Raw genomic sequence first — 56,565 nt, 5'->3', positions numbered from 1 at the left:
CCGGCAGGCTGAGGGCCCTGCGCCGGCGCGGCGGCACCCTCACGGTCGTCGACCCGCGCCGCACCCGCACCGCGCGCCTCGCCGACCGGCACGTCGCCATCCGCCCCGGCACGGACGCCCTGTTGCTCGCCGCCGTCGCCCAGGTGCTCTTCGCCGAGGGGCTCACCGACCCGGGACCGCTCGCCGGGCAGGTCGAGGGGATCGAGGAAGTCGAGGCGGCCGTACGGGAGTTCACGCCCGAGGCTGTCGCCGCCGCGTGCGACGTGGACGCCGCCACCATCCGGGAGCTCGCCCGCGAGCTGGCGGCGGCGCCCTCGGCCGCCGTGTACGGGCGGATCGGCGGCAGCACCGTCGCGTACGGCACCCTCACCAACTGGCTCGTCGACGTCCTCAACGTCCTCACCGGCAACCTCGACCGGCCCGGTGGCGCCCTCTTCCCGCTCTCCGCCACCGCGCCCGCGCCCCGCCCCGCCGGGCCCGGCAAGGGCTTCGCGCTGGGCCGCTGGGCGAGCCGGGTCTCCGGGCACCCGGAGGCCAAGGGCGAACTGCCGCTCGCCGCCCTCGCGGAGGAGATCACGACCCCGGGCGACGGCCGTGTCCGCGCGCTGATCTCCATCGCCGCCAATCCGGTGCTCTCCGCGCCCGACGGCGACCGCCTCGACCACGCGCTCGCCGAGCTCGACTTCATGGTCAGCGTGGACCCGTACCTCAACGAGACCTCCCGCCACGCGCACGTGATCCTGCCCCCGCCGCCGCCCGCGCAGAGCGCCCACTTCGACTTCGCCTTCAACGGTTTCGCCGTCCGCGACCAGGTCCGCTACACCCCGGCGGCCGTCCCGCTGGAGCCCGGCCGCATGGACGAGTGCGAGATCCACGCCCGGCTGATCCTCGCCGTCACCGGCATGCACGGCGCCGAGCCCGGCGCCGTCGACGCCATGGTCATCGAGCGCACCCTCGCCAAGGCCGTGACCGAGCCCCATTCACCCGCGTACGGCGAGGACCCCGAGGAGTACGCGGCCCGGCTCGGCGGCCGCACGGGCCCGGAGCGGCGGTTGGACCTGATGCTGCGCCTCGGCCCGTACGACGGCCTCACCCTCGACCGGCTCCGGGAGCACCCGCACGGCATCGACCTGGGCCCGCTCAAGCCCCGCCTCCCGCAGGTCCTGAAGACCCGCAGCGGACGCGTCGAGCTCCTGCCGGAGCCGATCGCCGCCGACCTTCCCCGGCTGCGCGCCGCCTTGGAGCCGCGCGGCGACTCACTCGTCCTGGTCGGCCGCCGCCACCTGCGCTCCAACAACAGCTGGCTGCACAACATCCCCGCCCTCAACGGCGGCACCAACACCTGCACCCTCCAGGTCCACCCCGACGACGCCGCCCGCCTCGGCCTCACCGACGGCGCCCCCGCCCGCGTCAAGGGCGCCGGCGGCGAGCTCCAGGCCCCGGTAGAGATCACCGACGCGGTACGCAGGGGAGTGGTGAGCCTGCCGCACGGCTGGGGCCACGACCGGCCCGGCACCCGCCTGGCGGTCGCCTCGACGCGCCCCGGCGTCAACGTCAACCAGCTCCTCGACGGCACCCTGCTCGATCCGCTGTCCGGCACCGCCGTGCTCAACGGCTTCCCGGTGGAGGTGACACCCAGCCGGTGACCTGGGGTTTTGCTCGTATTGCTCACGCGTCAACACCTTGTTAACGGCTGAACGGGCCACCTAACGTCATCCGGACCGCCGCTCCCCCGGTGGAGTTCAAGGGTGAACGTTAGGTGTCCTCCATGCTGACAATCCTCGGCTTCGCCATGATCGCGACCTTCCTGGTCCTGATCATGCTGAAGAAGATGTCGCCGATCGCGGCGCTCGTCCTCATCCCCGCACTCTTCTGCGTCCTCGTCGGACAAGGCGCGCAGCTCGGCGACTACGTCATCGAAGGGGTCGGCAACCTCGCGCCCACCGCCGCGATGCTGATGTTCGCCATCGTCTACTTCGGCGTGATGATCGACGTCGGCCTCTTCGACCCGATCGTCCGGGGCATCCTGCGCTTCTGCAAGGCCGACCCGATGCGCGTGGTGGTCGGCACGGCGGTGCTCGCCGCGATCGTGTCGCTCGACGGCGACGGCTCCACCACCTTCATGATCACGGTCTCGGCGATGTACCCGCTGTACAAGCGCCTGAAGATGAGCCTCGTCGTCATGACCGGTATCGCCGCCACCGCCAACGGCGTCATGAACACCCTCCCGTGGGGCGGCCCCACCGCCCGCGCCGCCACCGCCCTCAAGCTGGACGCCGGCGACATCTTCGTACCGATGATCCCGGCCCTCGGCGTCGGCCTGCTCTTCGTCTTCGCCCTGGCGTACGTCCTCGGGCGGCGCGAGCGCAAGCGGCTGGGCTACCTGACGCTGGACGAGGCGCTGGAGCCGCAGGCCGAGACGGTGCTGGTCGCCACCGGCGGCGGAGAGGGCCGGCCCACGACGGCCGCCGCCGGCGGCGCCGACCTGCCGGAGACCGGGCCGCAGGCCGAGGACGGCTTCCAGGGCCTGGACCCGAACCGGCCCACCCTCCGCCCGAAGCTGTACTGGTTCAACGCGGCCCTCACGGTGGCCCTCCTCGCCGCCATGATCATGGAGCTGCTGCCGATCCCGGTGCTCTTCCTCATCGGCGCGGCCCTCGCCCTCACGGTCAACTTCCCCCACATGCCCGACCAGAAGGCCCGTATCGCCGCCCACGCCGACAACGTCCTCAATGTCTCGGGCATGGTCTTCGCCGCGGCCGTCTTCACCGGCGTCCTCACCGGCACCGGCATGGTCAAGCACATGGCCGACTGGCTCGTCGGCGCCATCCCCGAGGGCATGGGCCCGCACATGGCCCTCGTCACCGGCCTGCTGAGCCTCCCGCTCACGTACTTCATGTCGAACGACGGCTTCTACTTCGGCGTCCTGCCGGTCCTCGCCGAGGCCGGTGCCGCGCACGGCGTGTCGCCGCTGGAGATCGCCCGCGCCTCGCTCGTCGGCCAGGCCCTCCACATGTCGAGCCCGCTGGTGCCGGCGGTGTACGTCCTGGTCGGCATGGCGAAGGTCGAGTTCGGCGACCACACCCGCTTCACCGTGAAGTGGGCCGCGCTCACCTCGCTGGTGGTGCTCGGCGCCGGGATCCTCTTCGGCATCATCTGATGCGGCCCCGGCATACGCGGCCCCACCGGTACTGGCTGCTGCGCCTCGTCATCGCCTTCGGCTTCGCGCAGGCGGCGGTGTCGATGGCGCGGCCCGCCGTCTCCTACCGCGCCCTCTCCCTGGGCGCGGACGAGCGCGCGGTCGGCGTCATCGCGGGCGTCTACGCGCTGCTGCCGCTCTTCGCGGCCGTACCGCTCGGGCGCAGGACCGACCGGGGTCGGTGCGCGCCGCTGCTGCCCGCCGGGGTGGTGCTGATAGCGGGCGGCTGCGCGCTCAGCGGTACGGCGGGGTCCCTGCCCGCGATGGCGGCGTGGAGCGGCGTCATGGGGCTCGGGCACCTGTGCTTCGTCATCGGCGCCCAGTCGATCGTCGCCCGTCAGTCGCCGCCCGCCGCCGCCGAACAGGACCGGAACTTCGGGTACTTCACCATCGGCGCCTCGCTGGGCCAGCTCATCGGGCCGGTCGCCGCGGGCCTGCTGATCTCCGGCGAGGACGGCGCCCTGGGCCGTACGAGCGCCCTCGCCCTCGTGGTGTCGGCGGCCGTCGGAGCGGTGTCGCTGGCGTCGCTCTGGCGCATCGAGCACCGTACGGAACGGCCGGGGGCGCGCGCGGCGGCGGACAAGGTCCCCGTGCGCCGCATCCTGCGGACGCGCGGCGTGCCGGCCGGGATCTTCATCAGCCTCGCCGTCCTGTCGGCGACGGACATCCTCACCGCCTACCTGCCGGTCATCGGAGAGCACCGCTCCATCGCCCCCGCCACCATCGGGTTGCTGCTGAGCCTGCGCGCCGCCGCCACGATCGCCTGCCGCCTGGTCATGACGCCGATGATCCGGCTGCTGGGCCGCACGGTGCTGCTGACCGTCACCTGTCTGTTCGCCGGGCTGCTGTGCGCGGCGATCGCGCTGCCCGTCCCGGTGTCCGTGCTCGCGGCGATGCTGGCGGTGCTGGGCTTCTGCCTCGGTGTGGGCCAGCCGCTGTCGATGACGACCGTGGTGCGGGCCGCCCCCGACCGGGCCCGGTCCACCGCGCTGGCGCTGCGCCTGACCGGCAACCGCCTGGGCCAGGTCGCCGCGCCCGCCTCGGCGGGCCTGGTGGCGGGCGTCGCGGGCCCGGCCGCGCCGTTCGTGGTGCTGGGCGGGCTGCTGCTGGTGGCGGCGGGCCTGGGAGTACGGGTAGGGCGGCAGCCCGGCACGGCGGACGGCGAACCGGCGGAGACCGAGCCGGCACGGGCCGCCCGCCGCCACGGCGAGCGTCAACCGTCCCGCTGAGGCCGGCGCGGACTCGGGGCACCCCGCGGCTCCTGGGCCTGGTCAGGCTAGCCGAGCTCTCGCGGCTCCCGGACCCCGTCAGGCGCCGGAGCTCCGCCCGGCTCCTAGGCTCCGCCCGGCTCCTAGCCCCCGCCCGCCTCCGCGGCCGCCGCCTTCGTCGCCGCCAGCACCCTCCGGCAGTGCGCCACCAGCCCCTCCAGCGCCGCCTCGAAGGCCGCCTCGGCGCGCCCCGCGCCCACCGCCGCCAGGGCGAGCGCCAGCCGGGGCGTGCTCGTCTCGTCGGGCAGCTCCCACATCGCCTCGGGCGCCGTCAGGTCGAGCGCCGAGCCCAGGACCAGGTTCTCCAGGCCGGTCAGCAGCGGCATGACGTCCTCCGCCGCGAAGCCCGCGCCCAGCAGCAGCCCGACGGCCTGCTCGTACTGCTCCAGCACCTTGGGCGCGCGCACCGGTGACGTCATGAGCAGCGGGATGACGCGCGGGTGCGCGGCGAAGGCGGCGCGGTAGGAGCGGGCCCAGGCGATCAGGGCCTCGTCCCACGGGGCCGCTTCGAGGGTCGCCGTGTCGACGGCCGCGCACACCCGCTCACGCATCAGTTCGACGATGCCGTCCCGGCCGTCCACATGGTGGTACACCGAGGCCGTCTGCACCCCGAGCCGCCGGGCGATCTGCGGAACGCTGAACTCCCCTTGCTCCGCCACCAGTTCGAGCGCCGTCGTGGTGATGCGCGCCCGGTCGAGCAGTGGCGTGCGCGGCCGTCCCATCGTCGCGTCCCCTTCGTGAGGTCTTCCCGGATGCCCCCACGGAGGCTACATTGCCGCAACCGAAAGCCTTTAGGTTTCCCGGTTCCCCCAGGCCGTAGCCCCCGCTCCCGTACGCAGAAGGGCTCAGCACACCCATGTCCGTGACCTCCGACCAGGCGTCCCCGGAGAGAGCCGGCGGGCCCGCGTCGCCCGCCGTCCGGCTCCGTACCGGCACGCTCGGAACCTCCGACATCGCCTTCTTCGTCATCTCCGCCGCCGCTCCGCTCACCGTCATGGCGGGCGTCGCGCCCATCGCCATCGTGCTCGGCGGGATCGGCGCCCCCGTCGGGTACCTGATCGCCGGCGTCACCCTCGCGGTCTTCGCCGTCGGCTTCACCACCATGAGCCGCCACGTCCGCAGCGGCGGCGCCTTCTACGCGTACATCACCCGGGGCCTCGGCAAACCCGCCGGGGTCGGCGCCGCCCTCCTCGCCCTGATCGGCTACAACGGCATGGAGATCGGGGTCTACGGCCTCCTCGGCACCGCCACCGCCGACACCGCCCACGCCCTGTGGGGCGTCGACATCCCCTGGCTGCCGGTCTCCCTCGCCGGGCTGCTGCTCATCTGGTACGGCGGCTACCGCTCCATCGACTTCGGCGCCAAGGTCCTCGGCGTCCTGCTCGTCGCCGAGACCGGCATACTCGTCCTCCTCGCGGGCGGCGTACTTCTCAAGGGGGGCGCGCACGGCCTCTCGCTCGCGTCCTTCGCGCCCGACAGCTTCCTGGTGCCCGGCACGGCCGCCGTCCTCGCCTTCGCGTTCACCGCCTTCACCGGATTCGAGTCCACGGTGATCTACCGCCGCGAGGCCCGCGACCCCGGCCGCACCATCCCCCGGGCGACGTACATCGCCGTGTGCTTCCTCGGGCTCTTCTACGCCTTCATCGTCTGGACCGTGATCCAGGCCTTCGGTGACGCGCAGGTCGTCGAGGCGGCGGGCGACGACGCCGGCGGGCTGTTCTTCGCCGCCATCACCACCTTCGTGGGCGGCTGGGCCGCGGACCTGATGCACGTCTTCATCGTGACCAGCATCCTCGCCTCGCTGCTGGCCTTCCACAACGCCATCAACCGCTACGGCCTCGCCCTCGCCGAGGAGGGCGTCCTGCCCCGCGCCTTCGCCACGGTGCAGCCGCGCCACCGCTCGCCGTACGTCGTCGGCGCCGCCCAGACCGTCCTCGGCCTGGTCCTGGTCCTCGCCTTCGCGCTCGCCGGCGCCGACCCGTACACCCAGCTCCTGCTGTGGCTCAACACCCCCGGCGGCCTCGGCTTGATGGCGCTCCAGCTGCTCGCCGCCCTCGCCATCCCGTGCTACTTCCGCCGCGTCCGCCACACCGAGGGCGTCGTACGGACGGTGGTCGCGCCCGTCGCCGCAGCCGTGCTGCTCACCGCCGCGATCGGACTGGTCGTTTCGAAGATCGACGTGTTCACGGGGGCCTCCACCACCGTCAACACCATCCTGGTCGCGCTCGTACCGGCCGTCTTCGTCGTCGGTGTGCTGCTCGCCTTCCGGCTGCGGCGCACCCGCCCGGAGGTGTACGCGCGCTTCGCCGAGGAGCCGGAAGACCCGGCGGACACCACCGACCCGGCGGACACCACCGACATCGAGCAGGGAGTACGCACGTGACCGCAGCCGACCTCGTCCTCACCGGCGCCCGGGTCCGCACCCTCGACCCCACCCGTCCGCACGCCACCGCCGTGGCCGTACGGGACGGCCTCATCGCCGCCGTCGGCGACGCCGCCGACGTACCGGAGTGGACCGGCCCCGGTACCGAGACCGTCGACCTCGCCGGAGCCACCGTCACCCCCGGCCTCACCGACTCCCACAGCCACCCCGTCTGGGGCCTGGAGATGGCGACCGGACTCGACCTCTCCGCCGTCACCGACCTGGACGGACTGCGGGCGGCGCTGCGCGGCGCCGAGCGCACCGGCGGCTGGGTCGTCGCGTACGGCCTCGACCACAACACCTTCGGCGGCCGCCCCGTCGACCGGGCGCTCATCGAGGAGGCGCTGCCCGGCGTCCCCGTCTTCATCCGCCTGTACGACGGCCACTCCGCGCTCGCCAACGGGGCCGCGCTGCGGGCCGCGGGCATCGACGGGCCCCGCTCGTTCGACCAGCGCTCCGAGATCGTGTGCGACGCGGACGGGCGGCCCACCGGCCATCTGATCGAGCACGCCGCCATGGCGCTGGTCACCGCGGTGGTGCCGAAGCCCTCCCGGGCCGAGCGGCGCGCCCGGCTCGTCGAGCTGCTGTCCGCCATGGCCGCGACCGGCCTGACCGGCGCCCACGTCATGGACCTCGGCGACGGCGACGTACCGGAACTGCTGGCCTCCGTCGAGGAGGCGGCCGACCTGCCGCTGCGGCTGCGGCTGGCCCCGTGGTGCATGCCCGGCGCCGACGAGGAGGCGCTGGACGAGCTCGTGGCCCTGCAGCGGCTGCGCGGAAGGGACTGGCTCGTCGGCGGCGTGAAGTTCTTCATGGACGGCACCGTCGAGGGCGGCACGGCCTGGCTGGAGCACGCCGACTGCCACGGCCAGGGCACCGACGCCTTCTGGCCGGACCCGGCCGCGTACAGCGCCGCCGTACGCCGGCTCCACGCGGCGGGCGTACGGACCGCCACCCACGCGATCGGTGACGCCGCCGTACGGCACGTCCTCGACACCGTCGAGGCTCTGGGGGAGAGCGGGCACCTCAGGCACCGGATCGAGCACATCGAGACGCTCCCCGCCGATCAGCTCGCCCGCTTCGCCGACCTCGGCGTCATCGCCTCCATGCAGCCGCCGCACACCGCGTACACGCGCGCCGACCACACCGACGAGTGGTCCAGGCGCCTCGGCGACGAGCGGGCGTCGCGCGCCTGGCGCTGCCGCGACCTGCGGGACGTGGGGGCCTACCTCGCGCTCGGCTCCGACTGGCCGATCGCCCACTACGACGCCCGGCAGGTGCTCGCCACCGCCCGCGCGCCGCGCGGGGCCGCTTCGGCGGGCCGGGGGCTGACCGGGCTGATGGCCCTGGAGGGGTGCACCACGCACGCGGCGGTCGCGGCGGGCGAGCAGGCCGTGGCGGGCCGCGTCGCGCCGGGCCTGCGCGCCGACCTGACGGCGTTCGCGGTGGACCCGGTGGAGGCACCGGCCGACGAGGTCGCCGAGGCGCCGGTCCGGCTCACGGTCGCGGCGGGGCGGGTGACGCACCGGGAGGTGTAGAGGCCGCCACCGACGCGCGGATCCGGTCGAGTTCGGTGCTTCGGCCGGATCGCGCGTCGGTGGACTGCCAGAGTGATCGGCGCTCCCCCCGTACGAAAGGGCCCGCCATGCCGATCCTCGCCGCCGCCACCCGCACCCGCGCCCGCCTGGCCGTCACCACGGCGACCGTCCTGCTCGCGGTCGGCGCCCCCGCCGCGTACGCGCACCTCGACCCCTTCGGCGGGCGCGACGCCGGTGGCGCGGCCACCGCCCGGGGTGCGGCCTATCTGGAGACGCGCCTGCTCTTCGGGACCGAGCGGCCCGACGGCGGCCCGGACGTCACGGACCAGCAGTTCACGGCGTTCGTCGACCGCGAGGTCACGCCCGCCTTTCCGGAGGGGCTGACCGTGCAGGACGGGCGCGGGCAGTGGCGGGACGCGAGCGGCCGGATCGAGCGGGAGCGGTCGTACGAGCTGATCCTGCTGTACCCGGTGGCGGAGGCCAAGGCCCGGGATCCGAGGATCGAGCGCATCCGCGATGCCTACCGGCTCGCCTTCGGCCAGGAGTCGGTGGCCCGCCTCGACGAACGCACCTCCGTGGACTTCTGATGTGATGTGGTCGGTCCGGCATCCTCTGGCGCCAGAAAACTACCACCGCTAGTTTGGGTGTCGGACGACCCAGTGGCACAGCCCAGTGGCACAGCTCCGAAGGCCCACACAAGGAGAAGCGGATGAAGGCCCACGACGGGATGTACATCGGCGGGGCGTGGCGGCCCGCCGCCGGCACCGACACCATCGCCGTGGTGAACCCGGCGGACGAGCAGGTCATCGCCCATGTCCCGGCCGGCACGGCCGAAGACGTCGACGCCGCGGTACGGGCCGCCCGCGCGGCCTTCCCGGCCTGGGCCGCGACCGCGCCCGCCGAGCGGGCCGCCCGGCTCACCGCCCTGCGCGACGCGCTCACCACGCGCGCGGAGGAGATGGCCGAGACCGTCACGGCGGAGCTGGGCGCGCCCCCGCAGCTCGCCCAGCAGGTGCACGTCGGCCTGCCGGTCCTGGTCACCGGCACGTACGCCGAGATGGCGGCCTCGTACCCGTTCGAGGAGAAGGTGGGCAACTCCACCGTGCTGCTCGAACCGGTCGGTGTGGTGGGCGCGATCACGCCCTGGAACTACCCGCTGCACCAGCTCGTCGCCAAGGTGGCGCCCGCCCTGGCCGCCGGGTGCACCGTCGTCCTCAAGCCCGCCGAGGACACCCCCCTGACCGCCCAGCTGTTCGCCGAGGCCGTCCACGACGCCGGTTTCCCCGCGGGGGTGTTCAACCTGGTGACGGGTCTCGGCCCGGTCGCCGGCCAGGCCCTGGCCGAGCACGAGGGGGTGGACCTGGTCTCCTTCACCGGCTCGACCGCCGTCGGCCGGAAGATCGGCGCCATCGCGGGCGCCGCCGTCAAGAAGGTCGCGCTGGAGCTCGGCGGCAAGTCCGCCAATGTCATCCTGCCCTCCGCCGACCTCGCCAAGGCGGTGACCGTCGGCATCGCCAACGCCCTGTCCAACTCCGGCCAGCGGTGCAGCGCCCTCACGCGCGTCCTGGTGCACAAGGACCAGTACGACGAGGCCGTCGCCATCGCGGCGGAGGCCGTCGCCAAGTACACCCCCGGCGACCGGCTGGGGCCGATGGTCAACGCCAAGCAGCTCCAGCGCGTGCGCGGTTACATCGAGAAGGGCGTCGAGGAGGGCGCACGGCTCGTCACGGGCGGCGCCGACGCGCCCCTCGACCGGGGCTACTACGTCAGCCCGACCGTCTTCGCGGACGTCACCCCGGAGATGACCATCGCCCAGGAGGAGATCTTCGGCCCCGTCGTGTCGATCCTGCGGTACGAGGACGAGGAGGACGCCCTGCGCATCGCCAACGGCACGGTCTACGGCCTCGCGGGTGCGGTGTGGGCCGGCGACGAGGCGGAGGCCGTCGCCTTCGCGCGCCGCATGGAGGCGGGCCAGGTCGACATCAACGGCGGCCGGTTCAACCCGCTGGCCCCCTTCGGCGGCTACAAGCAGTCGGGCGTCGGGCGCGAGCTCGGGACCCACGGCCTCGCCGAGTACCTCCAGACCAAGTCCCTCCAGTTCTGACCGCCCGGGAGAAGAAGATCGTGGTCCGCGCCGCCGTCCTGCCCGCCATAGGTGCTCCGCTGGAGATCACCGGCATCGAGCTCCCCGAGCCCGGCCCCGGCCAGGTGAGGGTCCGCCTCGCCGCCGCCGGTGTCTGCCACTCGGACCTGTCCCTGTCCAACGGCACCATGCGGGTGCCCGTCCCCGCCGTCCTCGGCCACGAGGGCGCCGGGACCGTCCTGGCCGTCGGCGAGGGCGTCACGCACGTCGCCCCCGGCGACGGCGTCGTCCTCAACTGGGCGCCGTCCTGCGGCTCCTGCCACCCCTGCTCGCTCGGCGAGGTGTGGCTGTGCGCCGACGCCCTCACCGGCGCGGGCAGCGTCTACGCCGTCACCGAGGACGGCACGGAGCTCCACCCGGGCCTGAACGTCGCCGCGTTCGCCGAGGAGACCGTCGTCGCGGCCAACTGCGTGCTGCCCGTACCGGACGGCGTCCCGCTCGTCGACGCCGCCCTGCTCGGCTGCGCGGTCCTCACCGGCTGGGGCGCGGTCCACCACTCCGCCCGCGTCCGCGCGGGCGAGTCGGTCGTCGTGTTCGGCATCGGCGGCGTGGGCCTCGCCACCCTCCAGGCGGCCCGGATCGCGGGCGCGGGACCCCTCTTCGCCGTCGACGTGTCGCCGGAGAAGGAGGAGCTCGCCCGCCGGGCCGGCGCCACGGAGTACGTGGTCGCCTCCGAGACCACCGCCAAGGAGATCCGCAAGCTCACCGGCGGGCACGGCGCCGACGTGGCCATCGAGTGCGCCGGTCGCGCCACCGCCATCCGTACCGCCTGGGACTCCACCCGGCGCGGCGGCCGCACCACGGTCGTCGGCATCGGCGGCAAGGACCAGCAGGTCACCTTCAACGCCCTGGAGATCTTCCACTGGGGCCGCACCCTGTCCGGCTGCGTGTACGGCAACTCCAACCCCGCCGAGGACCTGCCCCTCCTCGCCGGGCACATCCGGGCCGGGCGCCTCGACCTGAGCGCCCTGGTGACCGAGCGGATCGGGCTGGACGGCATCCCGGCCGCCTTCGAGAACATGATCGCGGGCAAGGGCGGCCGGGCGCTGGTCGTCTTCTAGCCCCGCCCCTGGGGCTGGTCCCGCTCCGCGACTCCCGGCCGTGCCCCGCGCGGCCGGGAGCGCGACACCGCCACACCCGCGAGGCACAGGGCGCCACCGGCCAGCGTCAGGGCGCCGGGCAGCTCGTCGAGGAACAGCCACGACATGAGCACCACCAGCGCGGGCACCGCGTACGTGGTGGCGCCCAGCCGTCCCGCCGTCGTACGGGCCAGCGCGTACGCCCACGTCGTGAACGCCAGCGCCGTCGGGAAGACGCCCAGGTAGAGCATGTTGAGCGTGGCGGACAGCGGCGCGCGGCCCGCCTCGTCGACGAGCTGTCCGGCGAACGGCAGGCACAGCACCGCGCCGGTCAGGCAGCCGTACGCCGTCGCCTGGAGGGCGCTCGCGTGCGCCAGCGCGGGCTTCTGCGCCACGACGCCCGCCGCGTACACGACCGCCGCCAGCAGGCACAGCAGCACCCCGAGGACGGAGGCGTGCCCCGCGCCGGTCCGGCCGGACATGGACAGGCCCACGGCGACCGCGCCCGCGAACGACACCGCCATCCCGGCCAGCAGGCGCGGCGGTAGCGCCTCGCCCAGCACGCGCGCGCCGAGCAGGGCGATCAGGATCGGCCCGATGTTCACGATCATCGCGGCGGTGCCCGCGTCGACCTCCTGCTCGCCCCAGTTGAGCACCACCATGTAGACGCCGAACCACAGCAGGCCCGACACCAGGATCCCGGGCCAGGCGGCGCGCGGCGGCAGCCCTTCACGCCGGATCAGCAGCACGCACCCGAGGGTGAGCGCGCCGGCGAGCAGCCGCCCCAGGGCGAGGGCGCCGGGGGAGTACGCGGCGCCTGCGCTGCGGATCGACACGAAGGCCGAGGCCCAGAGCACGACGGTGACACCGGCGGCGGCGAGCGGAAGGAGCGGTGACTTCGGGGAGTCGGTCATGGGCCGACCGTACGGCCGGAACCGTTCGGCGCTCACCGCAACGTCCCGGGCTCGATCCCGAGCAGCGTGTGCAGCGCCCGCTCGCCGTCCGGCGTCACCTTCACAGCCCGCTCGGAACCGATCCGTACGCACCACCCGGCGTCGAGCGCGTGCCGGCACAGGGCCGCGCCCGCCACCCCCGCCAGATGGGGCTTGCGTTCCGTCCAGTCCAGGCCGCCGCGCGCCATCGGACGCCGCCCCTTCGGCTCCAGCGGGATCCCCCTCGCGCCGAACCAGTCCACCCCCGCGTCGGTGAGCGCGAACCCGGTGTCCTGCCGCAGCAGCCCCCGTACGGTCATGGCCTCGGTGACGGCGATGCCGAGCCTCCCGGCGAGGTGGTCGTAACACGTGCGCCCCCGCGCCATGGCGCCGTCCACGCTCGCCGCCCGCAGCGAGCGCGGCGCCCGCGGCTCCCGCCCGGCGGTCGCCTGCGCCGCCAGGTCCTCGACCAGGTGCGCGATCCGCTCCCCGGCCAGCCGCACGTACCGGTGCCGCCCCTGCCGCTCCTCCACGAGCACCCCACCCGCGACGAGCCGCCCCAGGTGCTCACTGGCGGTCGACGCCGCCACCCGCGCGTGCCGGGCCAGCTCCCCGGCGGTCCAGGCCCGCCCGTCGAGCAGGGCGAGGCAGAAGGCGGCACGCGTCTCATCGGCGAAGAGCGCCGCGAACGCGGCGAGGTCTCTGGGGGCCATGCCCCCAGGATGGCGCCCCTACTGTTCGGCGGCGGCCGAAGCGTGCCCGCGGCGTACGGTCTCGTACCGCACCGCCAGCCCGTCCAGCAGCGCCCGCAGCCCCGTCTCGAAGGCGCCCTCGTCGACCTGCTTCTGGTGCTCGGCGAGCAGGTGCGCCTGGCCCAGGTGCGGGTAGTCGGCGGGGTCGTACGCCGTCTCGTCGTCGACGAAGCCGCGCGCGAAGGAGCCGAGGGCCGAGCCGGTGATGAAGTACCGCATCAGCGCGCCGATGTGGGTGGCGTGCGCCGGTGGCCAGCCCGCGCGGACCATCGCGCCGAAGACGGCGTCGGCCACGCGCAGGCCGGCCGGGCGGCGGCCGGGGCCGCGGGCGAGGACGGGCACGATGTGCGGGTGGTCGGCGAGCGCGGCGCGGTAGGAGACCGCCCAGTCGTGCAGGGCCGTACGCCAGTCGCGGCCGTCGGCCTCGTCGAACATCGACAGGTCGATCTGGGCGCTGACGGAGTCGGCGACCGCGTCCAGGATCTCGTCCTTGTTGCGGAAGTGGTTGTAGAGCGAGGGCCCGCTGACGCCGAGTTCGGCGGCGAGGCGGCGGGTCGAGACCGCGTCAAGGCCCTCCGCGTCCACGAGCGCGAGCGCCGTGGTGACGATGCGTTCTCTGCTGAGGAGGGGCTTGCGCGGTCGGGCCATGCGGCACATAGTAGGCCCTGCCGAAAAGAAACTAGCAGTGATAGTTAACGGGAGGGTGTCGCGCCGTGGACCTGGAGCTGAGCGAGGAGCAGGCGGCCGTCCGGCGGCTCGCCGAGGAGTTCGTGCGGCGCGAGATCGCCCCGCACGTCGTCGCCTGGGACCGCGCCGAGAGCGTCGACCGGTCGATCGTGAAGAAGCTCGGCGAGGTCGGCTTCCTCGGCCTCACCATCCCCGAGGAGTACGGCGGCAGCGGCGGCGACCACCTCGCGTACTGCCTGGTCACCGAGGAGCTGGGGCGCGGCGACTCCTCCGTCCGCGGCATCGTCTCGGTCTCGCTCGGCCTGGTCACCAAGACCATCGCCGCCTGGGGCAGCGAGGAGCAGAAGCGCCACTGGCTGCCCCGCCTCACCGCCGGGGACGCCCTGGGCTGCTTCGGCCTCACCGAACCCGGCACCGGCTCCGACGCCGGAAGCCTCACCACCCGCGCGGTGCGCGACGGCGAGGACTACGTCGTCAACGGCAGCAAGATGTTCATCACCAACGGCACCTGGGCCGATGTGGTCCTCCTCTTCGCCCGCACCAACGACACCCCCGGCCACCGGGGCGTCTCCGCCTTCCTCGTACCGGCCGACACCCCCGGCCTGACCCGCCGCACCGTCCACGGCAAGCTCGGCCTGCGCGGGCAGGCCACCGCCGAGCTGATCCTGGAGGACGTGCGGGTGCCCGCCTCCGCCCTCCTGGGCCCCGAGGGCAAGGGCTTCTCGATCGCGATGTCGGCGCTCGCCAAGGGCCGCATGTCGGTCGCCGCCGGGTGCGTCGGCATCGCACAGGCGGCGCTGGACGCGGCCGTGCGGTACGCGGGCGAGCGCGAGCAGTTCGGCAAGCCGATCGCCTCGTACCAGCTCGTGCAGGAACTGATCAGCGACATCGCCGTGGACGTCGACGCGGCCCGGCTGCTGACCTGGCGGGTGGCCGATCTCGTCGACCGGGGAGAGGAGTTCGCCACCGCCGCCTCCCAGGCGAAGCTCTTCGCCTCCGAGGCCGCCGTACGCTGCGCCAACAACGCCCTCCAGGTCTTCGGCGGTTACGGCTACATCGACGAGTACCCGGTCGGCAAACTGCTGCGCGACGCGCGCGTGATGACGCTCTACGAGGGCACCAGCCAGATCCAGAAGCTCATCATCGGGCGGGCGCTGACGGGCGTCTCCGCCTTCTGAGTACGGCTTCTTGAGTACCGCCTCTGAGTACGGGAGCGGATGTGGCCCCGGCCACAGCACGCGCATGCTTTCCCGCATGAGTGACACACCGGTCAAGCAGCAGAACACGGCCGCCTACTACGGCCAGGCCGTGGCCTCCTTCGCGCTCGCCCTGGGCGCGGTGGCCATCGGCATCTTCAACCTGGAGGCGGACGCCTGGGTCCGCGCCTTCCTCGCCATCGCGGTCCTGTACCTCACCACCTCCGCCTTCACCCTCGCCAAGGTGGTCCGCGACCGCCAGGAGGCCGGCCAGATCGTCAGCCGCGTCGACCAGGCCCGCCTGGAGAAGCTCCTGGCCGAGCACGACCCCTTCCAGAAGCTCTGAGGTGCCGGGCGCCGCGCAGCTCTAAGCGCTTGCTCACCGTCGCGGTATGGTGTTCGTCCTGCAGGTCACGGAAGGGGCGCACGCGATGAGCACGGCGGAGGAGACGGCCGGCGGCGAGGACACGCCGTGGGACGAGGTCACACCGGAGGCGGCCAGGAGGCTGCTGGTCGCCGCCGTCGACGCCTTCGCCGAGCGCGGGTACCACGCCACCACCACGCGTGACATCGCGAGCCGCGCCGGGATGAGCCCGGCCGCGCTCTACATCCACTACAAGACGAAGGAAGAGCTGCTCCACCGGATCAGCCGGATCGGCCACGTGAAGGCCCTGAAGATCCTCCAGGCCGCGGAGAGCGGCCCCGGCACCGCCGCCGAGCGGCTCGCCGACGCCGTGCGCTCCTTCGTCCGCTGGCACGCCGGCCGGCGCACCACCGCCCGGGTCGTCCAGTACGAGCTCGACTCGCTGAGCGAGGAGCACCGCGCCGAGATCCACGAGCTGCGCCGCAAGAGCGACGCGGTGGTGCGCCGCATCATCAACGACGGCGTGGCGGCGGGTGAGTTCGACGTGCCCGACGTCTCCGGCACCACCCTCGCCGTGCTCTCGCTCTGCATCGACGTGGCCCGCTGGTTCAACACCGCGGGGCGCCGGACGCCCGACGAGGTCGGCGCGCTCTACGCCGACCTCGTCCTGCGCATGGTGGGGGCCCCGGGGACGCCCCGGGCTCAGAAGTAGTAGCGGGACACCGACTCGGCGACGCACACCGGCTTGTCGCCGCCCTCGCGCTCCACCGTCACCAGCGCGGTCACCTGCACGCCGCCGCCCGCCTCCTCGACGCCCTGCAGCGCGGCGGTCGCGCGCAGCCGCGAGCCGACCGGCACGGGGGCGGGGAAGCGGACCTTGTTGGTCCCGTAGTTGACGCCCATCTTCACGCCCTCGACCCGCAGGACCTGCGGCACGAACAGCGGCAGCAGCGACAGGGTGAGGTAGCCGTGCGCGATGGTCGTGCCGAACGGGCCGGTCGCCGCCCGCTCCGGGTCCACGTGGATCCACTGGTGGTCGCCGGTGGCCTCGGCGAAGAGGTCGATCCGCTTCTGGTCGACCTCCAGCCAGTCGCTGTGGCCCAGCTGCTCGCCGACCGCGGCGCGCAGCTCGTCGGCGGACGTGAAGATCCTCGGCTCTGCCATGTCCCAGCTCCCTGACCTGACTGTGATGTCTAAGCGCTTGCTCAGCATGGTCGGGGGAGAGGGCTCCTGTCAACGGACGCTCCGGCACGGCCAGTAGGGTGCGACGGGTGCCGAAGATTCCAGAGAAGATCCACGAGCTCACGGTCGGACAGCTGTCCGCGCGCAGTGGCGCGGCCGTGTCCGCCCTGCACTTCTACGAGTCCAAGGGCCTGATCAGCAGCCGGCGCACCAGCGGCAACCAGCGCCGGTACGGCAGGGACGCGCTGCGCCGCGTGGCCTTCGTCCGCGCCGCGCAACGCGTCGGCATCCCGCTCGCCACGATCCGGGACGCCCTCGCCGAACTCCCCGAAGAGCGCACGCCGACCCGGGAGGACTGGGCCCGCCTCTCCGAGGCCTGGCGCTCGGAGCTGGACGAACGCATCAAGCAGCTCAGCCGGTTGCGCGACCACCTCACCGACTGCATCGGATGCGGCTGCCTGTCGCTGAAGACGTGCGTGCTGTCCAACCCGGACGACGTCTTCGGTGAGCGCCTGGCCGGCTCCCGCCTCATGCCCGAGGCCGCCCGCCCGAAGCCCGCGCCGGCCGCAACGGACGACTGCGACGGACGACTGAAGCGGACGGCCGAAGCGGACGGCCGAGGATCAGGCGGCTGACCGGGCCGCGGGGCGGGCCGCCTACTCGGAGGTCGCGAACCGTTCGGGCCGCTCGGCCCGGTCCTGGTACGGCTGCTCGTCGGGCTCCCGCTCCACCATGCCGGGCCGGCCGAAGAGCAGGTCGTAGCCCGGCGGCAGCTGGAGCAGGACCCGCCGCATCAGGTCCTCGTCCGCCGTGTCGGCCACGACGCTCAGCACGGCGCCGATGTCCCACGTGGCGGTCTCCTCGGTGGCGCCCTCTATCCACGCGGCGGTCGCGCGGACGAACCGCTCCGGGCTGAGGGGCTCCGCCGCGGTGAGCGGGTTGAGCAGGACCAGGGCGCACGTCTCCGGCAGCCCGGCGGCCAGCTCGGCCCGCTCGTTGCCGACCAGGTGTGCGCCCAGCAGGGCGAGGACGACGCGGGTGGCGCGGTCGGCCTCCCGCCGTGACGGGTATTCGCCGCGTTCCTGCACCGACGTCAGGAACGCGTCCCACTGCATGCGCATGGTTCTCCCTGGGCCTTTCGACCGGTGGGCCGGGGGCGGTGGGGCCGGGGAGGGGCCCACCGCCCCCGTACGGTGAGGTGTGGCCGCCGCCCGGCTCAGCCGCTGATCTCCTTGCGGTCGCCGCCGCCGCTGATGGAGATCTTGCGCGGCTTCGCCTGCTCGGCGACCGGGATCCGCAGCGTCAGGACACCCATGTCGTACGACGCGTCGATACGGTCGGTGTCCAGGGTCTCGCCGAGGAAGAGCTGGCGGCTGAAGGTGCCGGCCGTCCGCTCCGCGATCACCATCTCGGCCCCCTCCTCCGGGGCCGTACGGCGCTCGGCCCGGACGGTGAGGACGTTCCGCTCGACGTCCAGGTCGATGGCGTCCGGTGTGACCCCCGGGAGGTCGAGCCGCACGACGAAGGCGTCCCCCTCGCGGTAGGCGTCCATCGGCATGGCCGCGGGGTGCGCGGCGGTGCCCATCAGCCGCTCGGTGAGCCGGTCGAGCTCACGGAAGGGGTCGGTACGCATCAGCATCATCGGTCCCTCCTCTGTCTGCTCCATGTCCTCACAGATGGTGCTGACCGTTACATCTCCTTCTATAGCGCGCCATCCCGAAGTTGACAAGAGGGGACTCAAGAAACCTCACTCGTATTCGGTGCCGCCCTTCCGGGTCAGGTACGCCGGGCTGACCACCTTCGCGATGGCCCGCCCGCCCACGACCGGGCTGTACCGCTCGACGGCCGGCCGGATCACCACGCCCTCCCGCAGGTGCAGTCCCCGCCCCGACACCGTCTCCCGGCCGGTCGCCAGCTCCAGCACGGTCGCGATGTCGTACGGCCCCGCGTACAGCCGCGGTACGAGCGGCAGCTCGTCGGCCGGCAGCTCGTCCGCGCCCAGCCAGCGCACGCGGCCGTCGATCTCGGCCGACACGTCGAAGACCGCGTACCCCACGCCCTCCTCGGCGCGGCCGTTCGCCCCGTACGCCAGGTCCTGGACCCCCGCGCCGTACACCTCGCCGAAGATCCCGACCCGCGTGGCGCCGAGACGGGCGGCGAGGCGCGCGGCGACCGCCGGGACGTCGTACGCACGCACGGCCCGCCAGTACAGGTTGCCGGGGTCCTCCTGCAACGCCAGCCCCTTGGCGCCGAATCCCTTCGAGGAGACGTACACCCGCTCGTCCTCGGCGACGTACGTCACCAGACAGGCGGTGCCGTGGACCTTCTCCGTCAGCACCACCGGTTCACCCGGCTCGAAGACGTCCGGGTACCGCTGGACGTTCTCGATGTCGACCCACGGCAGCAGGTCGGGCGCCGCCTCCACCTCGCCGTCCATCGTCGTCGGCACCGGTGGCACCCACTTGGTGACGCCCAGCAGCTCCGCGAAGTCCGTCCCCTCGGCGGCGGCGCGCACCAGGTCCACGTCCGCGAGCGCGCGCGGCCGGCACACGATGCCCTGCGACAACTCCCCGCGCAGCCGCACCGCCTTGACGCGGTCGGACGCCTTCCCCGCCAGACGCCCGGTCAGCCCCAGCTCCGCTATGAGCTCGGGCGGCAGCACGGCCTGCTCCGGTATGTACACGGCGGCGTCGCCGCTGCGATAGGCGCCCTTGGCGACGACGGCCCGGTACAGGCCCACTTGGGCCAGCTCCAGGGCATCGGCGTTCGGATGCTCGTGGACGGTCAGCAGTTCGGCGGTGACGCGCAGCGTCGACATGGCGGCGACTCCTCGGGGTGGGTCGTGCGTTCAGTGGTGTTTTCGCATCGCCGCCCACTGTTCCGGCGCCGAATCGGCTGGCCCAGCGGTTTTCCGGCTGGTAGCGTCACGCGCTTCCGGGCAGCCGCGGCCCCGGCCCCAGCCGCCGAACCGCCTCCACCAGCTGGGCGTTGGACCGGGCGGGCCGCCCGTCCGGCAGGAGCAGGGTGTCCTCCAGGCCGATGCGGGTGTCCAGCCCCAGGCGTATCGCGAGCCCCGCCACGGGCCACGCCCCGCCGTCCTCGCCGTGCAGCAGCACCGGTACGCCGTGGGCCGCGCCCAGCTCGTCCAGCAGGGACCGGGCCGTGGCCGGCGCGGTCGCGGGGTCCGGGTCCGCCACCTCGGCCAGCACCCGCGTCACGCGGGGCGCCAGGGGAGAGGCCAGGAAGCGGCGTGCCGCGTCCGTCCCCGACCGGATGCCCGCCTCCACGCCCACGCCGCGCTCCAGCAGCGCGGCCGCGACCTCCTCGGCGCCGGGCTCGTCCCAGTTGACCGAAGCGTGGTCGGGCAGCACCGTCCACGAGCGCACCCGCTCCACGCGGCGCACCGGGTCTGGCTCGGCCCACGCGCCGGTGGTCACCCCGACCGGCACGTCCACCGCGTCCCGTATCGCGGTGATGACGGGCGCCAGCACGCGTGCCGACAGCGTGTCGTGGCCGCACGGCGTCTTGGGATGCACGTGCACGTCGGCGGCGCCGGCCGCCACGGCACCGGCCGCCGACTCGGCCATGGACGCGGGAGACAGGGGCACGACCGCGGAATCACCGGCTCCGCGGGCCCCGTTGAGACAGACCTGGATCATGTCTCGATGGTGGCACCCGCCACTGACAACGGACCGGTGCACCGGCGCCGCCGCCGGTACCGGGACCCCACCCCGGTCCGGCGCACCACGCCCCCGCGGCCGTGCGCCCCCGTACCCCGTGTATCCCCCGTTGCCCCGTCACGTCCGACTCGTCTCACCCCACCGACACGAGTTCCCTGCGCGACCGCGCCCGCTCCTCCGTCCGCGCCCCCGGCCGCATCCGCCGCTTGGCCGCCGCCAGCGCCTCGGGGGTCAGCACGGGCTGCGGCACCACGATCCCGCAGCCCGTGCAGACGGGCCCGAACCACGGTTCCGCGCTCAGCTCCGGCCGCCACACGATCCGGTCGTCCGCGCACACCGGGCAGTCCTCCCCGGGTGCCGACTCCAGCGCCTTGATCAGCCGGCGCAGGGCGTCCGCGAGCGGCAGCGTCGGATGCACCGACGGGTCGTCGCACCGGGCGATGCCGTTGCCGCCCCAGGTGCGCCGGTGCCAGTCGTCGATCCAGCCCGGCCGGCGCAGCCCGTCGTGCTTCTCGCGCTTGCGGCGCGCCGCGAACTCCTCCTCGTACGCGAGCCACACGGCCCGCGCCTCCTCCACCTCGTCGAGCGCGGCCACCAGCCGCGCCGGATCCGGCGCCCGGTCCTCGGGCCCGAACCTGTGCCTGCTGCACAGGTGGTCCCACGTGGCGCGGTGCCCGTAAGGGGCGAACCGCTCCAGGCACTTGCGCAGCGAATACCGCCGCAGCGCCAGATCGCACTCCGGATCGCGTACTTGTCTCGCAAGACTGCGGAAACCGGCCATCGCCCTGCCACCTCCGTCGCTCGTACTTCGGCGTCGATGAATGGACGTACGAGTGCCCGTTCCGGCTCCATCGAAAAACGGATGGGAGCCATCATCGGTACATCTGGCGCGAAACGTGCCCGTCGCGCCGTGTGGGGCGGTGCCGCGAAGGTGACGGCCGGTCACCTCGCCGCGTGCCCGTACCGCCCGTTACCCCGAGTCAGTCCCTCTGCGGCCTGCCCGGCCCCACGACGGCGCACCGGAGGCCGGCACGGCTCGGAACAGCCGCCCCCGCCGTGCCCACCCCGCCCGTCCCGGCCGCCCGGCCGGTGACATCCAGGCCACCGGCGCCGGCAGCGGGCCACTGGGCAACTGACCGCGGCCGAGGCGCTCTTGCGGCGGCGGAAGGCTCTTGCCGAGGGGTAGGGGGCTGTTTAGGGTGAGCCCTGCGCGCGGAGGGATCTTGACCCGGTCCGTTGATCCGCGCACACATCGATCGGCGTCCGGGGAGGGAACGCCGTGGGGGAGGGGGATCAGCCATGCCGTGTCACCGGCTCATCGTGACGGCCGCTTCGACGGGCTCCGACTGATCGGCGGCCGCCCGGCCACCCCTCGCGCCTCCGAGCGCCTGACGTCTCCCGCGCACCTGACGTCTCCCGCGCACCTCAAGCACCCCACGCGACCCCAGCGCCCCGAGCCGCCCCCTGTTTCCATGAAGGGATACCCCCGTGCGCCCGAGACCAGGGTTGTCGAGAAGCAGATCGTCGTCACGCAGATCCTTCGCTCTCACGCCTTTCGTCACCTCCGTGACCGCCGCCGCGCTCCTCGGCGGCCTCGCCGTCCAGCCCGACCTGCTCGGCCGTACCGAGCTGCGGGCCGCGCCCGCGAACGCCACGTACGACTGGAACGAGGACACCCCCGCCGAGCAACTGCGGCAGGACCAGTGCCTGATGACCGACGTGCTGCGGCTGGGCGGCCCCGAGATGGCCACCGTCGCCCAGGACGGCCTCAACCAACCGCAGGAGCAGCTGCACGCCCTCGCGAACCGTCAGCACTGGGAGCAGACCCCGCTGGCGCAGGCGTACGCCAAGGACCGGGCCGCCGTGACACGGGAGCTCAAAGCCCTCGAGACGCGGCGGGGTGCCTGGGCAGCGCCACTGGAGGGGCTGGAGACGCCGGGCGGCTTCACCGTCGCCGACTTCCACTCGCCCCCGGGCTCGCCGGGCGACGGCAAGGAGGACTTCCACTCCCAGACCGGCCTGGCCAAGTGGATCGCCGAGCGGTTCTGGAAGGAGGACTCCGACTTCTACCGGGATTCCACTCCCCTGGCCGACGAGAAGACCGTCAAGGCGGTCAAGGAGCTGGGCGCCCCCCTCTACGGGAAGGACCCCGACCCGCAGTCCCCGGACTGGAACCGGGACATCGCCGAGCGGGACGCGTTCGCACGCCTGGTGGACTGGTCCCTGGAGCCGACCAGCGCCGACAACGCCCGGCTGTTCCTCGCGTCCGGTGGCTTCCCGCGTACGGCTCCGGCGCCGGGGTCCGCGGAGTTCCGCATCGGCGTGGAGGACCTGAAGGCCCGGTTCGCGTCGTGCGCCTGGCGCGACCCGATCGACCCGAACAAGGTGCTCGGCACGATGGGCACCACCGCCGCGGCCGAGTGGCAGGAGGAGATCGCCTCGCAGGCGGCGCAGCGCGACCAGATCCTCGCCGCCAACAAGGACGCCACCCAAGCGCTCGCCACCGGCGCGAAGGCGATGGGTGAGCTGCTGGGCCGCTCGTGGATCGCCGACCACCTGGCGCAGTGGCAGGACTACTGGTCGCCGGGCGGGCTCGGCTGGATCGGCGACAGCCCCGCCGCCATCGAGGTGCCCGCGGCCCCCGGCAAGTGCCTCGACCTGGCGGGTGGCGCGTCGGCCAACGGCACCCCGGTCCAGATCTACACCTGCAACGGGTCCGCCGGGCAGAAGTGGCTCCTGGAAGGCGGCGGACAGCACCAGCGGCTGCGCGGCCTCGGCTCCCAGAAGTGCCTCGAGGTGGCGGGCGGCAAGACCGACAACGGCGCGAAGATCCAGATCGCGACGTGCAACGAGAGCCCGGCGCAGACCTGGGAGTACAACCCGCGCGCCAAGACGGCCCTGAAGAACGCCGCCACCGGCAAGTGCGTCGACCTGCACACCTACGACAACGGCCGCGACGCGTGGCAGTGGGCCTGCAACGGCACCGGCCCGCAGCAGTTCACCATCAAGCCGTCCGGGAGCAACGGCGCCGACAGCCTCGGCTACCCGGACAAGGCGCAGTTCGACAAGGCGAAGCGGGGCATCGTCGCCGCGCAGGCCGCCGCGACGCGCGAGCTCGCCGTCCTCAAGGCGCAGGCCGCCGCGGCGAAGAAGGCGGTCACCGCCTCCGACACCGCCGAACAGGCCGCCTACGCCATCGCCGACCAGAAGGGCGCGCCGCGCGGTCGCGGCCTGCTGGTGGGCCAGCAGAAGGCACAGGTCACCAAGGGCGCGGCCGCCGCGCTGGAGGCCCTGGTGAAGGCCGGTGAGACCGCCGAGGCCGCGACCCGCGCCTCCGCCGGCGACAGCGCCACCATCGCCCAGCGCGCCCTGGCCCAGGCCGCGCAGTCCAAGGCGGAGTTCCGCAAGGAGGCCGCGCACGCGGCCGAGCTGCAGGCCAAGGCGGCGGCGGACGCGGCCAAGGTGCACCGGGACAACGCCAAGAAGGACAAGGAGACCGCGGAGGCGAAGCTCGCGGAGGCCCTGAAGGCGGAGGGCGACGCCAAGGCGGCCGCCGCCGACGCCCACGCCAAGCGGCTCGCGGCCGAGGCCGAGGAGAAGACGGCCGAGAAGGAGATGCGCACCGCGGCGGCCAAGCAGGCCGAGGCGGCGCAGCACCGCGAGACCGCCGAGACCGAGGCGGGCAAGGCGAAGGACGCCAAGGACAAGGCCGAGTCGGCCGAGGCGACCGCCGTCCAGAAGAAGAACGCCGCCGTGACCGCCCGCGACAAGGCCCGTGACCTGCGGGACGACGCGTGGGACGCCGAGCAGAAGGCCGACGCGGCACGCGCCAAGGCGGACGCGAAGGAGGCGTACGCCCAGGCCCACGAATCGGACGCCAACGCGCAGGAGGCCCGCGCGGCGGCCGACGCGGCCGACAAGTACGCCACCGACGCCGAGACGGCGGCGAAGAACGCGCGCGGCGCGGCGGACGCGGCGACCCAGGCCGCGGCCGACGCGGACGCCGCGGCCACCCGCGCCGAGTCGGCCGCCAAGCGGGCCCGCGCCGACGCGGACGCCGCCCAGGCCGCGAAGCTGCGGGCGGACGCGGCCGTGAAGACCGCGACCAGCGCGGCGGCCGACGCGATCGCCGCCGCGCAGCACGCCGCCGCGGAGGCCCGCGCGGCCGTCAAGCTCGCCGACGAGGCGGAGGCCCACGCCAAGACCGCCAAGGACCACGCCGACGAGGCGAACAAGGAGGCCGCCAAGGCCCTGGCGGCCGCGGCGAAGGCCGCCGGCTTCGCCCATGTCACCGCGCGGGCCGCCGTGGACGCCGGGAAGGCCGCCGCGCAGGTGGCCAAGCCGGCCAACGACGCGATCCAGCTGGGCTCCCCGTACGTCACGAAGGACTCGGCCGCCGGTCTGGTCGTCCTGACGGGCCAGGCGTCCAAGTCGATCGCCGAGCAGCAGAAGGCCGTCGCGGACGCCCACGCGAAGAACGCGCAGGAGGAGGCCGCCGCGGCCATGGCCCTCGCGCAGACGGCGCAGGGCGACGCGAAGGCCGCGTACCAGCACGCCGCCAACGCGGCCAACCACGCGTCCCAGGCCCGGACGTACGCCAAGGAGGCCCTCGGCTACGCGGCCGACGCCGCACTCGCGGCGTCCAAGGCGGCACAGTCGCTGGCCCGCACGGTCGAGTACGGCCGGCAGGCCGCCGAGGACGCCGCGGCCGCCGACAAGGCGGCCGGACGCGCCGAGGGCCACGCCAAGGCGGCCCGCGACTCCGCCGACCAGGCGGCGCTCGACGCGCAGGCCGCACGCGAGGCAGCCGCGGCGGCGGAACAGGCCGCGAAGGACGCCCGCGCCGCGGCGACCCGCGCGGACCAGGCCGCCACGGAGGCCGAACAGGCGGCGAAGGACGCGGACAAGTACGCCAAGGAGGCACAGGAGGCGTACGAGTCCGCCGAGCGGAAGACGGCCAACGAACAGGTCGCGAAGGGCGCGGGCACCGGCATCGGCGGCATGTTCTACGTCGTCGACGACGAGAGCCTCGAGATCACCGACGCGAAGCAGCAGAACGACTGCGTCATCACGGCCGGCTTCGAGGGCTGCGAGGTCACCTACCTCGTGACGTTCAACGTGAACGTCGACTTCTTCCTCTGCACCAACCCGGACGTTCCGGCCACGGCCTCCGGCTGCCCCTCCGAGGACACGCTCCCGCTGGGAACGGAGCCGTTCAAGGGGCTGAAGAAGGAGGTCACCGAGTACTTCAGCAAGCTCGACATCATCAAGCAGACCGTCGTCTACCAGATCCTGAAGGCGGTCCTGGTCCAGGACTTCCTGGACTGCTGGCACGGCAGCGCGAGCGGCTGCGCCTGGGCGGCGAGCAACTTCATCCCGGGCAAGGCGTTCGACAAGGTCGCGGACGCCATCCGCGCCCTGGACGCGGCGATGAACACCGGCGTGAACGTCCGGGACGCGTTCAACGCCCTGAAGGCCCTGGACGAGCTGGACCCGGCGACGCTCGCCCGCATCGAGAACACGGTCAACCTGTACGAGGACATGGTCACGTCCTGCCGGATCAACAGCTTCCCGGGCGACACCCAGGTGCTGATGGCGGACGGCAGCCACAAGGCGATCAGCGAGATACGCCGCGGCGACCGGGTCCTGGCAGCCGACCCCGAGCGCGGCGTGCGGGCCCCGCAGGCCGTCACCGCGACCTACACACACGACACCGACCGGCTGGTGGACATCGCCTTCGCCGACGGATCACGGCTGACCAGCACCGCCGGCCACCGCGTGTACGTGGTGGGGGCCGGCTGGACCCTCGTGTCGGAGCTGCGCGCGGGCGACGCCCTGCGCACGCCGGACGGCGAGGTGCACCGCGTCAGCGGGCTGACGGACCGGTCGGGGATCGCGCCCCGGACGGTCTTCGACCTCACGGTCGACGGACTGCACACGTTCTACGTGCGTGCCGAGGGGCTGCGCGAGTCCGAGGACGTCCTGGTCCACAACTGCGGGAACCTCACGGACGAGGACATCTATCCGCAGACCGGGGCCCACACCCTGGAAAGGCACGTCAGGCCGAACCGGCGGCAGGCCGAGGACTTCGCCATCGAGAACAGGAACAACGGCCGTCTGCCGATCAACACGGTGTGGACCAACCAGGACATCGCCCAGCAGGCGGTCGACCGGGCTCTGGCCAACTACTTCTTCCCCCACGGCAAGAGGAGAGAGGCCAGCTTCGACAGACTGGACGACTTCATCCACCGACGCGGCCAGTTCAAGGAAGTGCACGAGTTCCGGCTTCCGGACTTCACGTGGCGTCAGTACCCGTCCTTGGGAACGGTGTACAAAGCAGACCGTTCGACCCCGGTCCCGGCAGGCAACACGGTCCGGGTCATCCTGAAACGCCTCCCGAAGAAGCGCGGACACGAGGGCTTCATCGTCTACACGGCCTACCCGCTCCCGTAGGCATGACCGCCGCTCGTCACCTCTGATCTCCTGTGGTGGGCCCGCTCCGTCGTGTCGAGGGAGCGGGCCCACCGTTATGACCGCGTACACACCCGGAAGGGCTTCCATGGCAAGACGGCGCGAGATGTACGGCCTCCTCTACGAAGGTGACTTCGGGCTCAGCGCACTCACCGAGCGGCTGTCCCGCGAAGACCGTGCCGACGTGGCACGGGCGCTGGAGCTGGCGGCCGAGGTGGCGGTCCTGGGCGAGGGCGAGGGGGCCGTGGAACTGGCGGTCGACGTGGGGTGCCTGCTCGGCTCGGACCTGCCGGAGGACGTGCTGCACACGGCCTGGCTCGCAGCGACACACGGGCGCTTCGACCCGGCCGGCCACGGCATGACCGTGCGGGACTGGCTGCGCCGGCTCGCCGCCGCGTACCCGGCACGCCCCCGTGAGCAGCCCCGCGGCCCGCAGGGCATGTGGCACCGGCCCGACGTGGACGAGCGGGAGCTGCGCGCGGCCGTGGTCGCCGAGGTCCACGGCTGCGCGGACGATGTGGCGGCCGCGATGACGAGCGACGGGACGCCGTCCGGCCCGTCGGCCGCCTCCGTACCGGCGGCTCTCGAGCGCATCGTCCGGGAAGCCGACGCGGACCTCGGGCTCCGGTTCTTCCTGCGGGTGCTGAAGGCGTACGGCGTCCCGGTCGCCAAGGACCGGTACGACCGGCTCATGGAGCTCGACGCCCGGCTCGGCTACCCGGGGCCCCTGGTGTACGACGGCCTTACCGTGCGGTGGCCGCCCGTCGACCCCGCCCGGCGTGACGGCTCGGGCGACTTCGGCCTCTCCGCGCTCACCTCGTGGTTCGTCCACCACACGGGCGAGGACACTCCGCGGGAGCAGGTCCGGAAAGCCGCGGCCGCCGACGGCACCGCCGAGACGCCCGGTTCGGCGGCGGCCGCGCTGCTCGTGGACGTGACCCGCCTGCTGGAGTCCCCCCTGTCCGCCGACACGCTCGCCACGCTGTGGTCGGCCGCGTCGGACCGGGGCTTCAACCCCGACCTGCTCGGCATGGACGCGAGGGACTGGCTCGGCCTCATCGCCGAGGTGTGCCGGGAGCGGCTCCGGGAGGTCGCCCCGTCGTACGCGCCCGTCCTGCCTCCAGTACGCGCCGACCTCAGGGACGACGTCCTGCGCGAGGTGCGCGCGGCGGCGCCGCTGCTGGTGGACCGTGTCATCAGTCCCCACTGGCACGGGATCCCGGGCCCCACCGCGGCCGCGGCGGTCGAGCAGGTCGTCACCCGGGTCGACCCCGACCTCGGGTTCCGGCTGCTCCTGCGTCTCCTGCGGGTCCTGAACGCCCCGCTCACCGCGGAGCGGTACGCCCGCTGCGTCGCGCTCGGCGCACGCTTCGGCCACGGTGGGCTCCTCGTGTCCGGCAGTCTGGACCTCCTCGTGCTCCCCGACTGACCGTCAGGGCTCACGGCAGACCGGAGGCACCCCCGTCAGCGGTACGCCAAGTACCGCCGCCGTACCGCCCGGAAGGCCGCCAGGTCCGCTTCCCAGGCCGCCGCGACGTCGTCCGTTCCCGCGCCCGCGTCGATCAGCGTGCGCACCTTCGCCGAGCCGGTGAGCTTGTCGATCCAGTGGTCCGGGCGCCAGGCGAAGCCGCTCCAGGTGCGCTTCGCCGTCACCAGCAGTCCGACCCCCGTCCGTACCGGGTCGAACGCCTCCCGGTCGTCCACGTGCAGCTGCACCCCACCCACCGTCTTCCCCTGGAACTTGGAGAAGGTCGGCGTGAAGTACGCCTCCCGGAACCGCACTCCGGGCAGCTCCAGCGCGTTCGCCGCCTCCGCCCAGCGCCGGTCGACGCCCTCCGCGCCGAGCAGTTCGAAGGGGCGGGTCGTGCCCCGCCCCTCGGAGAGGTTCGTCCCCTCGAACAGGCAGGTCCCCGCGTACACCAGCGCGGTGTCCGGAGTCGGCATGTTGGGGCTCGGCGGCACCCACGGCAGGCCCGTCGCGTCGAAGAAGTCCCTGCGCCGCCACCCCGCCATCCGTACGGTCGCGAGCTCCACCGGCCGCGCGAGGAACTCGCCGTTGAACAGCCGCGCCAGCTCCACCACCGTCATCCCGTGCGCCTGTGCGATCGGCTCGCGCCCGACGAACGTCGCGAACGCCCTGTCCAGTACCGGCCCGAGGGCCGCCCGCCCGGACACCGGGTTCGGCCGGTCCAGCACCATGAAACGTTTCCCCGCCAGCTCCGCCGCCACCATGCAGTCGTAGAGCGTCCAGATGTACGTGTAGAAGCGCGCGCCCACGTCCTGGATGTCGAACACCACCGTGTCGACGCCCGACGCGGTGAAGACGTCCGCCAGCGCCCGCCCGCTCTTCAGGTACGTGTCGTACACCGGCAGCCCCGTCGCCGGGTCGTCGTACCGGCCCTCCGAACCGCCCGCCTGCGCCGTCCCCCTAAAGCCGTGCTCGGGGCCGAACACGGCCACCAGGTCCACGCGTTCGTCCGCGTGCATGACGTCCACGATGTGCCGCACCTCGGCCGTGACCCCGGTCGGGTTGGTCACCACGCCCACGCGCTGCCCCGCCAGCGCCGCGTACCCGTCGGCCGCGAGCCGGTCGAACCCGGTCCGCACCCGGCGGCCGCCCTCGTGGGCGGTGGCGCCACCGGGCGCGGCGGCCGCCGCCACCCCCGCCGCGCCGCCGGCGATCAGCAGACCCCGTCTGGACACGCTCATCCGCACACCTCCGTGCCGTTCGACCGATCCGGTCTCGCACGCTAGCGCGCGCACCCCGCCCAGGGAACGAGGCGGACACCGCGCCCTTCCCAGCCAACATACCGACTGGTTAGTCTGTCGACTTGGAGAGCAGCGAACAGTCACGACGGAGAGGCGGGTTCGATGAGTACGACGGTCCAGGGCGCGGGCGTGGTGGTCACCGGAGCGGGCGGCGGCATCGGCGCCGCGCTCGCCCGCAGGTTCGTCGCCGAAGGCGCGCGGGTCGTCGTCAACGACATCGACCCCGGCCGCACCAAGGCCATCGCCGACGAGATCGGCGCCACGCCCGTCCCCGGAGACGCCTCCGCGATCGTCGACGAGGCCCGCGAGGCGCTCGGCGGCACGGTCGACGTCTACTGCGCCAACGCCGGACTCGCCTCGCCCGGCGACGCCTTCGCCGACGAGGAGGTCTGGGCGGCCGCCTGGGACGTCAACGTCATGGCCCACGTGCGCGCCGCCCGGGCCCTGCTGCCCGACTGGCTGGAACGCGGAGCGGGCCGCTTCGTCTCCACCGTCTCCGCGGCCGGGCTGCTCACCATGGTCGGCGCCGCCCCGTACAGCGTCTCCAAGCACGGCGCGTACGCGTTCGCCGAGTGGCTCTCCCTCACCTACCGCCACCGCGGCCTCAAGGTCCACGCCATCTGCCCGCAGGGCGTCCGTACGGACATGCTCACGGCCGCCGGAACGGCCGGCCAACTCGTCCTCGCGCCCACCGCCATCGAGCCGGAGGACGTCGCCGACGCGCTCTTCGACGGCATCGAGGCCGACCGGTTCCTGATCCTGCCCCACCCCGAGGTGGCCGGCTACTACCGGGCCCGGGCGAGCGACCCGGAGCGCTGGCTGAACAATATGAGCCACATCCAGCAGAAGTGGGAGGGCACCGGACAGTGACCGCGACCTCGATCTACGCGGCGAAGCCGTGGCTCGCGCAGCTCAGCGACGCCCAGCGGGCCCCGATAGATCCCGCGCCGACCGTGGTGCACGCCTTCCGCGCGGCCGTGGCCCGCGCCCCCGAGCACACCGCCCTCGCCTACTTCGACGGGCGCCTGACCTACCGCGAGACCGACGCGCTCTCCGACTCGGTGGCCGGATTCCTCGCCGCCCGCGGCGTACGGCACGGCGACCGGGTCGCCGTCATGCTCCAGAACACCCCGCACTTCGTGCTCGCGCTGCTCGGCGCCTGGAAGGCGGGCGCCACCGTCGTCCCGCTCAACCCGATGTACAAGTCCGCCGAGGTCGCCCACGTCCTGAAGGACTCCGGGGCCGCCGCCCTGGTCTGCGCGGACCGCGCCTGGGAGGCGTACCTGCGCGACACGGCCGCCGGCTCCTCCGTACGCGTCGCCCTCACCGCGTGCGAGAAGGACCTCCAGACCCGCGACGACCCGCGGGTGCTCGGGTTCGAGCGGCTCCCCGCGCCCGCCGACACCGACGACCTCACCGCCGTCGCCCGCGCCGGCCACCCGGCGCCCGAAGGGCGGGACCTCGGCGCCGCCGACGTGGCGCTCATCAGCTACACCTCCGGCACCAGCGGCACGCCCAAGGGCGCCATGAACCTGCACGGCGGCATCACGTACAACGCCGAACGGCAGCGCGCCGGCCACCCCGTCGCCGAGGGCGCCGCCTACTTCGCGCTCGCGCCGCTGTTCCACATCACCGGCATGGTCTGCGAACTCGGCGCCTGCGTCGCCAACGCCGGCACCCTCGTCCTCGCGTACCGCTTCGAGGCGGGCGTCGTCCTCGACGCCTTCGCCGAGCACCGCCCGGCCTACACCGTGGGCCCCTCCACCGCCTTCATGGCGCTGGCCGCCCACCCCTCCGCCACAGCGGACCACTTCGCCTCCTTCCGGGTGATCTCCTCGGGCGGCGCGCCGCTGCCCCCGGCCCTGGTCGAGAAGTTCCGCGCCGGCTTCGGCCCGTACATCCGCAACGGCTACGGCCTGACCGAGTGCACCGCCCCCTGCGCCTCCGTACCCCCCGAGAAGGAGGCCCCCGTCGACCCGGCGTCCGGCACCCTCTCGGTCGGCGTCCCGGGCCCCGACACGGTCGTCCGCATCCTGGACGAGAACGGCCGGGAGGTGCCGTTCGGGGAGCCCGGCGAGATCGCCGTACGCGGCCCCCAGGTGGTCCCCGGTTACTGGCGGCTCCCCGAGGCCACCGCCGAGGCCTTCCCGGACGGCGAACTGCGCACCGGCGACATCGGCTTCATGGACCCGGACGGCTGGCTGTACGTCGTCGACCGCAAGAAGGACATGATCAACGCGTCCGGCTTCAAGGTCTGGCCGCGCGAGGTCGAGGACGTGCTCTACGGCCATCCCGCGGTGCGCGAGGCGGCCGTCGTCGGCGTCCCCGACGCGTACCGGGGCGAGACGGTCAAGGCGTACGTCAGCCTGCGCCCGGGCGCCGCCGCCGAGCCGGCCGAGCTCTCCGCCTACTGCGCGCAGCGCCTGGCGGCGTACAAATATCCCCGCGAGGTCGAGATCCTGCCGGAGCTGCCCAAGACGACGAGTGGGAAGATCCTCAGGCGGGAACTGCGTTCACCCGCGTAGGCGCCGTCGAGATCCGGACAACCGACGGACGAGACGGACGACCCGAGAGATCAGAGCGACCCGAGAGACACGAGAAAGGTGGCGGCACATGGCCAGGACGACGGACGGGAGCGGCACCCCCGTCCCCCAGAGGCTGCTGGCCACCGCCACCCGGCTCTTCGCCGAGCAGGGGTACGACCGCACCTCCGTCCAGGAGATCGTCGAGTCGGCCGGCGTCACCAAGGGCGCGCTCTACCACTACTTCGGCTCCAAGGAGGACCTCCTCCAGGAGGTCTACGCGCGCGTGCTGCGGCTGCAGCAGGAGCGGCTGGACGCCTTCGCGGACGCCGACGCGCCCGTGGAGGAGCGGCTGCGCGACGCCGCCGCCGACGTGGTGGTCACCACCATCGAGAACCTCGACGACGCGTCCATCTTCTTCCGCTCCATGCACCACCTGAGCCCCGAGAAGAACAAGCAGGTACGGGCCGAGCGGCGCCGCTACCACGAGCGGTTCCGGGCGCTCATCGAGGAGGGGCAGGCCGCCGGAGTCTTCTCCTCCGCCACCCCGGCGGACCTGGTGGTGGACTACCACTTCGGCTCCGTCCACCACCTGTCCACCTGGTACCGCCCGGACGGGCCGCTCACCCCCCAGCAGGTGGCCGACCACCTGGCCGACCTCCTGCTGCGGGCCCTGCGGCCGTAAACCGGGTCTTTCAGAGGTACTTCTTCAGCTCCCGGCGGGCCAGCGACCGCTGGTGCACCTCGTCCGGCCCGTCCGCCAGCTGCAGCGTGCGCGCCGCGGCCCACAGTTCGGCGAGCGGGAAGTCCTGGCTGACGCCGCCCGCGCCGTGGACCTGGACGGCCTTGTCGAGGATGTCCACCACCGCGCGCGGGGTGGCGATCTTGATGGCCTGGATCTCGGTGTGCGCCCCCCGGTTGCCGACCGTGTCCATCAGCCAGGCCGTCTTCAGCACCAGCAGCCGCAGCTGCTCGACCGTCACCCGGGCGTCCGCGATCCACGCCCCCACCTGGCCCTGCGCGGCCAGCGGCTTGCCGAAGGCCGTACGGGACACCGCCCTGCGGCACATCAGCTCGATGGCCCGCTCGGCCATGCCGATCAGCCGCATGCAGTGGTGGATCCGGCCGGGCCCGAGCCGCGCCTGGGCGATGGCGAAGCCACCGCCCTCCTCGCCGATGAGGTTCGCGGCCGGGACGCGGACGCCGTCGAAGACCACCTCGGCGTGGCCGCCGTGGGAGTGGTCCTCGTACCCGTACACCTGCATCGCGCGCCGCACCTGGACACCGGGTGTGTCGCGCGGGACGAGGATCATCGACTGCTGGCGCCGGATGTCCTCGCCGTCCGGGTCGGTCTTGCCCATGACGATGAAGATCTTGCAGTCCGGGTTCATCGCCCCGGAGATGTACCACTTGCGGCCGGTGACGACGTACTCGGCCGCTCCGTCGGGGGCCCGCTCGATCCGGGTCTCGATGTTCGTCGCGTCGGACGAGGCCACCTCCGGCTCCGTCATCGCGAACGCGGAACGGATCTCTCCGGCCAGCAGCGGCTCCAGCCACTGCTTGCGCTGCCGCTCGTCGCCGAACTGCGCCAGCACCTCCATGTTCCCGGTGTCCGGCGCCGCGCAGTTCAGCGCGGTGGGCGCCAGCTGCGGCGAACGGCCGGTGATCTCGGCGAGGGGCGCGTACTGGAGGTTCGTCAGCCCGGCGCCGTACTCGGTGTCCGGCAGGAAGAGGTTCCACAGGCCCTGCCTGCGCGCCTCCGCCTTGAGCTCCTCCACGACCGGCGGGGTGTCCCACGGCGAGGCGAGCTCCGCTCGCTGCGCGTGCGCCACGGCCTCGGCCGGGTACACGTGCTCGTCCATGAAGGCCAGCAGCCTGGCCCGCAGTTCCTCGGTGCGCGCGTCGAATGCGAAGTCCATGGGGTGCGTCAGCCTTCCTGGCGGCGGAGGGTGGTCAGGCCGTGCTCGATGAAGACGGGGACCAGCTCGCCGATCCGGTCGAAGCCGGCCCCGACGGTCTGCCCGAGCGTGTAGCGGTAGTGGATGCCCTCCAGGATCACGGCGAGCTTGAACCAGGCGAACGCCGTGTACCAGGGGAGGGCGGAGACGTCGCGGCCGGAGCGCTCGGCGTACCGCTCGATCAGCTCGGCGGGCGAGGGGTGGCCGGGGGCGGCGGCCGTGGTGGAGATGGGCGAGCCCGGCAGGTCCAGCCGGACGCTGTACATCGACAGCAGGCCCACGTCCGTGAGCGGGTCGCCGAGCGTGGACATCTCCCAGTCCAGTACGGCGTTGACGCGGTCGTCCTCGCCCAGCAGGACGTTGTCGAGGCGGTAGTCGCCGTGGACGACGGTGGCGGCGGGGGAGACCGGGAGCCGGCGCCCCAGCGTGGCGTGCAGCTCGTCGATCCCGGCCAGCTCGCGGCTGCGCGAGGCGTCCAGCTGCTTGCCCCAGCGGCGCAGCTGCCGGTCCAGGAAGCCGTCGGGACGTCCGAAGTCGCCGAGGCCCACCGCCTCCGGGTCCACGGCGTGCAGCTCGACCAGCGTGTCGACGAGCCCGAGGAGCGCGGCGCGCGTGCGCTCGGGGCCGAGGGGGGCGAGCTGCTCCGCCGTGCGGTACGGCGTGCCGCTCACGAACTCCATGACGTAGAAGGGCGCTCCGAGCACCGACTCGTCCTCGCAGAGCACCACCGGCTCCGGCACCGGCACCGCCGTCGGGTGCAGGGCGCTGATGACCCGGTGCTCGCGCTTCATGTCGTGCGCGGTGGCGAGGACGTGCCCCAGGGGCGGTCGGCGCACGACCCACCGGCCGGTGCCGTCGGTGACGACGTACGTGAGGTTCGACCGGCCTCCCTCCACGACGCGGGCGCCGAGCGGTCCGCTCACCAGTCCGGGCCGCTCGCGGTCGAGGAAGCCGCGCAACTGCTCGGGGTCGAGACCTGGCGGATGGACTGCGCTCATCGTTCGCACCTCCGGGGCGAAGGAACCGGTGTCGTACGGAGCAGCATGACCGACCAGTCGGTATGTCGTCCAGTGCCGGGCCCGCCGGGGCCCGGAAAGCGCCCGCGCGACCTCGGGCCCGGCAGCGCTTCACACGCCGCCGGCGGGACGGCGACGGCACGCTGTGCGAGTGCGAGTGCAAGCGTGAGGGCGACGACGCGGCGGCGATGCGGAGGGCGGACCCCAGGTGGGTCACGCCCCCGTGCCGCGCTGGTGAACCGTCGTGCCGCGCCGGTGAACCGCCGGCCCCGCGCCGTCCCCGCTCAGGCGTGGCAGGCCACCGGCACGCCGCCGTTCATCGCCGTCATGTCCCCGAAGACGGCGGCTATGTCGAGCGGCGAGCCCTCCGGCTCGCCGTCCAGCTCCGCGTACGCCCGGTGCACGTTCGCCACCAGCCGCTCGCTCTCGCGCCACGCGGCGAACTCGCCCAGATCCGCCTCGCGGGCCACCTCCAGGGGCGTCAGGCCCTTCGCCCGCCCCTTCTCGGCCAGCTCCGCGACGTACCGGAGATAGCGCTCGGTCGCGTCGTACGCCGACGGGTCCGTGAGCGGGCCGTGCCCAGGCACCACGGTGCGCGCGCCGAGTGAGCGCAGCAGTTCCACGGCGCGCAGCGACCCGCGCAGCGAGCCGGACGCCAGGAACGGCGTACCGCCCTCGAAGACGAGGTCGCCCGTGAAGACGACGGACTGCCCGGGCAGGTGCACGATCGTGTCCCCGGGCGTGTGCGCCACGCCGGGATGGATCAGTTCCACCTCCGTGGAACCCACGTGCAGCGTGAGCCGGTCCTCGTACGTGAGCGAGGGCGCGGTGACGTCGATGTCGCCGAAGTCGGTCTGCGGCCACACCAGGTGCAGCTGCCTCCCCGCCGCGAGCACCTCCCGCCGGCAGGCCTCGTGGCCGACGACCGTCGCGCCGGGCGTGAAGACGGAGTTGCCGTACGTGTGGTCCCCGTGGTGGTGCGTGTTGACCACGAACCGCGGCAGCGGGGCGCCGTGTTCCCGCAGCGCCTCGCGCAACCACAGGGCGCGCCGCTCGGTGGCGGCGGTGTCGACGAGGACGGTGGTCTCGCCGTCGCTGACGAAACCGGCGTTGTTGAGGCACCAGCCGCCGTCCGGCTGGACGTAGGCGTGCACGCCGGGGGCGAGCTGGACGGTGTACGGATCGGTGGCGGGCACCGGGCGCTCCCAGGAGTCGTTGGTCAACTACGGGGAGAGAGCCTGCCAGTTGACCCGGTGCGCGGAGAAGGCGGCCCGGCCCGCGGCCCCCGCACCGCGGGAGCCGCGCCTCGCTGCCATCATGGAGACTTCGTCGTGTTCTCCGACGGCTCCCTGTCGGTGATGAGTCTTCAGCGCTCCTCACCGCCCGACCGGCGGGACGACCCCCGGGCCGCGTCTGGACCTTCCCCCGGGACGTCCCGCAGCAGGTGAGGATCACCGCGGACCCCGCCTACCCCTGGCCGCACGACTGACGCCGGGCGCCCCGGGGCCCGGGTACCTGCGCCCGCCCGCCCCCCTACCTCCTCAGTGGTCGTCCCAGTGCCCGGCGTGGGCGGCGTGCCGGTGCCCCTCGTGGACGTAGTCGACGTGGTCGCCGTGCGCGACGGCCGGGTGCCCGCAGTCCTTGCCGTGCTCATGGGCGTGCCCGCTGTGGGCGACGTGCTCGCCGGGTTCGCACTCGTCCCAGTGGCCCGCGTGCTCGCGGTGCAGATGCCCGTCGTGGACGTAGTCGAGGTGGTCGTTGTGCGCGACGGCCTCGTGCCCGCAGGCCGGGCTGTGCGCGTGCTCGTGGACCAGGTGTTCGTGGTGGGGCGGGACGGTCATGGCGGAACCCCCGGGGAGCCGGTGCGGAGGGTCGATGACACTTCCAGGCTAATCCCTTTTGTCATAGTCGGTCTGTTTCGGCTTGCGCGGGCGCGGAGCGGACCGGAGGGTCGGATCATGAAGGCGATCAGCTACAGCCGTTACGGCGGCCCCGAGGTCCTGGAGTTCGGTGAGCATCCCGACCCCAAGGTCGGGCCGGACATGGTGCTCGTCAAGGTGCGCGCCGCGGCCGTGAACCCGGTCGACTGGAAGGTGCAGGCCGGCTACATGGACACGGCCATGGACACCGTCTTCCCGGTGATCCCCGGGTGGGACGTGTCCGGTGTGGTCGTCCAGCCGGGGATCGCCGTCACCGAGTTCGGGGTCGGCGACGAGGTCATGGGGTACGTCCGCGAGGACGTCCTGTGGCACGGCACCTTCGCCGAGTACGTCGCCGCGCCCGTGCGGACCCTGGCGCGCAAGCCCCGCAGCCTGGGCTTCGAAGAGGCCGCGGGCCTCCCGCTGGCCGGACTGACCGCCTACCAGGTGCTGACAAGGGCCCTCCGGGTGCGGCCCGGCGAGACCGTGCTGGTGCACGCGGCCTCCGGGGGAGTCGGCTCCATGGCCGTCCAGATCGCCCGCCACCTCGGCGCCCGCGTCATCGGCGCCGCACGCGGACCGGGCGAGGAACGGGTCCGCGAGCTGGGTGCCGAGCCGGTGCTGTACGGCGACGGCTTCACGCGCCGGGTCAAGGCCCTGGCGCCGCACGGCGTCGACGCGGCCTTCGACACCCTCGGCGGCCAGGCCCTCAAGGACTCGGCGAACCTGCTGGCCCCCGAAGGGCGCCTCGCCTCCATCGCGGACGGCGAGGTGGTCGGCCTGGGCGGCCGCTACTGCTGGGTGCGCCCGGACCCGGCGGACCTGGCGGCCCTCGCGGAACTGGCGGACCAGGGGGCGCTGGCCGTACGGGTCGCCACGACGTTCCCGCTGGAGCAGGCCGCCGAGGCGCAGCGGGCGAACAGGGAGGGCGGCCTCGGCGGCAAGGTCGTCGTCACCGTCGACTGGACGGAGTAGGCCGACCGGACCGACAGGCCGGAGCGGCCCGGCCCCTCACACCACCACCGCCACCCCGAACGCGGCGAGCGCGACCGTGCACACCGCCGCCGCGACCGCGCCCCGCGGCGCCAGCGACCGGGGCCGGACGGCGTCCAGGGCCCGCATCCGGCGGTGCGCCACACCCAGGAAGGCCAGCCAGACCAGCAGCGACAGCGCCGCGCCCACCAGGCCGCCCGCGGTGACCTCGTCGTGCAGCGCCTGCTTGGCGGCCAGCACCGCGGCGACCGTCGCCGACAGCGTGGTACGCCGCCACGCGAGCCGCGTCCGCTCCGGCTGCAGACCGGGGTCCCGCTCCTCGGTCTCACCCGCCGCCCCGGGCCGCGCCGCCATCAGCCCCGCCAGCCGAACAGCACGACCATCACCATCGCGCCGGCGACCACCCCCACGGCGATGCTCAGGAGCGCCGGGAACCGGCTCATCGGCAGGTCCTCGCCGCGCCGCATCGCCCGCTCGCACCGCACCCAGTGGTTCACCGCCCGCAGGGCGCACAGCGCCCCGGCGGCCAGCAGCGCGAGCGCCATCCCGACCCGGACGCCCCACCGCAGATCGGGCAGGAACTGGTCGACGGCGAAGCCGCCGCCGACGAGGGCGAGCGCGGTGCGTATCCAGGCGAGGAAGGTGCGCTCGTTGGCGAGGGAGAAGCGGTAGTCCGGGGTGTCGCCCTCTTCCCGGATCCGCCGCGGCGAGATCCACAGCCGCAGTCCTCGCACGAAATCGCTCACATGATCACATTAACGGGCCGGGTCGCCGGCCGCCCGATGGGCCAGCAGGCGCGCGTACGCGGCGGCGCCGTCCGGCACCCACGGCCAGTCGGCCAGCCGCGCCCGCACCTCCTCCTCCGGCAGGAAGGCGTGCCAGGCCACCTCCTCCTGCTGCGGCGCCACAGGGAGCGTGCACCGCACCTCGTAGACGGCCGACCACCAGGACCCGTGCCCGCCGCCCTCCTCGTACAGGAACCGGAAGAGCGGCGTCGGCCGGGGCAGGCCGCGCACGCCCAGCTCCTCCTCCGCCTCGCGCAGCGCCGCCTCGTCGTAGCTCTCGCCCGCGCCGACGACACCGCCGACGAACATGTCGTACATCGAGGGGAAGACCAGCTTGGTGGCCGTCCGGCGGTGCACGAAGATCCGGTCCGCGGCGTCCCGCACCAGGATGAACGCGCAGCGGTGGCGCAGTCCCCGCGCGTACACCTCGCCGCGGGGCGCCTGCCCCACCACCACGTCGTTCTCGTCGACGACGTCCAGGATCTCGTCGGCGGAGGCGGAGGCGGAGGCGGAGGCGGCGGAGGCGGAGGCGGCGGCCGCGGAGGCCGCGGGCGTCCCGGGAATCCCCGGAGTCGCAGGTGTCTCGGGAGTCATGGGGACATTATCGGTCCGTGCGGTTGACGTGTTACTCGCGCGTACCGAAGATCGGAACACCTGCCGGCGCCGACAAGGAAGAGGCCCATGGCGTACGACGCTGATGTGATCGTGATCGGGGCGGGCCTCGCCGGCCTGACCGCCACCGCCGAGCTCGTCGACGCGGGGCGCAGCGTCATCCTGGTCGACCAGGAGCCGGAGCAGTCGATCGGCGGCCAGGCCCACTGGTCCTTCGGCGGCCTCTTCTTCGTCGACTCGCCCGAGCAGCGCCGGATGCGCATCCGGGACAGCCGCGACCTCGCCCTCCAGGACTGGCTCGGCACGGCCGGCTTCGACCGCCCCGAGGACCACTGGCCCCGCAAGTGGGCCGAGGCGTACGTCGACTTCGCGGCCGGCGAGAAGCGCCCCTGGCTGTACCGGCAGGGGGTCCGGTTCTTCCCGGTCGTCGGCTGGGCCGAGCGCGGCGGCTACGACGCCACCGGCCACGGCAACTCGGTGCCGCGCTTCCACATCACCTGGGGTACCGGCCCCGGGCTCCTCGCCCCCTTCGAGCGCCGGGTCCGCGCGGGCATCGCCAAGGGGCTCGTACGGCCGGCGTTCCGGCACCGCGTCACCGCCCTCGGCCGCACCGCGGGCTCCGTCGACACCGTCAGCGGCGAGATCCTGGAGCCGTCGGACGCCGAGCGCGGCACCGCCAGCAGCCGCGGCGTCGCGGGGGCGTTCGAGTACCGGGCCCAGGCGGTGATCGTCACCTCGGGCGGCATCGGCGGCAACCACGACCTCGTGCGCGCCCACTGGCCGGAGCGGCTCGGCACCCCGCCCGAGAAGCTGCTCTCGGGCGTGCCGGCCCACGTCGACGGCCTGATGCTCGGCATCGCGGAGAAGGCCGGCGCCCACCACGTCAACCGCGACCGGATGTGGCACTACACCGAGGGCATCGAGAACTGGAACCCCATCTGGGCCCGGCACGGCATCCGCATCCTGCCCGGTCCGTCGTCCCTGTGGCTGGACGCCCGGGGCCGCCGCCTGCCCGTGCCGCTCTTCCCCGGCTTCGACACCCTCGGCACCCTGGAACACATCATGCGGTCCGGGCACGGCCACACCTGGTTCGTCCTCAACCAGCGCATCATCGGCAAGGAGTTCACCCTCTCCGGCTCCGAGCAGAACCCGGACCTGACCGGCAAGTCCGTGCGCGGCGTCCTCGACCGCGCCCGCGCCGACGTGCCCGGGCCGGTCAAGGCCTTCATGGACCACGGAGCCGACTTCGTCGTCGAGCGCGACCTGCCCTCCCTGGTGCGCTCCATGAACGCGCTCACCGGGGAACCGCTCATCGAAGAGGCCGCGCTGCGCCGCGAGATCGTCGCCCGCGACCGGGAGATCGCCAACCCCTTCACCAAGGACCTCCAGGTGACGGCGATCCGCGGAGCCCGCAAGTACCTCGGCGACCGGCTGATCCGCACGGTCGCGCCCCACCGCATCCTCGACCCCAAGGCCGGCCCGCTGGTCGCCGTCCGGCTCAACATCCTCACCCGCAAGTCCCTCGGCGGCCTGGCGACCGACCTCTCCTCCCGCGTCCTCACCCCGGACGGCACCCCGTTGCCCGGGGTGTACGCGGCCGGTGAGGCCGCCGGTTTCGGCGGCGGCGGCGTCCACGGCTACCGCTCCCTGGAGGGCACCTTCCTCGGCGGCTGCCTCTTCTCCGGCCGTACGGCGGGCCGCGCGGCGGCGAGGGCGGTCGGCTGAGTGCGGTCGGCCGAGGGCGGCCGGCCGGCGTTCCGCGTGGGCGCCTGAGTACGTCGTACCACGCGGAATTGAGTACTCCACCGCAGGCCGGTGGCCCGGCCGCGCCCGTAACGTCTGGGGCATGACCAACGCCCCAGTCCTCTCCGAGGACCGTACGCCCCTGCGCTCCTTCCTCCGCTTCCTCGCCTGGGGGATCGGCGGCAGCGTCCTCGCGGTCCTGTGCGTGGTCGTGGCGGGGGTCGTCTACCTGGAGTGGTCCCTCGCGGCATCGAAGGACGCGGAGAGCATCGACCTGGTGGGGGACGCCCCTTACACCCTCGTGCCGGGGTACACGGCACGGTACGAGGACGGCGTCCGCGCCACCGTCAGCGCGGCACGGCGCATCCCGCCCGTGCCGAACGACGACCGCAGGCCGGGTCAGGTGACCTTCGAGTTCTCGGTCACGTACGTCAACGACAGCGACAAGACACTCGGGATCGACGCGTTCGACGAGATCACGGAGGAGGGCGGCACCTCGGGCTACGGCGCCGAACTGGCCGTCGACCAGAGGGCCCCCCGCTCCGGCGAGGACTGGTTCCCCGAGACGCTCCCGCCCGGCGAGCAGGTCACGGTACCGGTCCGGATCAACGTCTCCGCCGACGCGGACGCGGTGGTCTTCGAAACCTTCGTCACCGACGGCTACTCGGGCCGTGAAGCCGCCCGCTGGAAGCTTCCGCTCAGCGGCTGACGCCCCCGCCCCCGGTCAGGGCCGGTAGCGCAGCGGATGGTCCTCCGGTACCTCCACCACCGCGATGCGCACCCCGTCCGGGTCGGCGATCCACATCTCGACCAGCCCCCACGGCTCCTTCAGCGGCGGACGCAGCACCTCCACCCCGCGCCCGCGCAGCTCCTCGTACGCGGCGTGCACATCGGCGACCTGGAGCCACAGCCGCAGGCCGGGGGAGGGCGGGGCGTCCGAGCGGCCGGAGAGTTCGAGGAACCCGCCGCCGAGGAAGTACACCGTGCCCCGTTCGGGCCCGGTCCCGAACTCGCGGTAGACCGCGAGCCCCAGCGCCCCACCGTAGAAGTCGCGCGAGCGCTGCGGGTCCACGGGGCTCAACAGGACGCGGCTGCCCAGTACATGCACCATGGGCGCAGCCTATGCCCGACGGTCCGCGCCCCGCCCGCGGAACGCAGAAGCGGCCGTCACGTCCGTACCTCCACCACCCGGAACCGCTCGGCGACGATCATCGTCGTGTCGTCCACCGTGAACTCCGGGTCCCCGAGCGCCTCGCGCATCTCGGCGCTGTGCCAGAACCGCTCGTGCGCGGCCCGCCACTCGGCGACCGAGCGGTAGCCCTCGCCCTCGTCGAGCGCGTGCCGCAGGTCGACCTCGCCGAGCGGCAGCACCCGCACCTCGGTCAGCTCCAGCACCGCGACCTCGCGGCCGTCGGAGTCGATGAGCGCCGACCGCTCGCCCACCGGCGGGAGTTCCTCGCCCTCGGCCTCGTACTCGACCAGCAGTCCGGTCGTCGAGACCTTCTCGCCCGAGAGCACGGCGGCGACCAACCGGTCCCGCAACGGCCCCGGGAAGGCGAGGAGATACGGCGGCAACGGGGTGCGGGCGGAAGACATGCGCGCCAGTCTGGCACGCGTGTCTTCGTCCCCACCCCGAGATGTCCGCGCCTCTACAACACCAGCGACAGCAGCAGCACCACGGCGATGCCGACGACCGAGACGATCGTCTCCATCACCGACCAGGTCTTGACGGTCTGGCCGACGCTCATCCCGAAGTACTCCTTCACCAGCCAGAATCCGGCGTCGTTCACATGGCTGAAGAAGAGCGAGCCGGCGCCGATCGCCAGCACCAGCAGCGCCGCGTGCGTCGTCGACATGTCGGCCGCCAGCGGTGCCACCAGGCCGGCCGCCGAGATGGTGGCCACCGTCGCCGAGCCGGTCGCGAGCCGGATCGCCACCGCGATCAGCCAGGCGAGCAGCAGGGCCGGGATCGACCAGTCCCGGGAGAAGTCCAGGATCATCCGGCCGACGCCCACGTCGATGAGCGTCTGCTTGAAGCCGCCGCCGGCGCCCACGATCAGCAGCACGCCCGCGATGGGGGCGAGGGAGGTCTCGACCGTGGAGGAGATCCGCTCCTTGGTGAACCCGGCCGCGCGGCCCAGCGTGAAGGCGCCCACGACGACCGCCGCCAGCAGGGCGATCAGCGGCGAGCCGATGACGTCGAAGACCCGCTGGACGTGGTGCTCCGGGTCGTCGACGACGATGTCCACCAGCGCCTTGGCCAGCATCAGGACCACCGGAAGCAGCACCGTGGCGACGGTGGCGCCGAAGCCCGGCCGCCGGTCGAGATCCTCGGTGGCGCGCTGCGGGATCATGCGGTCCGGCGCCGGGATGTCGACCCAGCGGGCCGCGTACCGCGAGAACAGCGGCCCGGCGATGATCACCGTCGGGATGGCGACGAGCACACCCAGCGCCAGCGTGACGCCGAGGTTCGCGCCGAGCGCGTCGATCGCGACGAGCGGCCCGGGGTGGGGCGGGATGAGCCCGTGCATCACGGACAGCCCGGCGAGCGCGGGGACGCCGATCCGCATGAGCGAGTACTGGCCGCGCTTGGCGACGAGCAGCACCACCGGGATCAGCAGCACGATGCCGACCTCGAAGAAGAGCGGCAGGCCGATCACGGAGGCGATCAGCACCATCGCCCACGGCATGGCGCGCCCCCCGGCCTTCGCCAGGATCGTGTCGACGATCTGGTCCGCGCCGCCGGAGTCGGCGAGCAGTTTGCCGAGGATCGCGCCGAGCGCGATGAGCACGCCCACGCTGGCGACGGTCGACCCGAGGCCCTTGGTGAACGACGCGATCGTCGCGTCGAGCGGGGCGGCCGCGAAGGCGCCGAGCGCCAGGGTGCCTATGGTCAGCGCCAGGAAGGCGTGGAGCTTGAACCGGGTGATGAGCAGGACGATGACGGCGATGCCCGCCAGGACGGCGAAGCCCAGGTGGGCGTTGCCGGCCGAGGTGATCGGTTCGGTGGCGTCCGCTGCCAGCATCTCGACGTTGAGACTGGTCACAGGGGGTCCTCGGGGTTCGGGGGAAGGGGTGCGAGGGGGCCGGGGCCGGTCCCGGCCCGGGCCCGGGAGGGAGCAGGGGCCGGGAGCAGGGGCCCAGGGGTCAGCGGTTCGTCGTGAGCCGCCGCAGCGCGTCGACGGCGCGGTCCGCGATGGCCTCCGGGTCACCGGAGACGTCGACGGCGACGCCCGCCTCGTCGGCGCCCAGCGGCTGCAGCGTGGCGAACTGCGAGTCCAGCAGCGCCGCCGGCATGAAGTGGCCCTTGCGCGCCGCCATCCGCCCCTCGATCAGCGCCCGGTCGCCGGTCAGGTGCAGGAACACGACACCGGGCGCGGCCGCCCGCAGCCGGTCGCGGTAGGACCGCTTCAGCGCCGAGCTGCTCACCACCCCGCCGAGACCCGCACGGCCGTGCGCCCACCGCCCGATGGCGTCGAGCCACGGCCACCGGTCCGCGTCGTCCAGCGGGGTGCCGGCGGACATCTTGGCGATGTTCGCCTCGGGGTGGAAGTCGTCGCCCTCGGCGTACGGCACGCCCAGGCGCTCCGCGACCAGCGGACCGATGGTGGTCTTGCCGGTGCCCGAGACACCCATCACGACGACGACTGGGGGGTTCTGCATGGGGCCTGCGCCTCGCTGTCCTCTTCGACACGTGACATCGACTGACTGTCGCCGCACACTGAAACCCATCGCGTACGACATATTCAAGGCCCTGTGACTTAAAAGTCATACTTATTTGCGCCGGTTACGCTATGTGCATGACGACTCCGGCCCGCGGGCTCCATACCCACGTACTGGACACCCTGGGTCTGGCGATCACCGCGGGGGAGTACCCGCCGGGCAGCGTGCTGCGCACCGACGAGCTCGCGCAGCGCTTCGAGGTGTCCCGTACGGTCATCCGCGAAGTGGTCCGCGTCCTCGAGTCGATGCACCTCGTCGAGTCGCGCCGCCGCGTCGGGGTGACCGTCCGCCCGACCGCGCAGTGGAACGTCTACGACCCCCAGGTCATCCGCTGGCGGCTGGCCGGCGGCGACCGCCCCCGGCAGCTCCGGTCACTGACCGTCCTGCGGTCCGCCGTCGAGCCCGTCGCCGCGGGCCTCGCCGCCGTCCACGCCACCCCCGAGCAGTGCCGGGAGCTCACGGAGCAGGCGCTCGGCATGGTCGCCACCTCGCGCGGCGGGCAGCTGGAGGGCTACCTGGTGCACGACATCGCCTTCCACCGGGTCATCCTCGCCGCCTCCGGCAACGAGATGTTCGCCCGCCTCGGGGACGTCGTCGCGGAGGTCCTGGCCGGCCGCACCCACCACCACGTCATGTTCGAGGACCCCGACCCGGCCGCCGTCACGCTCCACGTCCAGGTCGCCGAGGCCGTACGGGAACGGGACGGGGCGCGCGCCGAGGAGCTGACGCGGCAGATCGCGGAGGGCGCCCTGCGCGAGCTCGACGTGCTCGCCCCCTGACCGGCGCACCCGGCCGGCGCCCTTAAACTGCTGCAGCCGATTAACCGGCCGGTAACCTCAAAAACACCTCAGATCCGCCCGTACGTGACATAGGCCACAGCCAAAACGGCAGCGTTGCCGTGACTATGGCCCCTGGCCTGCGTGCCCCGGTGACCACCCTCATCACCTGCGTACGGCTGATACCGCACGACCCCCTCACAAAGGCGACTTCCAGATGAGTGACCGCACCATGCCTGCGGCCGACCCCCTGAGCCCCGCATCCCCGGCGGCGACGGGCGCCCCCCACATCGACGCCGGTGACGCCGGTTACAGCAAGGACCTCAAGTCCCGCCACATCAACATGATCGCGATCGGTGGCGCGATCGGCACCGGCCTGTTCCTCGGCGCCGGTGGTCGCCTGGCGGGCGCGGGTCCCTCCCTGGCCATCGCGTACGCCGTCTGCGGCGTCTTCGCCTTCTTCGTGGTCCGGGCCCTCGGCGAGCTGGTGCTCTACCGCCCGTCCTCCGGTGCCTTCGTCTCGTACGCCCGTGAGTTCATGGGCGAGAAGGGCGCCTACACGGCCGGCTGGCTGTACTTCCTCAACTGGTCGACCACCGCCGTCGCCGACATCACCGCGGCCGCGACGTACGCCCACTTCTGGGCCATGTTCAGCGACATCCCGCAGTGGATCCTCGCCCTGATCGCCCTCGCCGTCGTCCTGACCGCCAACCTGATCTCGGTGAAGTACTTCGGCGAGATGGAGTTCTGGTTCGCCATCGTCAAGGTCGCCGCGCTGGTGATCTTCATGTGCGTCGGCATCTACCTCGTCGCCACCCAGCACGAGGTCGGCGGCCACACCCCGGGCCTGGCCACCATCACCGACAACGGCGGGATCTTCCCGACCGGCATGCTGCCGATGCTGATGGTCGTCCAGGGCGTCGTCTTCGCGTACGCCTCCGTCGAGCTGTGCGGCGTCGCCGCCGGTGAGACCAAGAACCCCGAGAAGATCATGCCGAAGGCGATCAACTCGATCATGTGGCGCGTGGGCCTCTTCTACGTCGGCTCCGTCGTGCTGCTGGCGCTGCTCCTGCCGTACACCTCGTACTCCGCGGACCAGAGCCCCTTCGTCACCGTCTTCGACAAGCTGGGCATCCCCGGCACGGCCGGCATCATGAACCTGGTCGTCCTGACCGCCGCCCTCTCCAGCCTGAACTCGGGCCTGTACTCCACCGGCCGCATCCTGCGCTCGATGGCGATGTCCGGCTCCGCGCCCAAGTTCACCGCCCGCATGAACAAGGGCCACGTGCCCTACGGCGGCATCCTGCTCACCGCCGCCTTCGGTGTGCTGGGCGTCGGCCTGAACTACGTCATGCCGGGCGAGGCCTTCGAGATCGTGCTGAACCTCGCCTCCATCGGCATCCTCGGCACCTGGGGCATGATCATGCTCTGCTCGCTGCTGTTCTGGTCGCGCTCGAAGGACGGCCGGGTCACCCGCCCCTCCTACCGGCTGCCCTGGGCTCCGTACACGCAGATCGTGACGCTGGTCTTCCTCGCCACCGTCCTCGGCCTGATGTGGTACGGCGGCGGCGTCGGCCGCATCACCGTCAACCTGCTGCCGGTCATCGCCGCGCTGCTGGTCGGCGGCTGGTTCCTGGTCCGCAAGCGCGTCCTGGCGCTCGCCGCGGAGCGGCAGCAGGACTGACCCGCTCCCGCCCCCAGCAGGAAGCCCCCGTCCGGACAGCGTCGTCCGGCGGGGGCTTTCCGCCGCTTCGGGCGCGGGCCAGCGGGTCGGCGGGTCAGCCGTGGTGCCCGCCGTGGCCGCCGGAGCCGTGGTCGAACTTCAGCGCCTCCCTCGGCATCACCACGAACGGCCGCATCATGCCCATGTCCTCGTGCTCCAGCAGGTGGCAGTGGTACATGAACCGCCCGTACGCCCCGTCGAACCGGCCCATCACCCGCACCATCTCGCCCTGAGCCACCCGGAACACGTCCTTCCAGCCCTGCTCGTTGGCCGGTACCGGAATCCTCCGCTCGGGGTCGTACGCCACCGGCGCCCGCGTCCCGCCCAGCGCCGGGTCGAACCCCGCGACCGCGTACGCGTCCCGCCCCACCACCTGGAAGTCCGCCAGGTGGATGTGCATCGGGTGCAGCGGCGCCCCCAGGTTCAGGAACGACCACTGCTCGTACGTCCCCTCCCCGATGGTGAACCCGAGCCCGTCGTTGAAGGTGCGGGCCGTGCGCCGGTACGTCCGCACCGTGCCGTCGGGACCCTTCACCTGGATGATCCCGTTCGTCGGCACCTGCACGTCGACGTCCTCGACCTCGGCCATCTCCCAGATCTCCGGGTGACCGCCGCCACCGACCGTCGCGGGCGGCGTCAGCACGATCAGCCGGTGCCCGTGGTCGATGTGGTCGTGGTCGAACCGCCGGAAGGACCCGGACAGCACCCGCGGCAGCTCGAAGGTGTCGGCGCACGCGCCCTCGGCCACCCGGAACTCCATCACCTGCGGGTACGGCACGTTCCGCGTCACGTCCGGCACCCCGGGCGCCTGCCCCGCCGCCTTGTTCAGCAGCCGCACGCGCCGGCCCGCGAGCCCCCGGAAGTCGAGCAGCAGGTCGAACCGCTCGGCCGGCGCGATCGTCAGGGGCTCACCCGCCTCGAAGTCCACCGCCACCGGCCGCGGCAGCAGCCCGCCGTCGCTGCCGATCTGGTGGACGACGCCCGGCACCGGGTTGTCCTCGTCGTCGACCAGCACCAGGTCGTACACGCGGGCGTTGGAGGCGTTCACCAGCCGGAAGCGGTACCAGCCGTCCTCCACGTCCAGGTACGGCCAGATCGTGCCGTTGACGGTCGTGTACGGGCCCAGGAACGGCAGCGATACCGGCTTGCCCGTCTCCGGGTGCTTCCGCGTCAGCACCGTCGTCTTGTGCAGCAGCCGCCCGTTCAGCCGCCCGTCCTCGTCGGTGTCCAGGTTCCGGTCGGCGAGGACCAGCGGCAGCTCCCGCGCCCCGGAGGGCAGCCCGAGCGCGTCCTCCTCGTCGTCCCGCACGAGGTAGGTGCCGACGAGCCCCGCGTAGACGTTCCAGCGGGTGATGTTCATGGCGTGGTCGTGGTACCACCACTGCACGGCCTGGTGGTCGTTCGGATACTCCGACAGCTGGGCGTCGCCGTACCCGACGGCGTTGTCCGCCCACCCGTCGTTCCCGCCGCCCGTCTGGGCGCCGTGCAGGTGCGTCACGGACCAGGCCGGCAGCGCCGCCACGTCCTTGCTGGGCTCCACGCCCTCCCGGCCGGGCCGGTTGTGCGGATCGGGCCGCCCCGCCACCCGGTCCACCTCGACGGCGGTGACCGGGTACTCGCTGCCCGGCGGGATGCGGTTGGTCCAGGCGATCCGGACGCGCTGCCCGCGCCGCACCTCGATGGTGGGGCCGGGGACGCTGCCCTCGTACCCCCACATCAGCGTCGGCGGCAGCTGCGAGTGCATCCGCACCCACGTGGGCCGGAGCGCGATCTCGATCTCCTGCCGTACGTCCGGCTGGTCGGGCCGGATGACGGGCGGGACGGTCAGCGGGTCGACGTACGGGACGAGCTCCCCGTCCCTCGCGGCGGCGCTGCCCGAGACCGCCTCGACGATCTTCTGGGCGAGGCTCTCCGCGGTCTGTAAGGCCTGTGTCATGGTTCCCCCGTAGTGCAGTGGTATGGCCCTGCACTCGTGAGGACGGCCCGGTCGGCCGGTCAGTTTCCGCCCGGGCCCCTTTCGGCCGAAACCTTTCCCACGGCGGGCAGCCCGCCGAGCGTCAGCCGGCTGGTGAACCGCCGCTCGTCGCCGGTGACCGGATCGGTGAACTCCAGCACCCGCGCGAGCAGCCGCAAGGGCCGCGCGTAGTCCTCCGTACCGTCCTCCCGGACGACCGGATACAGCGGGTCGTCGAGGATCGGTATGCCGAGCCGGTTCATGTGCACGCGCAGCTGGTGGGTCTGGCCGGTCTCCGGCACCAGCCGGTACCGGCCGAGCCCCGCCCGCCGCTCCAGCAGCTCGATCCGGCTGACGCTGTTCGGCTCGCCCGGCTCCTCCCGGGCCGCGAGCACACCCCGCTCCTTCACGATCCGGCTCCGCACGGTCACGGGCAGGACCAGGCCGGGGTCGTACGGGGCCACCGCCTCGTACTCCTTGCGCACCCGTCGGTCCCGGAACAGCGTCTGGTACGCGCCCCGGTCCTCCGGCCGTACGACGAAGAGCGCGAGCCCCGCCGTCAGCCGGTCCAGCCGGTGAGCGGGCTGCAGCGCGGGCAGGTCCAGGTCGCGCCGCAGCCGGGCCAGCGCCGTCTCGGTCACATGCCGGCCGCGCGGGGTCGTCGCCAGGAAGTGCGGCTTGTCGGCGACGACGATCCGCTCGTCGCGGTACACGACGCCGACCTCGAACGGCACCCGCTCCTCGGCGGGGAAGTCCCGGTGGAACCACAGGTACCGGCCCGCCGCGTACGGCTCGTCCCCCGCGACCGGCGCCCCGTCCGCGCCGACGAACCGGCCCTCGGCGAGCATCGCCTCCACCCGCCCGGCGCCGATCGCCGCCGCGTACCGCCCGACCAGGTGGTCGCGTACGGTCGCCCAGCTCCCGTCGGGGTCGGCGGGCAGCCGCAGCCGCACCGGGTCGACACCGGCGCGCTGCGGCAGCGGGGCCGCCGGGGTCTTCGTTCTCCGTCTCACCGCCCCACCGTAAGCGGTACGGTCACCTCGCCCGAGCCCCGCGCCGACCCGCCGCCGACCACGCGCACCCGGAACGGCCGGTCCGTCCCGCGCGCCCTCACCCGCACCGCGCCGTCCGCCGTCCGTACGACGCCGTACGTGGCGGCCGGCGCCCCGGCGTGGTCCGGCACCGTGACCGTCCGGCCGCCCGCCGTGGCCCCTGCCCCCGGAGCGACGAGCAGCGTCAGGCCCGCCGTCCAGTCGCCGTCCGGCCGCTGGTCGTCCACGCCGAGCGGCAGCACCGCGCCCGGCCGCACGTACAGCGGCAGGCTGTCGAAGCCGTGCCGCTCGCGCCGCCACCCCGGCCCGGTGACCGTCTCACCGGTCAGCAGGTGCGTCCAGACGCCCTCCGGGAGGTAGAACTCGACGTCCCCCTCGGCCGTGAACACCGGCGCCACCAGCAGGTCCGGGCCGAGCATGTACTGCCGGTCCAGCGTCCGGCAGCCCGGGTCGTCCGGGAACTCCAGCAGCATGGGCCGCATCAGCGGGACACCGGTCCGGTGGGCCTCCACCGCCGCCCCGTACAGGTACGGCATCAGCCGGTGCTTCAGCTCGGTGAACCGCCGCGCCACGTCCACCGCCTCGTCGCCGAACTCCCACGGCACGCGGTACGACGTGTTCCCGTGCAGCCGGCTGTGCGAGGACAGCAGCCCGAAGGCCAGCCACCGCTTGAACACCGCCGGATCGGGCGTGCCCTCGAAGCCGCCGATGTCGTGGCTCCAGAACCCGAACCCCGACAGGGACAGCGACAGCCCGCCGCGCAGCGACTCCGCCATCGCCGAGAACGACGAGAAGCAGTCGCCGCCCCAGTGCACCGGGAACCGCTGCCCGCCCGCCGTCGCCGACCGCGCGAAGAGCACCGCCTCGCCCGCCCCGCGCTCCTTCTCCAGCAGCTCGAAGACGCACTGGTTGTACAGCTGCGCGTAGTGGTTGTGCATCCGCTCCGGATCGGAGCCGTCGTGCCACACCACATCGGTCGGCACCCGCTCCCCGAAGTCGGTCTTGAAGCAGTCCACGCCCTGGTCGAGCAGGACCCGCAGCTTCGACTGGAACCACGCGCGCGCCTCCGGGTTGGTGAAGTCCACCAGCGCCATCCCGGCCTGCCACAGGTCCCACTGCCAGACGTCGCCGTTCGCCCGCCGCACCAGATAGCCGCGGCGCGCGCCCTCCTCGAAGAGGGCCGACTTCTGCGCGACGTACGGATTGATCCACAGGCTGATCCGCAGGCCGCGCTCCTTGAGCCGGGCCAGCATCCCCGCCGGATCCGGAAAGGTGTCCGGGTCCCACCGGAAGTCCGTCCACTGGTACGCGCGCATCCAGAAGCAGTCGAAGTGGAAGACGGACAGCGGGATGTCCCGTTCCGCCATCCCCTCCACGAAGGACGTCACCGTCTCCTCGTCGTACGGCGTGCAGAACGACGTCGTCAGCCACAGCCCGAACGACCAGGCCGGCGGCAGCGCGGGCCGCCCCGTCAGCGCCGTGTAGCGGGCCAGCACCTCCTTCGGCGTCGGGCCGGCGATCACGTAGTACTCGATCGACTGGTCCTCGACGCTGAACTGCACCTGACCGACCGACTCGGAGCCGATCTCGTACGACACCCGCCCCGGGTGGTTGACGAAGACGCCGTACCCCCGCGAGGAGAGGTGGAAGGGCACGTTCTTGTACGCCTGCTCACTGCTGGTGCCGCCGTCCGCCTGCCAGATGTCGACGCTCTGGCCGTTCTTCACGTACGGCGTGAAGCGCTCGCCGAGCCCGTACACGTACTCGCCCACCCCCAGCGCGAGCTGCGCGACCATGTGGTGCGCGCCGTCGCCGGTGGTGGCGAACGCGGTGCCCTTCGGCTCGACGGCGGTCAGCCGCCGGCCCTCCGCGTCCAGGAAGGCCAGCCCCCAGGGCCCCTCCCGGTCGAGCCGTACCGTGAGCGGCCCGCTCGTCAGCTCGGTCACGGACCCCTCGCGGCGGGTGCGCGCCGCGAACGGCTCCCCGTCGCTCCGCAGGGCGAAGTCCGGCCCCCGGTGCGCCTTCCCGGCGTGGTGGGTGGCGCGGACGCCGATGACGCCCTCGGCGGGCGAGAAGCACTCCACGGTGATCAGCGGCGAGTTGAGGGTGTGCCCCCGGTGCTCCACGCGCCGGACCGCCGCGTACGCGGTGAAGTGGTCGTCGCTGACGTGCAGGTCCCGCACCTCGGTGGCGTACGAGACGTGGACGCCGTCGCGCATCAGCCAGAAGCCGTCGGTGAACTTCACAGCGCCCCCAGGGAGACGTAGGTGTCCAGGGCGGCGGCGATCCGGCCCCAGGTGGCATGGTCGCGCTCGACGGGCGGCAGCGTCTCGCCCTCCCCGGCGCCCCAGGCCGTCGCCACGGCCACCGGGTCCCCGCCGCCGGCCGCCCCGGCGGCGAGCGCGGCGGCGCCCAGGGCGACGAGCTCGGTCGTACGGGGCACCACGACGGCCCGGCCCGAGAGCCGGCGCACGGTCTCCACCCACATACGCCCCTGGGCGCCGCCCCCGACGAGCCGCAGCGGCACCTCCGTACCGGTGGCGCCGGGCAGCGCGTCCAGCGCCCGCAGCACCGTGAAGGCGGCGCCCTCGTACGCGGCCCCGAGGAGCTGCTGCGGGGTGGTGGCGTGGCGCAGCCCCGTGAGCAGCCCGGAGGCGCGCGGCAGGTCGGGGGTGCGTTCGCCGTCGAGGTACGGCAGGAGGACGGCCTCGCCGCCGGGCGCGGCGTCCTCACGGTCCAGCCCGAGCAGCGCGGCGACCTTGTCGACGGCGAGCGTGCAGTTCAGCGTGCACCCCAGCGGCAGGTACGTCCCGGGGCCGTCGGCGGCGGCGAAACCGGCGAGCGCGGCCGTGGCCGGCCGGGTGCGGGTGGCCGCGAAGACGGTCCCCGAGGTGCCGAGCGAGACCACCGGGTGGTCGAGGAGGCCCGCCCGTCCGAGCCCCAGGCCCACGGCGGCGGCCATGTTGTCACCCGTACCGGCGGCGACCGGGACGCCCTCCGGCAGCCCGAGCTCCTTCGCCGCCGAGCCGGTCAGCGTCCCGACGGCCGTGGCCCCGCCGGGCGCGACGGCCGGCAGCAGGCCCGCGTCCAGCTCCAGCAGCTCCAGGAGGAAGGGGTCGTACGCGCCCGTCGCCGTGCTGTACCAGCAGGTGCCCGAGGCGTCGCCCGGATCGGTCGCGGCCGCCCCGCTCAGCCGCTCGGTGAGGAAGTCGTGCGGGAGCCGCACGGCGGCGGCCGCGTCGGCCGTGCGCGGCTCGTGCTCGCGCAGCCACCGCCACTTGGCGGCCGTCATGGAGGCCACCGGCACCGACCCGGTGCGCTCCAGCCAGCCCTGGGCGCCGAGCTCCCGGGTGAGGGCGGCGGCCTGCGGCGCGGACCGGGTGTCGTTCCACAGCACGGCCGGGCGCAAGGGCACTCCGGCGCCGTCCAGGACCACCAGCCCGTGCTGCTGCCCGGCGACCGCGATACCGGTGACGGCCTGCGGGTCCAGCCCCCGCAGCGCCTCGCCGACGGCCTCGGCGAGCGCCCGCCACCACTGCTCGGGGTCGCTCTCGCGGGCACCGTCCGAGCCGTTGACCGTGTGGGCGGCCCGTCCCATGGCGAGGACCCGCCCGGAGGCGGCGTCCACCACCGCCGCCTTGGTGGACTGCGTGGAGCTGTCCACGCCGATGACGACCGGGGACGACGGCATCGCGTACCTCTTCTCGGTTCTCGCGGTTCTCGCGGTTCTCGGTTCCCGCGGTGCTTGGCGGCGGAGCATCCGTAGCGTATTAGTAATGCGAGAAAACAAATAGACCTGGAGGCCCGGACATGCCGGAACGCTTCATCCCTACCCCCGAGGACAAGTTCACGTTCGGCCTGTGGACCGTGGGCTGGCAGGGCGTCGACCCCTTCGGCACCGCCACCCGCCCCGCCCTCGACCCGGTCGAGTCGGTGGAGCGCCTCGCCGAACTGGGCGCGTACGGCGTGACCTTCCACGACGACGACCTGATCCCCTTCGGCTCCTCCGACACCGAGCGCGAGACCGCCGTCAAGCGCTTCCGCGCCGCCCTCGACCGCACCGGCCTCAAGGTGCCGATGGCCACGACGAACCTCTTCACCCACCCGGTCTTCAAGGACGGCGCCTTCACCGCCAACGACCGCGACGTCCGCCGCTTCGCCCTGCGCAAGACCCTCCGCAACATCGACCTCGCCGTGGAACTCGGCGCCGGCGTGTACGTCGCCTGGGGCGGCCGCGAGGGCGCCGAGTCCGGCGCCGCGAAGGACGTCCGCACCGCGCTCGACCGCATGAAGGAGGCGTTCGACCTGCTCGGCCAGTACGTCACCGAGCAGGGCTACGACCTGCGCTTCGCCATCGAGCCCAAGCCCAACGAGCCGCGCGGCGACATCCTGCTGCCCACCATCGGCCACGCCCTGGCCTTCATCGAGCGCCTGGAGCGCCCGCACCTGGTCGGCGTCAACCCGGAGGTCGGCCACGAGCAGATGGCGGGCCTCAACTTCCCGCACGGCATCGCCCAGGCCCTGTGGGCGGGCAAGCTCTTCCACATCGACCTCAACGGCCAGTCCGGCATCAAGTACGACCAGGATCTCCGCTTCGGCGCGGGCGACCTGCGCCAGGCGTTCTGGCTGGTCGACCTCCTGGAGAGCGCCGGCTACGCCGGCCCGCGCCACTTCGACTTCAAGCCCGTGCGCACGGACGGCTCCGACGGGGTCTGGGAGTCCGCGAAGAACTGCATGCGCAACTACCTGATCCTCAAGTCCCGCGCCGCCGCCTTCCGCGCCGACCCCGAGGTCCAGGAGGCCCTGGCGGCCTCCCGCCTCCCGGAGCTCGCCCGCCCCACCGCCGAGGACGGCCTCGCGGGCCTCCTGGCGGACGCCTCCGCCTACGAGTCCTTCGACCCGGAGGCGGCGGCCGCCCGCTCCCTGTCCTTCGAGCGCCTCGACCAGCTGGCCCTGGAGCACCTGCTGGCGACCCGCTGAGACCCGCCCGGGTTCACGGCGCGGGAGCGGTTCACGGGGCGGGGGCGTGGGGCGGGACGGGAGCGGTTCACGGCGCGGTGGCGTGGGACGGCGCGGTGGCGTGGGACGGGACGGCACCCGCCCGTTCCACGTACCCCGCCGGGTCCGCGATCACATCCCGCACCACCAGCGCCGCGGCCCCGCGCGCCGCGTCCCCGGAGGACGACGACGCCCGCAGCCGGCCGCTCCCCGCGTGCCACAGGCCCGAGACGACGCGCTCCGTCAGCTCGCGGTCCGCCGCCGGGCCGAGCCAGGGCATCAGGCCCCGGTAGATCCCGCCCAGCACCACCGCCTCCGGGTCCAGCAGGTTCACCGCACCCGACACCACGAGCCCCAGCATCCGCCCGGCGCGCTCCAGCGCCGCCACGGCCGCCGCGTCCCCGCGCCGGGCCCGCCGCTCCAGCCGCGCCACCCCCGGCACCCCGGCGGCCTCGTCGAGGCCCGCGCCCCGCAGCAACGCCGCCTGGCCCGCGTACTGCTCCAGGCAGCCACGGGAGCCGCACCGGCACTCCGGCCCGTCGCGGTCCACCACCACGTGCCCGATCTCCCCGGCGAAACCGTGCGCCCCGCGCAGCAGCTCCCCGTCGACGACGAGCGCGCCGCCCACGCCGATCTCGCCCGACACGTACAGGAAGCTGCGCACCCGCTCGGGCCCGCCGAACCACAGCTCGGCCAGGGCGGCCGCGTTGGCCTCGTTGTCGGACCCGACGGGCAGCGCCGGCCGCCCGGGCAGCAGCCCGCCCAGCGCCCGCCCGAACAGCTCCTCCGCCGCCACCCCGTTCCAGCCCAGGTTCGGCGCCTGGCGCACGCTGCCGCCCGAGACCAGGCCCGGCAGCGCGAGCCGTACCCCGGCGGGATCCAGCCGCTCCGCCGCCGCCGACTCCAGCGCCCGCGCCGCGATCCGCGCCGCCCGCTCCAGCACCTCGCCCGGCTCCGCGCCCCGGTTGTCGAGGTGCTCGGTGAGCCGTACGCGGTCGGCGCCGGAAAGGTCCACGACGCAGACGGAGACGTAGTCGATGTTGATCTCCACGCCGAGCCCCGCGGGCCCGGTGCGCGCCACCCGCAGCGCGGTCCCCGGCCGCCCCGCG

The 56,565-nt window shown here is 73.4% G+C and carries 50 protein-coding genes (2 of these 50 cut by a window edge); 23 read left to right on the top strand and 27 right to left on the bottom strand.

Going from position 1 to position 56,565, the window contains the following annotated elements:
- The 3 genes from AC07FJ_RS24540 to AC07FJ_RS24530 form a co-directional block, all read left to right on the top strand.
- Window positions 1-1,646 carry the 3' portion of a molybdopterin oxidoreductase family protein gene (locus AC07FJ_RS24540; protein ID WP_479051442.1) on the top strand. The gene continues 553 nt to the left of window position 1, outside the view, so only the last 1,646 of its 2,199 coding nucleotides appear in the window; the start codon falls outside the window, past its left edge; its stop codon occupies window positions 1,644-1,646.
- 122 nt (window positions 1,647-1,768) lie between these two features.
- Window positions 1,769-3,160, top strand: coding sequence for a CitMHS family transporter (locus tag AC07FJ_RS24535; RefSeq protein ID WP_479051441.1), 1,392 nt, complete (start codon window positions 1,769-1,771; stop codon window positions 3,158-3,160).
- Window positions 3,160-4,428 carry an MFS transporter gene (locus AC07FJ_RS24530; RefSeq protein WP_479051440.1) on the top strand — a complete coding sequence of 423 codons (1,269 nt, stop codon included), beginning with the start codon at window positions 3,160-3,162 and terminating at the stop codon, window positions 4,426-4,428. Before AC07FJ_RS24535 ends, AC07FJ_RS24530 begins: the two co-directional genes overlap by 1 nt.
- Window positions 4,429-4,550: 122 nt before the next feature.
- Here AC07FJ_RS24530 and AC07FJ_RS24525 read toward each other — a convergent pair whose 3' ends face one another.
- Entirely contained in the window at window positions 4,551-5,189 is a 639-nt protein-coding gene (locus AC07FJ_RS24525) for a TetR/AcrR family transcriptional regulator (protein ID WP_479051439.1), read from the bottom strand.
- Between the two features lie 134 nt (window positions 5,190-5,323).
- On the opposite strand from AC07FJ_RS24525, the gene AC07FJ_RS24520 reads away from it, so the two are divergent.
- From AC07FJ_RS24520 to AC07FJ_RS24500, 5 genes are all read left to right on the top strand, one after another.
- Entirely contained in the window at window positions 5,324-6,850 is a 1,527-nt protein-coding gene (locus AC07FJ_RS24520; protein ID WP_479051438.1) for an APC family permease, read from the top strand.
- Entirely contained in the window at window positions 6,847-8,427 is a 1,581-nt protein-coding gene (locus AC07FJ_RS24515) for an amidohydrolase (RefSeq protein ID WP_479051437.1), read from the top strand. The genes AC07FJ_RS24520 and AC07FJ_RS24515 overlap by 4 nt, the downstream gene beginning before the upstream one ends.
- A gap of 107 nt (window positions 8,428-8,534) precedes the next feature.
- Window positions 8,535-9,014 (top strand): DUF3574 domain-containing protein, encoded by a 480-nt coding sequence (locus AC07FJ_RS24510; protein WP_479051436.1) that lies wholly within the window; start codon window positions 8,535-8,537, stop codon window positions 9,012-9,014.
- Window positions 9,015-9,136: 122 nt separating this feature from the next.
- Complete coding sequence (locus tag AC07FJ_RS24505; protein ID WP_479051435.1) at window positions 9,137-10,531, top strand: aldehyde dehydrogenase family protein; 1,395 nt, start codon at window positions 9,137-9,139, stop codon at window positions 10,529-10,531.
- 20 nt (window positions 10,532-10,551) lie between these two features.
- Entirely contained in the window at window positions 10,552-11,631 is a 1,080-nt protein-coding gene (locus AC07FJ_RS24500; protein ID WP_479051434.1) for a Zn-dependent alcohol dehydrogenase, read from the top strand.
- Here the strand turns inward: AC07FJ_RS24500 and AC07FJ_RS24495 are convergent.
- From AC07FJ_RS24495 to AC07FJ_RS24485, 3 genes are read right to left on the bottom strand one after another with little or no spacing between them, the layout of a single operon-like run.
- The gene (locus AC07FJ_RS24495; RefSeq protein ID WP_479051433.1) at window positions 11,628-12,563 is read right to left on the bottom strand and encodes a DMT family transporter; all 936 of its coding nucleotides are present in this window, start codon (window positions 12,561-12,563) and stop codon (window positions 11,628-11,630) included. The two genes, AC07FJ_RS24500 and AC07FJ_RS24495, sit on opposite strands and share 4 nt — an antisense overlap.
- A 32-nt stretch (window positions 12,564-12,595) precedes the next feature.
- Window positions 12,596-13,294 (bottom strand): ArsR/SmtB family transcription factor, encoded by a 699-nt coding sequence (locus AC07FJ_RS24490; protein ID WP_479051432.1) that lies wholly within the window; start codon window positions 13,292-13,294, stop codon window positions 12,596-12,598.
- An 18-nt stretch (window positions 13,295-13,312) separates the two neighbouring features.
- Window positions 13,313-13,981, bottom strand: coding sequence for a TetR/AcrR family transcriptional regulator (locus tag AC07FJ_RS24485; protein WP_479051431.1), 669 nt, complete (start codon window positions 13,979-13,981; stop codon window positions 13,313-13,315).
- Between the two features lie 65 nt (window positions 13,982-14,046).
- On the opposite strand from AC07FJ_RS24485, the gene AC07FJ_RS24480 reads away from it, so the two are divergent.
- From AC07FJ_RS24480 to AC07FJ_RS24470, 3 genes are all read left to right on the top strand, one after another.
- On the top strand, window positions 14,047-15,198 hold the full coding sequence (locus AC07FJ_RS24480; RefSeq protein ID WP_479051430.1) for an acyl-CoA dehydrogenase family protein: 1,152 nt from the start codon (window positions 14,047-14,049) through the stop codon (window positions 15,196-15,198).
- A 76-nt stretch (window positions 15,199-15,274) separates the two neighbouring features.
- Window positions 15,275-15,562 (top strand): YiaA/YiaB family inner membrane protein, encoded by a 288-nt coding sequence (locus AC07FJ_RS24475; RefSeq protein WP_468289524.1) that lies wholly within the window; start codon window positions 15,275-15,277, stop codon window positions 15,560-15,562.
- A gap of 85 nt (window positions 15,563-15,647) precedes the next feature.
- The gene (locus tag AC07FJ_RS24470; RefSeq protein WP_479051527.1) at window positions 15,648-16,292 is read left to right on the top strand and encodes a TetR/AcrR family transcriptional regulator; all 645 of its coding nucleotides are present in this window, start codon (window positions 15,648-15,650) and stop codon (window positions 16,290-16,292) included.
- Here AC07FJ_RS24470 and AC07FJ_RS24465 read toward each other — a convergent pair.
- Window positions 16,283-16,744, bottom strand: a complete 462-nt coding sequence (locus tag AC07FJ_RS24465; RefSeq protein ID WP_361421990.1) for a MaoC family dehydratase — start codon at window positions 16,742-16,744, stop codon at window positions 16,283-16,285. The genes AC07FJ_RS24470 and AC07FJ_RS24465 overlap by 10 nt on opposite strands.
- 107 nt (window positions 16,745-16,851) lie before the next feature.
- Between AC07FJ_RS24465 and soxR the strand changes: the two genes are divergently transcribed.
- Window positions 16,852-17,397, top strand: a complete 546-nt coding sequence (soxR, locus tag AC07FJ_RS24460) for a redox-sensitive transcriptional activator SoxR (protein WP_479051429.1) — start codon at window positions 16,852-16,854, stop codon at window positions 17,395-17,397.
- A gap of 21 nt (window positions 17,398-17,418) precedes the next feature.
- Here the strand turns inward: soxR and AC07FJ_RS24455 are convergent, their stop codons facing one another.
- From AC07FJ_RS24455 to AC07FJ_RS24435, 5 genes are all read right to left on the bottom strand, one after another.
- On the bottom strand, window positions 17,419-17,883 hold the full coding sequence (locus tag AC07FJ_RS24455) for a DUF2267 domain-containing protein (protein ID WP_479051428.1): 465 nt from the start codon (window positions 17,881-17,883) through the stop codon (window positions 17,419-17,421).
- Between the two features lie 95 nt (window positions 17,884-17,978).
- Window positions 17,979-18,404: an Hsp20/alpha crystallin family protein gene (locus AC07FJ_RS24450; RefSeq protein WP_479051526.1), complete on the bottom strand. Its 426-nt coding sequence runs from the start codon at window positions 18,402-18,404 to the stop codon at window positions 17,979-17,981.
- A 105-nt stretch (window positions 18,405-18,509) separates the two neighbouring features.
- The gene (locus AC07FJ_RS24445) at window positions 18,510-19,580 is read right to left on the bottom strand and encodes an RNA ligase (ATP) (RefSeq protein ID WP_479051427.1); all 1,071 of its coding nucleotides are present in this window, start codon (window positions 19,578-19,580) and stop codon (window positions 18,510-18,512) included.
- A 106-nt stretch (window positions 19,581-19,686) separates the two neighbouring features.
- On the bottom strand, window positions 19,687-20,421 hold the full coding sequence (locus AC07FJ_RS24440) for a 3-keto-5-aminohexanoate cleavage protein (RefSeq protein ID WP_479051426.1): 735 nt from the start codon (window positions 20,419-20,421) through the stop codon (window positions 19,687-19,689).
- A gap of 154 nt (window positions 20,422-20,575) precedes the next feature.
- Window positions 20,576-21,223 carry a hypothetical protein gene (locus AC07FJ_RS24435; protein ID WP_479051425.1) on the bottom strand — a complete coding sequence of 216 codons (648 nt, stop codon included), beginning with the start codon at window positions 21,221-21,223 and terminating at the stop codon, window positions 20,576-20,578.
- A 785-nt stretch (window positions 21,224-22,008) separates the two neighbouring features.
- Here AC07FJ_RS24435 and AC07FJ_RS24430 point away from each other — a divergent pair.
- Window positions 22,009-26,895, top strand: coding sequence for an RICIN domain-containing protein (locus AC07FJ_RS24430; protein ID WP_479051424.1), 4,887 nt, complete (start codon window positions 22,009-22,011; stop codon window positions 26,893-26,895).
- 106 nt (window positions 26,896-27,001) lie between these two features.
- Window positions 27,002-28,342: a hypothetical protein gene (locus AC07FJ_RS24425; protein ID WP_479051423.1), complete on the top strand. Its 1,341-nt coding sequence runs from the start codon at window positions 27,002-27,004 to the stop codon at window positions 28,340-28,342.
- Between the two features lie 35 nt (window positions 28,343-28,377).
- Here the strand turns inward: AC07FJ_RS24425 and AC07FJ_RS24420 are convergent, their stop codons facing one another.
- Window positions 28,378-29,622: an exo-beta-N-acetylmuramidase NamZ family protein gene (locus tag AC07FJ_RS24420; protein ID WP_479051422.1), complete on the bottom strand. Its 1,245-nt coding sequence runs from the start codon at window positions 29,620-29,622 to the stop codon at window positions 28,378-28,380.
- Window positions 29,623-29,784: 162 nt separating this feature from the next.
- Here AC07FJ_RS24420 and AC07FJ_RS24415 point away from each other — a divergent pair, with 162 nt between their 5' ends.
- From AC07FJ_RS24415 to AC07FJ_RS24405, 3 genes are all read left to right on the top strand, one after another.
- Complete coding sequence (locus AC07FJ_RS24415; RefSeq protein ID WP_468289548.1) at window positions 29,785-30,552, top strand: SDR family oxidoreductase; 768 nt, start codon at window positions 29,785-29,787, stop codon at window positions 30,550-30,552.
- Entirely contained in the window at window positions 30,549-32,207 is a 1,659-nt protein-coding gene (locus tag AC07FJ_RS24410; protein ID WP_479051421.1) for a class I adenylate-forming enzyme family protein, read from the top strand. The genes AC07FJ_RS24415 and AC07FJ_RS24410 overlap by 4 nt, the downstream gene beginning before the upstream one ends.
- 88 nt (window positions 32,208-32,295) lie before the next feature.
- Window positions 32,296-32,889 (top strand): TetR/AcrR family transcriptional regulator, encoded by a 594-nt coding sequence (locus tag AC07FJ_RS24405; RefSeq protein WP_361422023.1) that lies wholly within the window; start codon window positions 32,296-32,298, stop codon window positions 32,887-32,889.
- A 10-nt stretch (window positions 32,890-32,899) separates the two neighbouring features.
- Here AC07FJ_RS24405 and AC07FJ_RS24400 read toward each other — a convergent pair whose 3' ends face one another.
- The 4 genes from AC07FJ_RS24400 to AC07FJ_RS24385 all read right to left on the bottom strand — a co-directional run bounded on the left by AC07FJ_RS24400 (window position 32,900) and on the right by AC07FJ_RS24385 (window position 37,019).
- Window positions 32,900-34,123 (bottom strand): acyl-CoA dehydrogenase family protein, encoded by a 1,224-nt coding sequence (locus AC07FJ_RS24400; protein WP_479051420.1) that lies wholly within the window; start codon window positions 34,121-34,123, stop codon window positions 32,900-32,902.
- 8 nt (window positions 34,124-34,131) lie between these two features.
- On the bottom strand, window positions 34,132-35,160 hold the full coding sequence (locus AC07FJ_RS24395) for a phosphotransferase family protein (protein WP_479051419.1): 1,029 nt from the start codon (window positions 35,158-35,160) through the stop codon (window positions 34,132-34,134).
- A gap of 302 nt (window positions 35,161-35,462) precedes the next feature.
- Window positions 35,463-36,374: an MBL fold metallo-hydrolase gene (locus AC07FJ_RS24390; RefSeq protein WP_361422032.1), complete on the bottom strand. Its 912-nt coding sequence runs from the start codon at window positions 36,372-36,374 to the stop codon at window positions 35,463-35,465.
- A gap of 345 nt (window positions 36,375-36,719) precedes the next feature.
- On the bottom strand, window positions 36,720-37,019 hold the full coding sequence (locus tag AC07FJ_RS24385; protein ID WP_479051418.1) for a hypothetical protein: 300 nt from the start codon (window positions 37,017-37,019) through the stop codon (window positions 36,720-36,722).
- Window positions 37,020-37,136: 117 nt separating this feature from the next.
- On the opposite strand from AC07FJ_RS24385, the gene AC07FJ_RS24380 reads away from it, so the two are divergent.
- Window positions 37,137-38,072 (top strand): NADP-dependent oxidoreductase, encoded by a 936-nt coding sequence (locus tag AC07FJ_RS24380; RefSeq protein WP_479051417.1) that lies wholly within the window; start codon window positions 37,137-37,139, stop codon window positions 38,070-38,072.
- A 36-nt stretch (window positions 38,073-38,108) separates the two neighbouring features.
- Here AC07FJ_RS24380 and AC07FJ_RS24375 read toward each other — a convergent pair whose 3' ends face one another.
- Genes AC07FJ_RS24375 through AC07FJ_RS24365 form a run of 3 tightly spaced genes read right to left on the bottom strand, consistent with a single transcriptional unit; the run spans window position 38,109 to window position 39,469 of the window.
- Window positions 38,109-38,444: a DUF202 domain-containing protein gene (locus tag AC07FJ_RS24375; RefSeq protein ID WP_479051416.1), complete on the bottom strand. Its 336-nt coding sequence runs from the start codon at window positions 38,442-38,444 to the stop codon at window positions 38,109-38,111.
- On the bottom strand, window positions 38,444-38,836 hold the full coding sequence (locus AC07FJ_RS24370; protein ID WP_361422050.1) for a YidH family protein: 393 nt from the start codon (window positions 38,834-38,836) through the stop codon (window positions 38,444-38,446). The genes AC07FJ_RS24375 and AC07FJ_RS24370 overlap by 1 nt, the downstream gene beginning before the upstream one ends.
- A gap of 9 nt (window positions 38,837-38,845) precedes the next feature.
- On the bottom strand, window positions 38,846-39,469 hold the full coding sequence (locus AC07FJ_RS24365; protein WP_479051415.1) for an NUDIX domain-containing protein: 624 nt from the start codon (window positions 39,467-39,469) through the stop codon (window positions 38,846-38,848).
- An 87-nt stretch (window positions 39,470-39,556) separates the two neighbouring features.
- On the opposite strand from AC07FJ_RS24365, the gene AC07FJ_RS24360 reads away from it, so the two are divergent.
- The gene (locus AC07FJ_RS24360) at window positions 39,557-41,212 is read left to right on the top strand and encodes an FAD-binding dehydrogenase (RefSeq protein ID WP_479051414.1); all 1,656 of its coding nucleotides are present in this window, start codon (window positions 39,557-39,559) and stop codon (window positions 41,210-41,212) included.
- Window positions 41,213-41,333: 121 nt separating this feature from the next.
- Entirely contained in the window at window positions 41,334-41,939 is a 606-nt protein-coding gene (locus tag AC07FJ_RS24355) for a hypothetical protein (protein WP_479051413.1), read from the top strand.
- Between the two features lie 15 nt (window positions 41,940-41,954).
- Here AC07FJ_RS24355 and AC07FJ_RS24350 read toward each other — a convergent pair whose 3' ends face one another.
- The 4 genes from AC07FJ_RS24350 to AC07FJ_RS24335 form a co-directional block, all read right to left on the bottom strand.
- On the bottom strand, window positions 41,955-42,341 hold the full coding sequence (locus AC07FJ_RS24350) for a VOC family protein (RefSeq protein ID WP_479051412.1): 387 nt from the start codon (window positions 42,339-42,341) through the stop codon (window positions 41,955-41,957).
- A gap of 56 nt (window positions 42,342-42,397) precedes the next feature.
- On the bottom strand, window positions 42,398-42,826 hold the full coding sequence (locus AC07FJ_RS24345; RefSeq protein ID WP_479051411.1) for an ASCH domain-containing protein: 429 nt from the start codon (window positions 42,824-42,826) through the stop codon (window positions 42,398-42,400).
- Between the two features lie 53 nt (window positions 42,827-42,879).
- Window positions 42,880-44,277 carry a GntT/GntP/DsdX family permease gene (locus AC07FJ_RS24340; protein ID WP_479051410.1) on the bottom strand — a complete coding sequence of 466 codons (1,398 nt, stop codon included), beginning with the start codon at window positions 44,275-44,277 and terminating at the stop codon, window positions 42,880-42,882.
- 100 nt (window positions 44,278-44,377) lie between these two features.
- A complete protein-coding gene (locus AC07FJ_RS24335; RefSeq protein WP_479051409.1) occupies window positions 44,378-44,893 on the bottom strand; it encodes a gluconokinase in 516 nt (171 codons plus the stop codon).
- Between the two features lie 137 nt (window positions 44,894-45,030).
- Between AC07FJ_RS24335 and AC07FJ_RS24330 the strand changes: the two genes are divergently transcribed.
- A complete protein-coding gene (locus AC07FJ_RS24330) occupies window positions 45,031-45,732 on the top strand; it encodes a FadR/GntR family transcriptional regulator (protein ID WP_479051408.1) in 702 nt (233 codons plus the stop codon).
- Between the two features lie 214 nt (window positions 45,733-45,946).
- Window positions 45,947-47,413 carry an amino acid permease gene (locus AC07FJ_RS24325; protein ID WP_479051407.1) on the top strand — a complete coding sequence of 489 codons (1,467 nt, stop codon included), beginning with the start codon at window positions 45,947-45,949 and terminating at the stop codon, window positions 47,411-47,413.
- 94 nt (window positions 47,414-47,507) lie between these two features.
- On the opposite strand, the gene phsA is transcribed toward AC07FJ_RS24325, so the two are convergent.
- Genes phsA through xylB form a run of 4 tightly spaced genes read right to left on the bottom strand, consistent with a single transcriptional unit; the run spans window position 47,508 to window position 54,149 of the window.
- Window positions 47,508-49,388, bottom strand: a complete 1,881-nt coding sequence (phsA, locus tag AC07FJ_RS24320; protein ID WP_479051406.1) for an O-aminophenol oxidase PhsA — start codon at window positions 49,386-49,388, stop codon at window positions 47,508-47,510.
- A 59-nt stretch (window positions 49,389-49,447) separates the two neighbouring features.
- A complete protein-coding gene (locus AC07FJ_RS24315) occupies window positions 49,448-50,419 on the bottom strand; it encodes an RluA family pseudouridine synthase (protein WP_479051405.1) in 972 nt (323 codons plus the stop codon).
- The gene (gene yicI / locus AC07FJ_RS24310) at window positions 50,416-52,704 is read right to left on the bottom strand and encodes an alpha-xylosidase (RefSeq protein WP_479051404.1); all 2,289 of its coding nucleotides are present in this window, start codon (window positions 52,702-52,704) and stop codon (window positions 50,416-50,418) included. Before yicI ends, AC07FJ_RS24315 begins: the two co-directional genes overlap by 4 nt.
- The gene (xylB, locus tag AC07FJ_RS24305; RefSeq protein WP_479051403.1) at window positions 52,701-54,149 is read right to left on the bottom strand and encodes a xylulokinase; all 1,449 of its coding nucleotides are present in this window, start codon (window positions 54,147-54,149) and stop codon (window positions 52,701-52,703) included. The genes yicI and xylB overlap by 4 nt, the downstream gene beginning before the upstream one ends.
- Before the next feature lie 119 nt (window positions 54,150-54,268).
- Here xylB and xylA point away from each other — a divergent pair, with 119 nt between their 5' ends.
- Window positions 54,269-55,438 (top strand): xylose isomerase, encoded by a 1,170-nt coding sequence (gene xylA / locus AC07FJ_RS24300; protein WP_479051402.1) that lies wholly within the window; start codon window positions 54,269-54,271, stop codon window positions 55,436-55,438.
- Between the two features lie 67 nt (window positions 55,439-55,505).
- Here xylA and AC07FJ_RS24295 read toward each other — a convergent pair whose 3' ends face one another.
- Window positions 55,506-56,565, bottom strand: partial view of an ROK family transcriptional regulator gene (locus AC07FJ_RS24295; protein ID WP_479051401.1) — the 3' portion only. Its footprint extends 221 nt past the window's final position; 1,060 of the gene's 1,281 nt are visible here — the last part of the coding sequence; its start codon lies off the right edge, out of view; it ends in the stop codon at window positions 55,506-55,508.

This window comes from Streptomyces sp. NPDC045998, assembly GCF_056430285.1.
Note: the sequence above shows the minus strand (reverse complement) of the source record. Positions and strands in the feature narration are given on the sequence as shown.

Bases quoted from the DNA above. Each gene is read 5' to 3' on its own strand.
- AC07FJ_RS24355 (WP_479051413.1), top strand. From the start codon at position 41,334: ATGACCAACGCCCCAGTCCTCTCCGAGGACCGTACGCCCCTGCGCTCC.
- AC07FJ_RS24380 (WP_479051417.1), top strand. From the start codon at position 37,137: ATGAAGGCGATCAGCTACAGCCGTTACGGCGGCCCCGAGGTCCTGGAG.
- AC07FJ_RS24325 (WP_479051407.1), top strand. From the start codon at position 45,947: ATGAGTGACCGCACCATGCCTGCGGCCGACCCCCTGAGCCCCGCATCC.
- AC07FJ_RS24415 (WP_468289548.1), top strand. From the start codon at position 29,785: ATGAGTACGACGGTCCAGGGCGCGGGCGTGGTGGTCACCGGAGCGGGC.
- AC07FJ_RS24330 (WP_479051408.1), top strand. From the start codon at position 45,031: ATGACGACTCCGGCCCGCGGGCTCCATACCCACGTACTGGACACCCTG.
- AC07FJ_RS24510 (WP_479051436.1), top strand. From the start codon at position 8,535: ATGCCGATCCTCGCCGCCGCCACCCGCACCCGCGCCCGCCTGGCCGTC.
- AC07FJ_RS24530 (WP_479051440.1), top strand. From the start codon at position 3,160: ATGCGGCCCCGGCATACGCGGCCCCACCGGTACTGGCTGCTGCGCCTC.
- AC07FJ_RS24350 (WP_479051412.1), bottom strand. From the start codon at position 42,341: ATGGTGCATGTACTGGGCAGCCGCGTCCTGTTGAGCCCCGTGGACCCG.
- AC07FJ_RS24375 (WP_479051416.1), bottom strand. From the start codon at position 38,444: ATGGCGGCGCGGCCCGGGGCGGCGGGTGAGACCGAGGAGCGGGACCCC.
- AC07FJ_RS24360 (WP_479051414.1), top strand. From the start codon at position 39,557: ATGGCGTACGACGCTGATGTGATCGTGATCGGGGCGGGCCTCGCCGGC.
- AC07FJ_RS24465 (WP_361421990.1), bottom strand. From the start codon at position 16,744: ATGGCAGAGCCGAGGATCTTCACGTCCGCCGACGAGCTGCGCGCCGCG.
- AC07FJ_RS24345 (WP_479051411.1), bottom strand. From the start codon at position 42,826: ATGTCTTCCGCCCGCACCCCGTTGCCGCCGTATCTCCTCGCCTTCCCG.
- AC07FJ_RS24445 (WP_479051427.1), bottom strand. From the start codon at position 19,580: ATGTCGACGCTGCGCGTCACCGCCGAACTGCTGACCGTCCACGAGCAT.
- AC07FJ_RS24470 (WP_479051527.1), top strand. From the start codon at position 15,648: ATGAGCACGGCGGAGGAGACGGCCGGCGGCGAGGACACGCCGTGGGAC.
- AC07FJ_RS24365 (WP_479051415.1), bottom strand. From the start codon at position 39,469: ATGACTCCCGAGACACCTGCGACTCCGGGGATTCCCGGGACGCCCGCG.
- AC07FJ_RS24535 (WP_479051441.1), top strand. From the start codon at position 1,769: ATGCTGACAATCCTCGGCTTCGCCATGATCGCGACCTTCCTGGTCCTG.
- AC07FJ_RS24400 (WP_479051420.1), bottom strand. From the start codon at position 34,123: ATGGACTTCGCATTCGACGCGCGCACCGAGGAACTGCGGGCCAGGCTG.
- AC07FJ_RS24490 (WP_479051432.1), bottom strand. From the start codon at position 13,294: ATGGCCCCCAGAGACCTCGCCGCGTTCGCGGCGCTCTTCGCCGATGAG.
- AC07FJ_RS24405 (WP_361422023.1), top strand. From the start codon at position 32,296: ATGGCCAGGACGACGGACGGGAGCGGCACCCCCGTCCCCCAGAGGCTG.
- AC07FJ_RS24385 (WP_479051418.1), bottom strand. From the start codon at position 37,019: ATGACCGTCCCGCCCCACCACGAACACCTGGTCCACGAGCACGCGCAC.
- AC07FJ_RS24455 (WP_479051428.1), bottom strand. From the start codon at position 17,883: ATGCGCATGCAGTGGGACGCGTTCCTGACGTCGGTGCAGGAACGCGGC.
- AC07FJ_RS24420 (WP_479051422.1), bottom strand. From the start codon at position 29,622: ATGAGCGTGTCCAGACGGGGTCTGCTGATCGCCGGCGGCGCGGCGGGG.
- xylA (WP_479051402.1), top strand. From the start codon at position 54,269: ATGCCGGAACGCTTCATCCCTACCCCCGAGGACAAGTTCACGTTCGGC.
- AC07FJ_RS24335 (WP_479051409.1), bottom strand. From the start codon at position 44,893: ATGCAGAACCCCCCAGTCGTCGTCGTGATGGGTGTCTCGGGCACCGGC.
- AC07FJ_RS24495 (WP_479051433.1), bottom strand. From the start codon at position 12,563: ATGACCGACTCCCCGAAGTCACCGCTCCTTCCGCTCGCCGCCGCCGGT.
- phsA (WP_479051406.1), bottom strand. From the start codon at position 49,388: ATGACACAGGCCTTACAGACCGCGGAGAGCCTCGCCCAGAAGATCGTC.
- AC07FJ_RS24435 (WP_479051425.1), bottom strand. From the start codon at position 21,223: ATGGCCGGTTTCCGCAGTCTTGCGAGACAAGTACGCGATCCGGAGTGC.
- AC07FJ_RS24485 (WP_479051431.1), bottom strand. From the start codon at position 13,981: ATGGCCCGACCGCGCAAGCCCCTCCTCAGCAGAGAACGCATCGTCACC.
- AC07FJ_RS24395 (WP_479051419.1), bottom strand. From the start codon at position 35,160: ATGAGCGCAGTCCATCCGCCAGGTCTCGACCCCGAGCAGTTGCGCGGC.
- AC07FJ_RS24450 (WP_479051526.1), bottom strand. From the start codon at position 18,404: ATGATGCTGATGCGTACCGACCCCTTCCGTGAGCTCGACCGGCTCACC.
- AC07FJ_RS24440 (WP_479051426.1), bottom strand. From the start codon at position 20,421: ATGATCCAGGTCTGTCTCAACGGGGCCCGCGGAGCCGGTGATTCCGCG.
- AC07FJ_RS24520 (WP_479051438.1), top strand. From the start codon at position 5,324: ATGTCCGTGACCTCCGACCAGGCGTCCCCGGAGAGAGCCGGCGGGCCC.
- xylB (WP_479051403.1), bottom strand. From the start codon at position 54,149: ATGCCGTCGTCCCCGGTCGTCATCGGCGTGGACAGCTCCACGCAGTCC.
- AC07FJ_RS24475 (WP_468289524.1), top strand. From the start codon at position 15,275: ATGAGTGACACACCGGTCAAGCAGCAGAACACGGCCGCCTACTACGGC.
- AC07FJ_RS24505 (WP_479051435.1), top strand. From the start codon at position 9,137: ATGAAGGCCCACGACGGGATGTACATCGGCGGGGCGTGGCGGCCCGCC.
- AC07FJ_RS24425 (WP_479051423.1), top strand. From the start codon at position 27,002: ATGGCAAGACGGCGCGAGATGTACGGCCTCCTCTACGAAGGTGACTTC.
- AC07FJ_RS24525 (WP_479051439.1), bottom strand. From the start codon at position 5,189: ATGGGACGGCCGCGCACGCCACTGCTCGACCGGGCGCGCATCACCACG.